The sequence below is a fragment of the Gallibacterium sp. ZY190522 genome, assembly GCF_054166015.1.
Window position 1 is genome coordinate 632,916 of sequence record NZ_CM135118.1, and the last position, 57,413, is coordinate 690,328.

At 37.0% G+C, this 57,413-nt stretch carries 58 protein-coding genes, 3 tRNA genes, 1 other RNA gene and 1 pseudogene (2 of these 63 cut by a window edge); 50 read left to right on the plus strand and 13 right to left on the minus strand.

Going from position 1 to position 57,413, the window contains the following annotated elements:
* The 5 genes from ACXPAV_RS03060 to ACXPAV_RS03080 all read left to right on the plus strand — a co-directional run.
* A protein-coding gene (locus tag ACXPAV_RS03060; RefSeq protein ID WP_458004012.1) for a hypothetical protein crosses the window boundary here: on the plus strand, nt 1-285 show its 3' portion. 159 nt of this gene lie to the left of the window's left edge; the window shows 285 of its 444 coding nt (coding positions 160-444); its start codon lies off the left edge, out of view; the stop codon is at nt 283-285.
* 54 nt (nt 286-339) lie between these two features.
* Nucleotides 340-612: a hypothetical protein gene (locus tag ACXPAV_RS03065; RefSeq protein ID WP_458004013.1), complete on the plus strand. Its 273-nt coding sequence runs from the start codon at nt 340-342 to the stop codon at nt 610-612.
* 2 nt (nt 613-614) lie between these two features.
* Nucleotides 615-1,337, plus strand: coding sequence for a DUF551 domain-containing protein (locus tag ACXPAV_RS03070; protein WP_458004014.1), 723 nt, complete (start codon nt 615-617; stop codon nt 1,335-1,337).
* A 34-nt stretch (nt 1,338-1,371) separates the two neighbouring features.
* Complete coding sequence (locus tag ACXPAV_RS03075) at nt 1,372-1,854, plus strand: class I SAM-dependent methyltransferase (RefSeq protein ID WP_458004015.1); 483 nt, start codon at nt 1,372-1,374, stop codon at nt 1,852-1,854.
* Nucleotides 1,855-2,096: 242 nt separating this feature from the next.
* Nucleotides 2,097-2,351 (plus strand): hypothetical protein, encoded by a 255-nt coding sequence (locus ACXPAV_RS03080; protein WP_458004016.1) that lies wholly within the window; start codon nt 2,097-2,099, stop codon nt 2,349-2,351.
* A 110-nt stretch (nt 2,352-2,461) separates the two neighbouring features.
* Here the strand turns inward: ACXPAV_RS03080 and ACXPAV_RS03085 are convergent.
* A pseudogene (locus tag ACXPAV_RS03085) lies at nt 2,462-2,599 on the minus strand (transposase); the annotation flags it as partial.
* Between the two features lie 67 nt (nt 2,600-2,666).
* On the opposite strand from ACXPAV_RS03085, the gene ACXPAV_RS03090 reads away from it, so the two are divergent.
* From ACXPAV_RS03090 to ACXPAV_RS03105, 4 genes are all read left to right on the plus strand, one after another.
* A complete protein-coding gene (locus ACXPAV_RS03090; protein ID WP_458004017.1) occupies nt 2,667-3,803 on the plus strand; it encodes an RNA-guided endonuclease InsQ/TnpB family protein in 1,137 nt (378 codons plus the stop codon).
* A 199-nt stretch (nt 3,804-4,002) separates the two neighbouring features.
* Nucleotides 4,003-5,280, plus strand: coding sequence for a DNA cytosine methyltransferase (locus tag ACXPAV_RS03095; protein WP_458004018.1), 1,278 nt, complete (start codon nt 4,003-4,005; stop codon nt 5,278-5,280).
* A 42-nt stretch (nt 5,281-5,322) separates the two neighbouring features.
* The gene (locus ACXPAV_RS03100; RefSeq protein ID WP_458004019.1) at nt 5,323-5,547 is read left to right on the plus strand and encodes a helix-turn-helix domain-containing protein; all 225 of its coding nucleotides are present in this window, start codon (nt 5,323-5,325) and stop codon (nt 5,545-5,547) included.
* Nucleotides 5,537-6,646 carry a tyrosine-type recombinase/integrase gene (locus ACXPAV_RS03105; RefSeq protein WP_458004020.1) on the plus strand — a complete coding sequence of 370 codons (1,110 nt, stop codon included), beginning with the start codon at nt 5,537-5,539 and terminating at the stop codon, nt 6,644-6,646. Before ACXPAV_RS03100 ends, ACXPAV_RS03105 begins: the two co-directional genes overlap by 11 nt.
* A gap of 40 nt (nt 6,647-6,686) precedes the next feature.
* Here ACXPAV_RS03105 and ACXPAV_RS03110 read toward each other — a convergent pair.
* Nucleotides 6,687-6,776 (minus strand) — tRNA-Ser (locus ACXPAV_RS03110).
* Nucleotides 6,777-6,990: 214 nt separating this feature from the next.
* Between ACXPAV_RS03110 and ACXPAV_RS03115 the strand changes: the two genes are divergently transcribed.
* From ACXPAV_RS03115 to ACXPAV_RS03140, 6 genes are all read left to right on the plus strand, one after another.
* Nucleotides 6,991-7,653, plus strand: coding sequence for a Bax inhibitor-1 family protein (locus tag ACXPAV_RS03115; protein WP_458004021.1), 663 nt, complete (start codon nt 6,991-6,993; stop codon nt 7,651-7,653).
* Between the two features lie 130 nt (nt 7,654-7,783).
* Nucleotides 7,784-8,119: a TusE/DsrC/DsvC family sulfur relay protein gene (locus ACXPAV_RS03120; protein WP_018345889.1), complete on the plus strand. Its 336-nt coding sequence runs from the start codon at nt 7,784-7,786 to the stop codon at nt 8,117-8,119.
* A 124-nt stretch (nt 8,120-8,243) separates the two neighbouring features.
* Complete coding sequence (locus ACXPAV_RS03125) at nt 8,244-9,074, plus strand: metal ABC transporter substrate-binding protein (RefSeq protein ID WP_197494802.1); 831 nt, start codon at nt 8,244-8,246, stop codon at nt 9,072-9,074.
* Nucleotides 9,067-9,945 (plus strand): metal ABC transporter ATP-binding protein, encoded by an 879-nt coding sequence (locus ACXPAV_RS03130; RefSeq protein WP_458004022.1) that lies wholly within the window; start codon nt 9,067-9,069, stop codon nt 9,943-9,945. The genes ACXPAV_RS03125 and ACXPAV_RS03130 overlap by 8 nt, the downstream gene beginning before the upstream one ends.
* 1 nt (nt 9,946) lies before the next feature.
* Nucleotides 9,947-10,798 carry a metal ABC transporter permease gene (locus ACXPAV_RS03135; protein ID WP_039086362.1) on the plus strand — a complete coding sequence of 284 codons (852 nt, stop codon included), beginning with the start codon at nt 9,947-9,949 and terminating at the stop codon, nt 10,796-10,798.
* Between the two features lie 9 nt (nt 10,799-10,807).
* Complete coding sequence (locus ACXPAV_RS03140) at nt 10,808-11,647, plus strand: metal ABC transporter permease (RefSeq protein WP_458004023.1); 840 nt, start codon at nt 10,808-10,810, stop codon at nt 11,645-11,647.
* Here ACXPAV_RS03140 and ACXPAV_RS03145 read toward each other — a convergent pair.
* Entirely contained in the window at nt 11,644-11,916 is a 273-nt protein-coding gene (locus ACXPAV_RS03145; protein WP_039135299.1) for an acylphosphatase, read from the minus strand. The genes ACXPAV_RS03140 and ACXPAV_RS03145 overlap by 4 nt on opposite strands.
* A gap of 92 nt (nt 11,917-12,008) precedes the next feature.
* On the opposite strand from ACXPAV_RS03145, the gene ACXPAV_RS03150 reads away from it, so the two are divergent.
* The 4 genes from ACXPAV_RS03150 (at nt 12,009) to yccS (ending at nt 15,830) form a co-directional block, all read left to right on the plus strand.
* A complete protein-coding gene (locus ACXPAV_RS03150) occupies nt 12,009-12,668 on the plus strand; it encodes a curli polymerization inhibitor CsgI-related protein (RefSeq protein WP_039153491.1) in 660 nt (219 codons plus the stop codon).
* Nucleotides 12,669-12,747: 79 nt separating this feature from the next.
* Nucleotides 12,748-13,206, plus strand: a complete 459-nt coding sequence (locus ACXPAV_RS03155; protein ID WP_013745106.1) for a methylglyoxal synthase — start codon at nt 12,748-12,750, stop codon at nt 13,204-13,206.
* A gap of 3 nt (nt 13,207-13,209) precedes the next feature.
* The gene (locus tag ACXPAV_RS03160; protein WP_458004024.1) at nt 13,210-13,644 is read left to right on the plus strand and encodes a YccF family protein; all 435 of its coding nucleotides are present in this window, start codon (nt 13,210-13,212) and stop codon (nt 13,642-13,644) included.
* Between the two features lie 11 nt (nt 13,645-13,655).
* Nucleotides 13,656-15,830: a YccS family putative transporter gene (gene yccS / locus ACXPAV_RS03165; RefSeq protein ID WP_458004025.1), complete on the plus strand. Its 2,175-nt coding sequence runs from the start codon at nt 13,656-13,658 to the stop codon at nt 15,828-15,830.
* Nucleotides 15,831-15,907: 77 nt separating this feature from the next.
* Here yccS and ycaO read toward each other — a convergent pair whose 3' ends face one another.
* The 3 genes from ycaO to argR all read right to left on the minus strand — a co-directional run bounded on the left by ycaO (nt 15,908) and on the right by argR (nt 19,217).
* Nucleotides 15,908-17,665: a 30S ribosomal protein S12 methylthiotransferase accessory factor YcaO gene (ycaO, locus tag ACXPAV_RS03170; protein WP_458004026.1), complete on the minus strand. Its 1,758-nt coding sequence runs from the start codon at nt 17,663-17,665 to the stop codon at nt 15,908-15,910.
* Nucleotides 17,666-17,841: 176 nt separating this feature from the next.
* Nucleotides 17,842-18,732: a TIGR01777 family oxidoreductase gene (locus ACXPAV_RS03175; RefSeq protein ID WP_458004027.1), complete on the minus strand. Its 891-nt coding sequence runs from the start codon at nt 18,730-18,732 to the stop codon at nt 17,842-17,844.
* A gap of 20 nt (nt 18,733-18,752) precedes the next feature.
* Nucleotides 18,753-19,217 (minus strand): transcriptional regulator ArgR, encoded by a 465-nt coding sequence (gene argR / locus ACXPAV_RS03180; protein ID WP_197494800.1) that lies wholly within the window; start codon nt 19,215-19,217, stop codon nt 18,753-18,755.
* 232 nt (nt 19,218-19,449) lie between these two features.
* Here argR and mdh point away from each other — a divergent pair, with 232 nt between their 5' ends.
* The 8 genes from mdh to ruvC all read left to right on the plus strand — a co-directional run bounded on the left by mdh (nt 19,450) and on the right by ruvC (nt 26,967).
* Nucleotides 19,450-20,382, plus strand: coding sequence for a malate dehydrogenase (gene mdh / locus ACXPAV_RS03185; RefSeq protein WP_039173818.1), 933 nt, complete (start codon nt 19,450-19,452; stop codon nt 20,380-20,382).
* A gap of 162 nt (nt 20,383-20,544) precedes the next feature.
* Entirely contained in the window at nt 20,545-21,561 is a 1,017-nt protein-coding gene (locus ACXPAV_RS03190; protein ID WP_458004028.1) for a branched-chain amino acid aminotransferase, read from the plus strand.
* 87 nt (nt 21,562-21,648) lie between these two features.
* On the plus strand, nt 21,649-22,377 hold the full coding sequence (gene cmoA / locus ACXPAV_RS03195; RefSeq protein ID WP_039173814.1) for a carboxy-S-adenosyl-L-methionine synthase CmoA: 729 nt from the start codon (nt 21,649-21,651) through the stop codon (nt 22,375-22,377).
* Nucleotides 22,378-22,473: 96 nt separating this feature from the next.
* A complete protein-coding gene (gene aspS / locus ACXPAV_RS03200) occupies nt 22,474-24,243 on the plus strand; it encodes an aspartate--tRNA ligase (RefSeq protein ID WP_458004029.1) in 1,770 nt (589 codons plus the stop codon).
* Between the two features lie 14 nt (nt 24,244-24,257).
* Complete coding sequence (locus ACXPAV_RS03205) at nt 24,258-25,139, plus strand: DUF3298 domain-containing protein (RefSeq protein ID WP_458004030.1); 882 nt, start codon at nt 24,258-24,260, stop codon at nt 25,137-25,139.
* Between the two features lie 3 nt (nt 25,140-25,142).
* Nucleotides 25,143-25,595, plus strand: coding sequence for a dihydroneopterin triphosphate diphosphatase (gene nudB, locus ACXPAV_RS03210; protein ID WP_039173809.1), 453 nt, complete (start codon nt 25,143-25,145; stop codon nt 25,593-25,595).
* Nucleotides 25,596-25,607: 12 nt separating this feature from the next.
* Nucleotides 25,608-26,351, plus strand: a complete 744-nt coding sequence (locus ACXPAV_RS03215; protein ID WP_039173807.1) for a YebC/PmpR family DNA-binding transcriptional regulator — start codon at nt 25,608-25,610, stop codon at nt 26,349-26,351.
* A gap of 52 nt (nt 26,352-26,403) precedes the next feature.
* The gene (gene ruvC, locus ACXPAV_RS03220; RefSeq protein WP_065231149.1) at nt 26,404-26,967 is read left to right on the plus strand and encodes a crossover junction endodeoxyribonuclease RuvC; all 564 of its coding nucleotides are present in this window, start codon (nt 26,404-26,406) and stop codon (nt 26,965-26,967) included.
* Nucleotides 26,968-27,201: 234 nt separating this feature from the next.
* On the opposite strand, the gene ACXPAV_RS03225 is transcribed toward ruvC, so the two are convergent.
* Nucleotides 27,202-27,291: transfer RNA gene (locus ACXPAV_RS03225), tRNA-Ser, on the minus strand.
* A 220-nt stretch (nt 27,292-27,511) separates the two neighbouring features.
* On the opposite strand from ACXPAV_RS03225, the gene dinB reads away from it, so the two are divergent.
* The 3 genes from dinB (at nt 27,512) to ACXPAV_RS03240 (ending at nt 30,154) form a co-directional block, all read left to right on the plus strand.
* The gene (gene dinB / locus ACXPAV_RS03230; protein WP_458004031.1) at nt 27,512-28,576 is read left to right on the plus strand and encodes a DNA polymerase IV; all 1,065 of its coding nucleotides are present in this window, start codon (nt 27,512-27,514) and stop codon (nt 28,574-28,576) included.
* A gap of 101 nt (nt 28,577-28,677) precedes the next feature.
* A complete protein-coding gene (htpX, locus tag ACXPAV_RS03235) occupies nt 28,678-29,541 on the plus strand; it encodes a protease HtpX (protein ID WP_458004032.1) in 864 nt (287 codons plus the stop codon).
* A 76-nt stretch (nt 29,542-29,617) separates the two neighbouring features.
* On the plus strand, nt 29,618-30,154 hold the full coding sequence (locus tag ACXPAV_RS03240; RefSeq protein ID WP_458004033.1) for an elongation factor P hydroxylase: 537 nt from the start codon (nt 29,618-29,620) through the stop codon (nt 30,152-30,154).
* A 6-nt stretch (nt 30,155-30,160) separates the two neighbouring features.
* Here the strand turns inward: ACXPAV_RS03240 and can are convergent, their stop codons facing one another.
* A complete protein-coding gene (gene can / locus ACXPAV_RS03245; RefSeq protein WP_039173798.1) occupies nt 30,161-30,850 on the minus strand; it encodes a carbonate dehydratase in 690 nt (229 codons plus the stop codon).
* A gap of 119 nt (nt 30,851-30,969) precedes the next feature.
* Here can and ACXPAV_RS03250 point away from each other — a divergent pair, with 119 nt between their 5' ends.
* From ACXPAV_RS03250 to ffs, 11 genes are all read left to right on the plus strand, one after another.
* On the plus strand, nt 30,970-31,899 hold the full coding sequence (locus ACXPAV_RS03250) for an ABC transporter ATP-binding protein (protein ID WP_458004034.1): 930 nt from the start codon (nt 30,970-30,972) through the stop codon (nt 31,897-31,899).
* Nucleotides 31,900-31,911: 12 nt separating this feature from the next.
* Complete coding sequence (locus ACXPAV_RS03255) at nt 31,912-32,682, plus strand: ABC transporter permease (RefSeq protein WP_458004035.1); 771 nt, start codon at nt 31,912-31,914, stop codon at nt 32,680-32,682.
* Nucleotides 32,683-32,707: 25 nt separating this feature from the next.
* Entirely contained in the window at nt 32,708-33,424 is a 717-nt protein-coding gene (gene modB, locus ACXPAV_RS03260) for a molybdate ABC transporter permease subunit (RefSeq protein ID WP_458004036.1), read from the plus strand.
* Nucleotides 33,417-34,472: a molybdenum ABC transporter ATP-binding protein gene (modC, locus tag ACXPAV_RS03265; protein WP_458004037.1), complete on the plus strand. Its 1,056-nt coding sequence runs from the start codon at nt 33,417-33,419 to the stop codon at nt 34,470-34,472. Before modB ends, modC begins: the two co-directional genes overlap by 8 nt.
* Before the next feature lie 44 nt (nt 34,473-34,516).
* On the plus strand, nt 34,517-35,275 hold the full coding sequence (modA, locus tag ACXPAV_RS03270) for a molybdate ABC transporter substrate-binding protein (RefSeq protein ID WP_458004038.1): 759 nt from the start codon (nt 34,517-34,519) through the stop codon (nt 35,273-35,275).
* Nucleotides 35,276-35,482: 207 nt separating this feature from the next.
* Complete coding sequence (locus tag ACXPAV_RS03275; protein ID WP_458004383.1) at nt 35,483-36,436, plus strand: ABC transporter permease; 954 nt, start codon at nt 35,483-35,485, stop codon at nt 36,434-36,436.
* On the plus strand, nt 36,429-37,394 hold the full coding sequence (locus tag ACXPAV_RS03280; protein WP_458004039.1) for an iron chelate uptake ABC transporter family permease subunit: 966 nt from the start codon (nt 36,429-36,431) through the stop codon (nt 37,392-37,394). Before ACXPAV_RS03275 ends, ACXPAV_RS03280 begins: the two co-directional genes overlap by 8 nt.
* Complete coding sequence (locus ACXPAV_RS03285; RefSeq protein WP_013745077.1) at nt 37,385-38,146, plus strand: iron ABC transporter ATP-binding protein; 762 nt, start codon at nt 37,385-37,387, stop codon at nt 38,144-38,146. The genes ACXPAV_RS03280 and ACXPAV_RS03285 overlap by 10 nt, the downstream gene beginning before the upstream one ends.
* Nucleotides 38,147-38,177: 31 nt before the next feature.
* Nucleotides 38,178-39,086 (plus strand): siderophore ABC transporter substrate-binding protein, encoded by a 909-nt coding sequence (locus ACXPAV_RS03290; RefSeq protein ID WP_458004384.1) that lies wholly within the window; start codon nt 38,178-38,180, stop codon nt 39,084-39,086.
* A gap of 114 nt (nt 39,087-39,200) precedes the next feature.
* Entirely contained in the window at nt 39,201-41,123 is a 1,923-nt protein-coding gene (locus ACXPAV_RS03295; protein ID WP_458004040.1) for an ABC transporter ATP-binding protein, read from the plus strand.
* Nucleotides 41,124-41,252: 129 nt separating this feature from the next.
* An RNA gene (gene ffs, locus ACXPAV_RS03300) (signal recognition particle sRNA small type) lies at nt 41,253-41,348 on the plus strand.
* A 39-nt stretch (nt 41,349-41,387) separates the two neighbouring features.
* Here ffs and ACXPAV_RS03305 read toward each other — a convergent pair.
* Nucleotides 41,388-44,039, minus strand: a complete 2,652-nt coding sequence (locus ACXPAV_RS03305) for an MlaD family protein (protein ID WP_458004041.1) — start codon at nt 44,037-44,039, stop codon at nt 41,388-41,390.
* Nucleotides 44,023-45,255: a PqiA/YebS family transporter subunit gene (locus ACXPAV_RS03310; protein WP_458004042.1), complete on the minus strand. Its 1,233-nt coding sequence runs from the start codon at nt 45,253-45,255 to the stop codon at nt 44,023-44,025. The genes ACXPAV_RS03305 and ACXPAV_RS03310 overlap by 17 nt, the downstream gene beginning before the upstream one ends.
* 207 nt (nt 45,256-45,462) lie before the next feature.
* Between ACXPAV_RS03310 and proQ the strand changes: the two genes are divergently transcribed.
* From proQ to hslU, 8 genes are all read left to right on the plus strand, one after another.
* On the plus strand, nt 45,463-46,095 hold the full coding sequence (gene proQ, locus ACXPAV_RS03315) for an RNA chaperone ProQ (protein ID WP_458004043.1): 633 nt from the start codon (nt 45,463-45,465) through the stop codon (nt 46,093-46,095).
* A gap of 107 nt (nt 46,096-46,202) precedes the next feature.
* A complete protein-coding gene (gene prc / locus ACXPAV_RS03320; RefSeq protein WP_458004044.1) occupies nt 46,203-48,212 on the plus strand; it encodes a carboxy terminal-processing peptidase in 2,010 nt (669 codons plus the stop codon).
* A gap of 165 nt (nt 48,213-48,377) precedes the next feature.
* Nucleotides 48,378-49,787 carry a L,D-transpeptidase family protein gene (locus ACXPAV_RS03325; protein WP_458004045.1) on the plus strand — a complete coding sequence of 470 codons (1,410 nt, stop codon included), beginning with the start codon at nt 48,378-48,380 and terminating at the stop codon, nt 49,785-49,787.
* 198 nt (nt 49,788-49,985) lie between these two features.
* Nucleotides 49,986-50,546 (plus strand): DUF882 domain-containing protein, encoded by a 561-nt coding sequence (locus tag ACXPAV_RS03330; RefSeq protein WP_458004046.1) that lies wholly within the window; start codon nt 49,986-49,988, stop codon nt 50,544-50,546.
* 26 nt (nt 50,547-50,572) lie between these two features.
* Nucleotides 50,573-51,217: an MBL fold metallo-hydrolase gene (locus tag ACXPAV_RS03335; protein ID WP_458004385.1), complete on the plus strand. Its 645-nt coding sequence runs from the start codon at nt 50,573-50,575 to the stop codon at nt 51,215-51,217.
* Between the two features lie 104 nt (nt 51,218-51,321).
* Nucleotides 51,322-53,265: an LTA synthase family protein gene (locus ACXPAV_RS03340; RefSeq protein ID WP_458004047.1), complete on the plus strand. Its 1,944-nt coding sequence runs from the start codon at nt 51,322-51,324 to the stop codon at nt 53,263-53,265.
* A gap of 239 nt (nt 53,266-53,504) precedes the next feature.
* Nucleotides 53,505-54,029: an ATP-dependent protease subunit HslV gene (gene hslV / locus ACXPAV_RS03345; protein ID WP_039136926.1), complete on the plus strand. Its 525-nt coding sequence runs from the start codon at nt 53,505-53,507 to the stop codon at nt 54,027-54,029.
* 15 nt (nt 54,030-54,044) lie between these two features.
* Nucleotides 54,045-55,379, plus strand: coding sequence for an HslU--HslV peptidase ATPase subunit (hslU, locus tag ACXPAV_RS03350; protein ID WP_458004048.1), 1,335 nt, complete (start codon nt 54,045-54,047; stop codon nt 55,377-55,379).
* Nucleotides 55,380-55,669: 290 nt separating this feature from the next.
* Here hslU and ACXPAV_RS03355 read toward each other — a convergent pair whose 3' ends face one another.
* The 3 genes from ACXPAV_RS03355 to secG form a co-directional block, all read right to left on the minus strand.
* Entirely contained in the window at nt 55,670-55,906 is a 237-nt protein-coding gene (locus ACXPAV_RS03355; RefSeq protein WP_458004049.1) for a hypothetical protein, read from the minus strand.
* A 181-nt stretch (nt 55,907-56,087) separates the two neighbouring features.
* Nucleotides 56,088-56,173 (minus strand) — tRNA-Leu (locus ACXPAV_RS03360).
* Between the two features lie 7 nt (nt 56,174-56,180).
* Nucleotides 56,181-56,537: a preprotein translocase subunit SecG gene (gene secG, locus ACXPAV_RS03365; RefSeq protein WP_039135523.1), complete on the minus strand. Its 357-nt coding sequence runs from the start codon at nt 56,535-56,537 to the stop codon at nt 56,181-56,183.
* A 247-nt stretch (nt 56,538-56,784) separates the two neighbouring features.
* Here secG and ACXPAV_RS03370 point away from each other — a divergent pair, with 247 nt between their 5' ends.
* A protein-coding gene (locus ACXPAV_RS03370) for a 3-deoxy-7-phosphoheptulonate synthase (RefSeq protein ID WP_039135525.1) crosses the window boundary here: on the plus strand, nt 56,785-57,413 show its 5' portion. Its footprint extends 430 nt past the window's final position; 629 of the gene's 1,059 nt are visible here — the first part of the coding sequence; its start codon is at nt 56,785-56,787; its stop codon lies off the right edge, out of view.

A 57,413-nucleotide genomic window follows, 5' to 3' on the forward strand; every position in this document is an offset into this window, starting at 1 on the left:
TACTTAATTATTGATATTAGTGAGTCTTATAAGGATTTTGATAGATGGTCAGTCGGCAGATTGCACCAGTGGAGAGTTCCGCTAGAGAAATTAAAAAATAAAGAATTTTGGAATGAAAAAGAATTTGTTGAATTTATTAAGTTTTATAGCAAAAAAGATGACGGAACTACTGATTGCTTAGATGTTGAAGGTCTATTTAAAGGTTTAAGTAAATATTTAATGAATAACTATAAAATTGGTGAAGATTATGATTTATATAAATGTTTATTAAGTAGAAAAAAATAAACATATCTGCTAAATATGTTTATTAAATAAGATTTTTTAAATAGGTTGGGAAATATGTTTAAAATCTTTGAAAGGTTGTGGTATAGATTATTTGGTTTTTGGTATCCATTGCGGTATGAAAATTATAAGGATGTTAGTTACAGTAAAACCGGCGCACCTAGTCATACTATAATCTATATTAATTTAATGAATGGAAAACTTAAAACTGTTCATTATTTTAATAAAGGCTATGTTGATGATGACTTGTTTATTTTAATGAGAAAAATTAAATCATTTGAAATAGATGAGTTAGGTTTGAAAATAAATTTTAAAATAGAGGAGATTTAATTATGAAACCGTTTAATTTAGCTGATGCGTTAACTAAAGAGCCAGTGCAATTACGCAACGGTCTAGTAGCAACAGTAGTGGCTGACTTACGTCAAGTAAGTAATTATAAAGGCGAGTACCCTTTAATTATTGTGTTAGAAGACGGGCATTATGCTCAAGTTATGGAAGATGGACGGGCGTGGACAGGTAATAAAAGTGGTGTGGATATTGTCGGAATGTGGGAAAAACCGAAAGCAAAACGTTTTATCAACGGTATTGAAGTATCTGAACCAGTAACAGAAGAAACGTGGGTAGATGGCGAATCTTATTGGTATGTAGCATTTGATACTTCAAATATGACTTTTGAAAGATGCCTGCGTTATCACTTTGAAATAGATAAACGTTTAATTGAACAAGGTTTAGTTTTTAAAACGAAAGAAGAAGCTGAAGCAATGGCTAAAGCATTGCTTAATTATAAAGTTGAGTATAAAGATGGTTCTTGTGAAGAAACTAATAAAAATAATTCTGGTTGGATTGATATAAATGAAAAACTTCCACCTTTCGAAACTGAAGTATTAGGTAGGTGTATTGTTGACAATGAAGAATTAATTATTATCGTATCTAGAGAATCGCAAGACGGAGAGTATTGGTTTTCTCCTGTTAATTTTTCTGGAGTTTGTGAAGATGAAACAGTTGAAGTTACCCACTGGCAACCGCTACCAGAACTACCGCAAAATCAAGCCTAACCTAGCAAGTTAGGCTTTTTATTTGGAATAAATTATGCAGAAACTTATTTTAGATGCCTGTTGTGGTAGCCGTATGTTTTGGTTCGACAAGCAAAATCCGAATGTGTTGTTTGCCGATAATAGACGGCTTGAAACCACAATGAAAGATAGGGATAAGCTCCGCAAACTTGAGATAAATCCTGACGTTATCCACGATTTCACCGATATGCCCTACCCCGATAAATCATTCAAACTTGTCATCTTTGACCCACCACATTTAAAGGAAGGTGGTGATAATAGCTGGCTCGTGAAAAAGTATGGCCGTCTAAACAAAGACTGGCAAACACAGCTCAAAAAAGGTTTTGATGAATGTATGCGTGTGCTTGATGACTACGGCACGCTCGTTTTCAAGTGGAATGAAACGCAAATCACAGTCAGTGAAATTATTAAAGCTATCGGACATCAACCGCTAATTGGGCATAAATCAGGTAAAGCCAATAACACACATTGGCTTTTGTTTTTTAAATTCCCAGTATAATCTTAGGAAAACCTCAATGCAAAAACTCACCAAATCCAAGGCGAGGGTAAGATTACTTCAAGCCTGATTTGGAGAAGTTTATTTAATTGAACGAGTATAAATGAGGAAAAATAATGAAAGCAAGATATAAAGTAAGCCTAATAGATTATAGCGATTTTTAACTTGAGGCGGTTTGGGAAATAGATTTTGAATTTAAAGATTTTTCAAAAGGAATTAAAACTGTTCAAGACGCTATTATAGAAATGAATACTTTTTGGAGAGGCTTGCCTAATGAAGAGGATAATTTTAACGAACACTTGGATTATTTTTTAAAAAATGCGACAACAGCATTAGCTAATTTTAATGATTCAGATTGGCGAAGCGAAGAATATTTGGAAAATAAACTATTTTCTGATACAGATGGTTTCGCAATCGGTGAATGTGGTATTAAATTAGTTAAATTTAAAAAAGATTTATTTGTGCGTGATGAAATGCTTGAAGTTGAGGTAATAGAATAATTGATTGAATTTAATGAGAAAAGCGAATTTTTATCAGACTCGTGCCGTAAAACTCCGTCCTTCAGGGCGGAGATATAAGGCACAAACGGCGTAAGCCGTTTCAAACCTAACTAATCAGGTGTTTGTTGTTGCTCAATGTATTGGCGAATAATGGAAATTGGATCGCCACCACAACTCCCTGCAAAATAAGACGGAGACCACAGCTGATTACCCCAAAGTTTTTTGCGGATGTTCGGGTAGTTTTTCTTCCTAATCATTTTCTTTTTGCATAGACCAAGTGTAAAATGTTGAAAACTTACATTCTAAACCTTGTCAATGCAACTACGCAAAGCCTTTAAGTTCGAGATAATGCCAAACGGCAACCAAATCCGCAGAATTAAACAGTTCTGTGGTTGCTCTCGTTTTGTGTTTAATCGGGCGTTGGCTTGGCAGAATGAGCAATACGAGCAAGATAACAGCTTCAAGTTCAGTTACACCAAAATCGCTAACTTGCTTCCGCAATGGAAAAAAGAGCTACTTTGGCTTAAAGAATGTCATTCGCAAGTGCTGCAACAGTCGTTAAAAGACCTTGAAAAAGCGTTTAAAAACTTCTTTCAACAGCGAGCAGACTTCCCAAAATTTAAGAAAAAAGGCTTGAAAGAACGCTTTCGCTTTCCACAGGGTTGCAAACTGGAACAACAAAATAACCGTTTGTATCTGCCAAAAATTGGCTGGGTTCGCTACCGCAATAGCCGTGATGTCATCGGCGAAATCAAAAATGTAACCGTTAGCCACAAGTGCGGTCGCTTTTTTGTCAGCATTCAAACCGAATTTGAATACGAAATCCCAACACACAAAGGCGGAGAAATCGGCATAGATATGGGTGTTGCACGTTTTGCTACGCTTTCAAATGGTGAATATTTTGAGCCATTAAACGCTTTTAAAATCTATAAAGGTAAACTGGCGAAACTTCAACGCCAACTTAAAAACAAAGTTAAATTTAGTCAAAACTGGCAGAAATTAAAGGCGAAAATCGCCAAATTGCACCACAAAATTGCCAATTGTCGCAAAGACTTCTTGCACCAAACTTCAAGCAAAATCAGCAAAAACCACGCTATGATTTACGTTGAAGATTTGCAGGTGTCGAATATGTCTAGATCAGCGAAAGGTACGGTAGAAGAAAACGGTAAAAACGTGAAACAGAAATCAGGTTTAAACCGTTCGATACTGGATCAATCTTGGTTCGAGTTTAGACGACAGCTAGACTATAAGACCATTTGGAATGGGGGATTTTTAGTGGCAGTTCCGCCACAAAATACCAGTCGCTGTTGCCCGAATTGCGGTCATACCGCAAAGGAAAATCGCCAAACACAGGCTGATTTTGAGTGTATAGAATGTGGCTACACAGAAAATGCGGATGTCGTTGGAGCGTTAAATGTATTGGGGCGTGGACGAGTCATCGTCCAAGCGTAAAAATATCAGGCTGGGACACAGCCGTCGAGCTTGTGAAGTGAACTTCATTGAGAGGTCAGCAACAAGAACCCACCGAGAGTAGCCTATTGTTTGAAATGGGCACTGGTAGGAATCCCCGTCCTTTAGGGCGGGGAGGATGTCAATTTAAAACCTAGATTAAAAAACTAGGCTTTTTTTATTATCAAAAGGAAATTTATTTATGTTTACTTACGGATCGGTCTGTTCAGGAATTGAAGCTGTAACTTGTGCTTGGCACGATTTCGCTAAGCCGTTATGGTTTAGTGAAATTGAACCTTTCCCTTGCGCAGTTCTTAATTACCATTTCCCAGATGTCCCTAATTTAGGGGATATGACTATGTTGCCGGAAAAAATACTCTCAGGAGAAGTTCCGGCACCTGATATATTGGTTGGTGGCACGCCTTGTCAGGCATTTTCGTTGGCGGGGAAAAGAAATTCTCTTAACGATGAAAGAGGGAGTTTAGCTTTAATTTTTATTCGTATTTTAGAGGCGATTGATTATGTCAGATTTCATAGAGGAGAACCCCCGTGCGTTATCGTGTGGGAAAACGTACCAGGTGTTTTATCCACAAAGGACAATGCTTTCGGACACTTTTTGGCTGGACTGGCTCAAGAACCAGAGCCATTACAACCTACAGGGAGAAAATGGTCAAGCGCTGGTTATGTGCATTCAAAAAGAACCATTGTCTGGAGAACGCTTGATGCTCAATATTTCGGAGTTGCCCAACGACGTAAAAGAGTGTTCGTTGTGGCAAGTGCTAGAGCCAGAAGCGTTGCCGAAATACTCATTGAGCTCAATAGCGTGCAAAGGGATATTACGCAGAGCAGAGATGAGAGGGAAGATACTACCGCCTACATTGAAAGTAGCTTTGGAACATATCGCCAGTCAAGCCTAAGCGGAACATTAAGAAGGTCTGGAGGAGCTTTAAGTGGTGGTAGTGAAACGCTTGTCATACACGGAACGCAAGATCCAATCGTTGCTAAAAATAAAGCACATTGCTTGGGACGCAACAATGGACAAGAGAACGTGTTATTTGAGATAAAAGGTACTGAAGCAGTTCGATTGTCAGATAAAACAGTATCGCCGACGCTGAAAGCTAGAATGGGAACAGGTGGAAACAATGTTCCGTGCGTAGCTATCGCCGGAAACACTATCGGAAGAAAGCCGCATAATGGCGGTAACGGAAAAGGTTTTGATGAAACAGGCGTAAGCTATACCCTAACAGCAACAGATGTCCACGGCGTATTACTAGATACGGTTGTAAGAAAACTAACCCCGAAAGAATGTGAACGATTACAAGGATTTAAAGATGATTGGACGAAAATTCCATATAGAAATAAACCTATAGAGCAATGCCCTGATTCACCTCGATATAAAGCGATAGGAAATTCTATGGCAGTTCCAGTGATGCGTTGGATAGGGAAGCGATTATCAGATTATTTATATAAAGCACCTTAAAAAAATAGGTGCTTTTTTTATGGCTAATTAAAAGGTGGTTTTATGGAACAAATTTTGACTATTGCGGAAGCCGCAAGTTACTTAAAATGCTGTGAAAATACAGTACGTAAAAATCTTTATAACTGGGGATTTTTCAAACCTGCAGGTACAAGATTTTGGCGAGTGAAGAAAAAAGATCTTGAAGAACTTGCGTGTAATTACGAAAATAAAAAACGACTAGGTAGCGTACGGTCGACAAAAACAAGGAGAATTAACTATGTCGATTAAAAAAGACGCTAAAACTGGTATCTGGTATATCAATTTTATGGTGAACGGCGAAAGAGTAAGGTTTTCTAGTCAAACCACTAACAAGGCTTTAGCGCAGCATTTGCACGATAAAGCAAAATTGGAAACGTGGGAAAGGCAGAAACTAGGTCGAAAGCCTGAATATACTGTAGATGATGCACTAGATAAACTATTAGAAATGTCCGCCAATCAAAGGGATTTTGAAACAAAAGTTAGTCACGCAGCTTACTGGCGAATAGCTTTAGGATGTAAAAAACTAAGTGATATAACGGCTGATGATATTTTAAATAAATTGCCGAAAATTAATCGTAATACTGGCAAAGCAATTTCGCCTGCAACACAAAATCGTTATAGATGTTCGATTATGAGAGCGTTGAATTTAGCGCGGCAAGCCGGTTGGATTGATGTTATTCCCTATGTTGAAAAAAACGTTGAGCCGAAAAAAAGGGTGCGTTGGATTTCACAGGAAGAAGCACGGCGATTAATTAATAATTTATCAAAAAGCCAAAAAGGCACGCAATGGATGAAAGATGTTGTGATTTTTGCTTTGATGACTGGTGCAAGAAAAAGCGAAATTCTTTCGCTTACGTGGGACAAGGTCGATCTAAGTCACAGTATTGCGATTATATCTGGTGATATTGCTAAAAATGGTATTGAGCGTTCAATTCCATTAAATAAAGAGGCAATAAACCTGTTACGCAGAAAAATGCTGACAAGAAAATCAAAATATATCTTTCATAATGGCAATGGAAAACGGTTAAACGATATTAATCGTTACTGTTTTGAAAAAGCCTTAGCCCTTTCTGGTATCAGTGATTTTCGCTTTCACGATTTACGGCACACTTGGGCAAGTTGGCACGTGCAAAGCGGAACACCGCTTTTAACATTGAAAGAGCTTGGAGGGTGGGAAACAATAGAAATTGTACAGCGTTATGCACATTTGAATGTTGAGCATTTATTGAACTATGCGAACACTGTCAAATTTTTGTCAAACACTCAAATCATTGCCGATCTTAGTGATGCTAAAAATGAGGTTTTTAATAGTGTTCAGGAAGAAAAAAGAAAGGCTGTAAGTTATTGATTTTTCTAGACTTACCATACAGCCTTAAAAGAAATCTTGATGGCGGAGGAAAAGAGATTCGAACTCTTGGAGGACGTAAATCCTCGCCGGTTTTCAAGACCGGTGCCTTCAACCACTCGACCATTCCTCCGCAGGATAGCTTGTTTTCAGCGATGTGAAATATAGTATAGTTCAGAGAGCGAGTAAATAAAAATTTGTAAAAATAGGTTTGATAGCACGCTTTTTGAGCTTTATGTGCTTTTTTTACACTTTATGCTTTTATTACACCTATTTTGATTGACTTTTAATGTTGAAATTATTACCGTTATCAGGTTATTTTTGGATAGTTAAGGAGACTGAACTTTATGCAACAAAAAATTGTTATTGATACCCGAGAAAGCGCTTCTTCAGTGTTGAGTACCAATCGTGTATTGCGTAACACATATTTTTTATTGGCGTTAACAATTGCGTTTTCCGCGTTAACCGCTTATTTATCAATGGCGTTTAATTTGCCATATCCGGGGTTAATTGTGATGTTGGTCGGATTTTATGGTTTGTTATTTTTAACTTATAAATTCGCCAACAGCGGTTTAGGTATTTTAGTTACATTCGCTTTTACCGGATTTTTAGGGTATACCTTAGGGCCGATTTTAAATATTTATGTCAGCCAAGGATTAGGTGATCTTGTTGTTACTGCATTAGGTGGTACAGCATTGGTCTTTTTTGCTTGTTCAGCATATGTTTTAACAACGAAAAAAGATATGTCGTTCCTTTCCGGTATGATGTTTTCGCTTTTTATTGTGTTAGTTGTTGGTATGATTGCTGGTTTGATTTTTAATCTTCCGGCATTGCATTTAGCGATTAGTGCCTTATTTATTGTGTTCTCAAGTGGCGCTATTTTATTGGAAACCAGTAATATTATTCACGGTGGAGAAACCAATTATATTCGCGCAACAGTCAGCATTTATGTTTCGCTTTATAACATTTTTGTCAGCTTGCTCAATATCTTATCCGCTAATCGTGATTAATATTAAGTGAGTAACAGAAACCGCATCAATCGATGCGGTTTTTTTATGGCTTGTAAATTGTAACGATAGGTAATTTAATCCATTATTGAACATAGAATTTTGTACAATAACTAAAAAACAGAGGAATATTATGGCACAGTTAGATTTTAACGGTAAAAAAATTGAATTGGATGCACAGGGTTATTTATTAAATAGTGAGGATTGGACTCCCGCTTTGGCTGAAATATTGGCAGAGCGTGAAGCATTGACATTGACTGAAGCTCATTGGGAAGTGATCCATTTTGTGCGTGATTTTTATCAAGAATATAAAACTTCGCCAGCTATCCGGATGTTAGTTAAAGCAATGGCGCAGAAATTGGGAGAAGACAAAGGGAATAGCCGTTATTTACAGCGTTTATTTCCTGATGGGCCGGCAAAACAGGCAACAAAATTAGCAGGTTTGCCTAAGCCAGCGAAATGTTTGTAGTTGAGAATTATTCTCAAATAGAAATCGTTGTGGTAGGATAGTGAAAGTTAATCTGAAGATAAGGAGAAATGAGGTGTTAAGAAAAGCATTATTATTGATTTTTTTGTTGATTGCACCACTAGCAATGGCGAAACCGTTTAAAGTGATTACTTCATTTACTATTATTCGGGATATTGCACAAAATGTTGCCGGTGACAGTGCTATTGTGGAGTCGATTACTAAGCCGGGTGCAGATATTCATAATTATCAGCCGACACCAAAAGATATTGTTAAAGCACAGGATGCGCAGTTGATTTTATGGAACGGTTTGCATTTGGAACAGTGGTTTGAGCGTTTTTTCAATAATTTGCCTAATGTGCCTAGTGTAATTGTTAGTGAAGGGGTTGAACCTTTGTCCATTTACGAAGGGCCTTATCAAGGTTTTGCCAATCCGCACGCTTGGATGTCGCCGAAAAATGCAATGATTTATGTGGAGAATATTCGTCAAGCATTGGTGAAATATGATCCGCAACATCAAGATAATTACAACCATAATGCAGCGGTTTATCGACAAAAACTGATTGAATTAGATAAGCAATTTCAACGGCAGTTGGCTTTTATTCCTACAGAAAAACGTTGGTTAGTCACCAGTGAAGGCGCATTTAGTTATTTAGCTAAAGATTATGGCTTTTCTGAATTATATTTGTGGCCGATTAATGCTGAACAACAAGGCTCTCCGCAGCAAATTCGTCACGTTATCGAACAGATGCGTAAACATCGATTGCCGGTGATTTTTAGTGAAAGCACCATTTCCGATAAGCCAGCAAAACAGATTGCGAAAGAAACTGGTGCGAATTATGGTGGGGTACTTTATGTTGACTCACTTTCGCAGCCGGATGGTGCGGTGCCGACGTTTCTTGATTTATTGACAGTCACAGTTAACACAATAACAAAAGGATTTAAACAGAATGACTGATTTAGCTTCTTTGGTAGTTGATAATATTAGTGTACGTTATAACAACGGACATATGGCAATTCAACAAATGTCATTTCATCTTGAGGGTGGCACTATTTGTGCCTTAATTGGTGTAAATGGTAGTGGAAAATCAACACTGTTTAAAAGCATTATGGGATTAATTACACCACAACAAGGGCAGATTAGATTATGTGATAAAAGTGTTAAACAAGCACTGAAGCAACATCTTGTCGCCTATGTGCCACAAAGTGAAGAGGTAGATTGGCAATTTCCGATTTCTGTTTACGATGTGGTGATGCAAGGGCGTTATGCACATATGAATTTTTTGCGGATGGCAAAAGCAACAGATAAAGTCGCAGTTGAACAGGCGATGGCAAGAATGGATATTACTCATTTGAAAAATCGCCAAATTGGAGAGCTTTCTGGTGGTCAGAAAAAACGGGTGTTCCTAGCGAGAGCATTAGCTCAGCAAAGCCGGATTATTTTGTTGGATGAGCCTTTTACTGGTGTAGATGTGCAAACAGAAGTGGCTATTATTAATTTATTACAGCAGTTACGCGAGGAAGGGCGTTTAATTTTGGTGTCAACACATAATTTAGGTAGCGTGCCGGATTATTGTGATCAGGTGGTAATGATTAATCGAACTGTTATTGCCAGTGGTGCGACGGCAACCACTTTTACGCAGGAAAATCTGGAAAAAGTGTTCAGTGGTGTGTTGCGATATATCAAGTTGCACAGCGAACATTTACACGAAGACGGTGATGAACGAGCGGTGACTGTGTTAACAGATGATGAAAAGGCAGCGGTGTTTTATGGTAAAACAAAAAATGAGCCGCCGGCAACATTATTCAATCGTAAAAAAGGAAAATAATATGTGGGATCTGCTGATACAGCCGTTTCAATATGATTATATGTTTAAAGCGATTTGGGTTAGTGCGGCGATTGGCAGCGTATGTGCCTTTTTATCTGCTTATTTAATGTTAAAAGGTTGGTCATTGATCGGAGATGCTTTGTCGCATTCGGTAGTGCCTGGCGTGGCGATTGCTTATGCGTTGTCATTACCGTATGCGATTGGTGCGTTTTTTTCCGGTATTTTGGCAGCAGTGGCGATTTTATGGATAAAGGCGATTACCCCATTGCGTGAAGATGCCATTATCGGCTTTATTTTTACCACCTTTTTGGCTTTGGGGTTATTTGTGATTTCATTAAATCCTACTTCGGTGGATGTAGAAAGTATTATTCTTGGTAATATTTTGGGTATTGCTGACAGTGATGTATGGCAAGTTGTGATAATTCTGACGGTCAGTTTTATTTTGTTATTGCTGTTTTGGAAAGATTTATTACTTGTCTTTTTTGATGAAATTCAAGCGAAGGCGAGTGGATTAAACCCAATAGCATTAAAAGTACTGTTTTTTACTTTGTTGAGTGCTTGCATAGTTGCAGCTTTGCAAACCGTTGGTGCGATCTTAGTAATCGCAATGGTGGTGACGCCGGGAGCGACAGCTTATCTCTTAACCTATAAATTTAAAATTTTGCTGAAAATTGCGGTTGCTTTCGGCTTTTTCACTAGTGGTTTGGGGGCTTATTTAAGTTTTTATCTGAACGGAGCAACCGGTGGCATTATTGTTACTCTACAAACATTACTGTTTTTGTTGGCTTTTGCTTTTTCGCCGAAATACGGCTTTTTTACGCAACGTTATTATCACGTTAGCCGGAAACATTAGGAGATCACAATGTTGGCTTGGTTAATTGAATCAATTTCATATCCCTTTATGCAGGTTTCATTGATAACTGCTTTAATGATTGCGACAATCTGTGCAGTATTGTCTTGTTATTTGGTATTAAAAGGTTGGGCATTGATGGGAGATGCTATTTCACATGCAGTTTTGCCAGGTATTGTGTTGGCTTTTATCTTTAATTTACCATTGACGTTAGGCGCTTTTCTAGCTGGAATTGGTTGTGCTAGTAGTATCGGTTTTTTGAAAAATCACGCACGTTTGAAAGAAGACACTATTATGGGCATTGTATTTTCTGGAATGTTTGCTTTCGGCTTGGTTTTGTTCGGTCAGGTACAGACTAATCAACATCTTACTCATATTTTATTTGGTGATATTTTGGGCATTGATCGTCGACAGATGTGGCAAATGCTAGTGATTGGAGCGGTGATTTTAGTGCTGATTTATAGTAAATGGCGTGATTTGTTGCTTTATTGTTTTGATCCTGTGCAGGCAAAAGTGATGGGATTAAATACTACTTTTTTGCATTATGGTTTGTTGTCGTTATTATCTTTGTCAATCGTGCTGGCGATGCAGATTGTCGGTGTGATTTTGGTGGTTGCAATGCTGATTTCACCGGGAATTACCGCTTACTTATTGAGTAAACGTTTTTCTACAATGTTATTGATTGCGATAGGAAGCGCATTATTATCCAATATTGGCGGAATTATCATCAGTTATCATCTTGATAGTGCAACTGGCGCAACGATTGTATTGACCCAAGCTATACTTTTTATCTTTGCTGTGATAATTAATAAATGGAAAGATCGCCAATTAAGTAAAATGAGCGTTAATTAGTGCAAAATACGAAACTCTTCTAAAGCTTCTTGCTCCGTTATCGGAAAACATTCCAAATGGGAAACATTAGCGGTTTTCGGACCTTTTTGTAGCCACTGTTGAAAGGCAGCAAGTTGTTGTTCCGTGCCTTGTGCCAACACGGCAACGCTGCCGTCATTTTGATTTTTAACCCAACCGAAAATACCTAAACGTTGCGCTTCGCGGTAAGTAAAATAACGAAAACCAACACATTGAACATGACCATAAACGATAAATTGTTGTGTTTTCATACGAAACCCTCCAAATTTTTATGTTCTTTTAAAAAGAAATGGCATAAGATAATAACCTCTTAAACCGGCTTTAACTTTTACTAGGAGTGTACATGAAATTATCACGTTTTGCATTGGCCTGTGTCGCCGCAACCGTTTCAATGAGCAGTTTGGCAGCAACTGTAACCGTAACACCAAACATTTCTCTTCTTGCCATTGATGGTGAAAAAGCAAAATCCTCTCTTACAAAATCTCAAAACAGTTTTAATATTAATGATAACAACAAGCACCAAGTTGTTGTTCGTGTATCTGAAGTAGTTGATAACGGTTCAGATAAAACGCTATTTGAATCTGATCCTATTATTGTAACTTTCCAAGCAGGCAATCAGGATTTAGTGATTAGCGCACCGCGTTTAGATAATATGCGTAACGCAAATATGTTTGCTAAAGATCCAAAAATTGTAGTAAAAACCAGTGCAGATCAAACTGTGGTAAGCAAACAAGATATTCTTAAACAAACCGGTATTTTTCCTGATACTCGTATTGCGGAAGACTTAGCAGAATACAATGCCTCCCAAGGTGTGGCAGCTGTACCTAATTTAGTTTCAGTCAGTATGCCGGCAGCGATTCCGACTGCGGCAGGCGCAAAAGCAACTAAAGCGAAAATTACCGTTCAAGGTGAAAATGTTGCAGAACAAATGTTGCAATATTGGTATCAACAGGCTGACAAAGAAACTCAAGCGCGTTTCTTAAAATGGGCACAAGGAAAATAATCCTATAGGGTTAGTTATTGATTTAAGGTAAAATAAGCGGGCAGTTTGTCCGCTTTATTTTTATCAAAAGGAGTCATTTATGCAACAAACAACCAGAAAATTGGCGCAGCAGAAAACAGTAGCTTTGGTTGCACACGACCATTGTAAACAGGATTTGATTTTGTGGTGTAAAACTCATCAGCAACAATTATCACAACATCATTTAGTGGCTACTGGAACGACAGGCCATCTTATTCAAAAAGAAACGGGGCTTAATATTCATAGTCTATTGAGTGGACCGATGGGTGGCGATCAACAGATAGGTTCATTAATTGCCGAAGGGAAAATAGACGTTTTAATTTTTTTCTGGGATCCGATGAATGCCGCACCACACGATCCAGATGTGAAAGCATTGATGCGTATTGCTACTGTTTGGAATATTCCAACCGCAATTACCAAAGCTTCCGCTAATTTTTTAATTTCATCACCATTGTTCACGCAAGAAACAGAAATTCAGATTCCTGATTATCAAGGTTATTTAACGGAGCGCTTGAAATAATATATGTGGAATTTTATTTTTAATCTTTTAAATTTTGTATTGGGCGGTTTTGCCACTTCATTAGGATGGCTAATCGCCTCTTTTGTTAGTGCAATGTTAATTGTTACATTACCTTATACGCGCAGTTGTTGGGAAATTTTTAAATTATCACTAGTCCCTTTTGGTCACGATATTGTGCATATTAATCAGATTGAACCGCAACATCCGATAATGAATGGACTAGGTTCGGTATTAAATATTATTTGGTTTATTCTGTTTGGTTGGTGGTTGGCAATAATGCATATTATTGTCGGTGTAACTCAATGTTTAACTATTATCGGCATACCGACCGGCATTATGCATTTTAAATTGGTTCGTATTTCACTCTTTCCGGTTGGACAACGGGTGGTGGATAAAGAGTATGCGAATTTTTTAAAACAAAATAAATTTTTTGATTAAAAAATAGAATTATGATTTATCAAATAATAAAAAAAATAAATACAAATTGGTTAAATAGCAAGGTTATTGCCATTATTCCTATTTTTTTAGCAGTGAATATTGTTTCAATAATTGTTTGGTATTTTGATATTGCTTCAGTCAGTATGCCTTTGATATTGGGGACAATTGCCGGTGGCTTGGTTGATTTAGATAATCGTTTAAGTGGCAGATTAAAAAATCTGTTTTATACATTAATCGCCTTTGCTATTTCTTCTTTAGTTATTCAAATTACCTTTGTCGATCATTATTTATTTATTTTAATAATGGCGATTTTAACTTTTTTATTCACAATGTTAGGTGCAATTGGACAACGTTATAATACGATTGCCTTCGGTAGTTTAGTGGTCGCACTTTATACTATTCTTGCTTATGATCCGAATCAAATTTGGTTTATTAATCCACTGCTTATTTTAGTTGGTACATCTTTATACAGCTTCTTAACAATGTTGGTTTATCTGGTTTTCCCTTTGCGACCCGTGCAAGAAAATTTAGCTAAAGCCTATTTATCACTTGCAGAATATTTACAGGCGAAAGCAGAGTTATTTAATCCAGATAATCGAGAGCTGGATTTGGATCGATATCAAACTCGATTGGTGATGACAAACAGTAAAGTGGTTCAGGCTTTTAATCTTTGTCGAAGTGCATTATTTTATCGCTCCTCCGGCGGTTATGTGTCTAATACAACATTAAGATTGATTAATAGTTATTTTATTGCGCAAGATATTCACGAAAGAATTAATTCAAACTATTTTGATTATCCAAAATTATTGGAAGATATGAAATATAGTGATTTGATTTTTAGAATTCGTTATTTAATTGAGTTACAAGCTAAAATATGCAAGGCGTTTGCGAAACATCTACAGAAAAATGAAAACTTTATTTATCATAAAAAACTCAGATATGCGTTTGAACAGTTGCAACAGTCTTATGTACATTTTCAACAACAATTTCCTCATTGTGAACATTTGAGTAATCTTAATATTTTATTGGAGAGTTTCCATAAAATAGAGCAGCAATTATCTCGTTTAGATGCAAGAGCAAAAGACATTGATACAACAACAGTTAATTGGCGTATTCATCAGGATCGTATTACTGGATTGGCCAATATTTTTCGGGTAATTAAAAATCAATGTACATTTGAATCTCAACTATTCAGACACGCAGTGCGTTTAACAATTGTGGTAACGGTATGTTGCCTAATTGCTAATAATGTGCCGATTGAGCGCGGATATTGGATTTTATTAACAGCTGTTTTTGTGTGCCAGCCGAATTATACGACTACTCAAGCACGACTTAGACAGCGTATTATTGGCACGATTTTAGGTGTATTAGTCGGCTCATTATTACCTTATTTTTCCACTAGTTTGGAAAGTAAATTGGGAATTGTGGTGATTGCTAGTACTTTATTCTTCTTTTTCCGCACCAATAATTACAGTTTTTCCACTTTCTTTATTACTATTCAGGTATTAATGAGCTTTGATATTATTGGAGTTGATATTGCTTCGGCTACTTTACCGAGAGCAATTGATACTTTAATAGGTTGTTTTATTGCCGGATTAGCTGTTTCTTATTTATGGCCGGATTGGAAATATCTACGTTTAAGTTATACGTTAATTAACGCTTTGAAGAGCAATGCGAGATATTTATTAACGATTATTGTGCAGTTGCAATTTGGTAATCATAATGATCTGAAATATCGTATTATTCGCCGTCAGGCACATGATAATGCAACGGCATTAAATACTGCTGTGTCTAATCTTAATTATCAAGGTTACAAGGATAAATCACGTTTAAACAATGCTTTTGATTTACTAAAATCAAACTATGCTTTACTAAGTTATATTGCTGCATTGGGAACATTTCGTAGTCAAATGGGAGTTTCACATTTAAATACACAGATGCTAATTCATTTATATCCTATTTCTCGTCATATTGTGGAAATATTGGATAATTTTGCACAACTTAGTAAGCCGGAATTTGAGCAATCAATGCTGGATGTCACAAAATTATTATCTGATTTACAACAACAAGGTAGCGTGAACAGTGAGTTATCAGCACTTCTTCCATTAGTAAAACAGTTAGAAGCGATTGTGAAAACGTTACCTACTTTATTTACAGATTATCGGAAAGAGGTGGAATGCCAATAACTTAATAGAATAAAGGAATGTTAATATGGCCAAATTGATTGATAAAAGGTGTGCCTTAAGCACACCTGATATGTTAATTAATAGAATGCTTTTTTTGCTTTTTGTAGTTTTTCATATGCCTGCAATAATTTTTGATGTTCATTAAAATTAGATAATGTTTCATCGCTAGCTGGTAATAAAAAGAACGGATTGCCACCATTAATAGCATTCCAAGCAAAATCAACGGCTTTTTCACCATACATCCGATTAAATACTTCTCGATATTGTGCTGGATCACGATTTTCATCTAAAAATAACTCAAGACTATTAATTAAAGCACGATAATAGTTAGCCTGTTCAGCATTAAAAATAGAGCTATTCATTTGGTATGTCCAAGTTGCCCATTCCAATGCGTTTTCTAAATCACCTAAGGCAAGATAAAGCATTGATTTTAATTCGCCAATACGTAATGTTTGCCAGCTGCTATTTTTCGGAGCGATGATACCAATAAATTCTCGTACACGCACTGCATCGTCAATCGCTTGTTCATCCAATTCTGCTAATAGTTCCTGATAAGTTTCTGGATCGTGATTGAAATTAGGTAGATCCAATATAATTTCACGCCAATCCATTCCCATATTGTTGTTGGCGTAAATTAAGTCGTCAGCCGGATAAATATCAGACATTCCCGGAACGATAATACGACAAGCGTAAACACCGAGATGTTGATAATCCATAATGTAGACCTCTTTATTTTCACGGTGGAACAGAGACATCAGATTTTCATATTCTTCAGCAGTTGTGCCGGAAAAATCCCAATGAACAAATTCATAATCGCTTTGTTGTTTGAATAAATCCCACGAAATCAAACCACTGGAATCAATAAAATGGGTTTCTAAGTTAGCGTGATCGGCAACATCATCATTATTGAATGATGGTGGTGAGAAAACATCGAGATCTTTTAAACTTCTACCTTGTAATAATTCAGTAACAGTACGCTCCAATGCGACTTCAAAGTTAGGATGTGCGCCGAAAGAGGCAAAGCAAGTGCTGTTATGAGGGTTAAGCAACACCACGCAAATAACCGGATATTGTCCACCTAATGAGGCATCAAATGCGTAAATAGGAAAACCTTCTTCCTCTAATTTAGCAATCGATGCCTGCACAGATGGATATTGAGCCAATACTTGTTTTGGAATTTGTGGCAAGCTGATTGCTTCGGAAATGATTTTGTTTTTTACAAAACGTTCAAAAACTTCTGATAACCCCTGCACGCGAGCTTCATTCTGTGTGTTACCCGCAGACATTCCGTTAGACACATAGAGATTATTGATGATTGCTTGTGGAATATAGATTGTTTTTTGATCGGATTGACGCACATAAGGCAATGCAACAATACCTCGTTCATCATTACCGGATTGAATATCGACCAATAGATCCGGTGTTAGTTCCTGATTTGGATCAAAATAATCCAGCAACTGATTATCAAGAATACCATTCGGTAGTAATTCCGGATCTTCAATTGGGAACCATTTTTCGTTCGGATAATGAACAAATTCGCCATCAGCAATTTTTTTGCCTAAATAGTAATCAGAGAAAAAGTAGTTAGTAGAAAGACGTTCAAAATATTCACCAAGAGCGGAGGCAAGTGCTGCTTTCTTACTAGCTCCTTTGCCGTTGGAAAAGCATTGTGGACATTCTTTATCTCGAATGTGTACCGACCAAACATTAGGCACCGGATTAAGCCAAGAGGCTTCTTCAATATTGAAACCAAGATTTTTTAATTTTTGTTGGAAGTTGGAAATAGAATCTTCCAAAGCGGCATCTTTGCCTAAAATAAAAGTTTGTTCTGTCATACATTATCCTTATTTTGTTATTGTTAGTAATTACAGCGTTTTAATGCATTGAAAAAGATTAAAATAGATTTGTTTTCGATTTGAATAAAAGAGATGAAAACAAAAAAGATGTAGCGATAGTACGGGAGATTTGATCCTCCCGCAAGCTATTTCAGTGATTACCAATATTTAAACAATCAGTTTTTCAGAATTTTGTTTAAGGCATCTGCTAAGGTTGGCAGCGTGAATTGAAAACCGGCTTTTAGCAGTTTTTCTGGATAAACTTTCTGACTATTTAGCAATAATGAAGCTCGCTCGCCCCAAATTAAGCGTAATAACCACGCAGGAACGTGGCAGATAGCAATACGCTTCATCAGTTTTGCTAAAGTTTTATTGAATTCCTGATTGCTGACCGGATTTGGTGAAACTAAATTAAAAGCACCGCTGCACTGAGGGTTTTTTAATAGAAAAATAATCGCATTAACCATATCCGGAAGACTGATCCAAGACCAAATCTGTTGACCATTACCTAATTTACCGCCAAACCAGTGATTATATAATGGTAGAATTTTTGCTAACAGACCGCCGTAACTGCCTAATACTAAGCCGGTACGTAATAAACAGACTCGTGTATTCGCTTGTAAAGCGGCATTTTCCCATTGTTTGCAGAGTTGACCTTGAAAATCATTAGCGGCTGGCATTTTTTCAGTGAGTGTAGTTTGATTATTATGCCCATAATAACCAGTAGCAGAGCCAGAAATAAAGGTATGTGGTGGTTGATTGCTTCGGTTAATCAGTTCAACCAATTGTTGTGTAATATGTACACGGCTATTGATCAAACATTTCTTTTGTTCATTATCCCAAGGTTTATCAAAAATAGGCTCGCCGGCAAGGTTAATTACAGCGTCAAATGTATCTAAATTCTTGAAAGATGATAAAGAAGAAAGAATAGTTGTTTTGGTGGAAAATTGAGTACGATATATTTCTGGCGAACGAGAAATAAGCGTAATTTGATTCCCTTCATTTTCGAGTTGTTTCAATACTGCTCGACCAATAAAACCTGTACCGCCTGTAATTAGTATATTCATACTCTTCCCCCTTTGTGAAATTATAGAGAATCGTTGAATAATGCTTGAATATTCTCTATAAGTTGATCAATTTGAATATCTTTTGTCGGCGACACGAAAATGGTGTCATCGCCGGCAATAGTTCCTAAAATACCTTCAGCTTTACTGACGGAATCTAATAAGCGTGCAATTAATTGCGCCGCTCCTGGACTGGTTTTAATCACAATAAGGTGGTTATTGTGATCGATATCTAGTACTAAATTTTTTAATGGGCTGGAGGTTGTCGGCACGCTTAACTCATTCGGTAGACAATAAACCATTTCCATTTTTGTGTTTCTAGTCCGCACTGCACCAAATTTTGCTAACATCCTTGAAACCTTGGATTGATTAATATTTTTAAAGCCCATATCGGTTAAAGCGTTGACAATTTCACTTTGTGAACTGAATTTTTCTTCTGCTAATAAAGATTTAAATGCTGAAAATAATTTTTCTTGTTTATTTTCCATAGTAACCAAGATAAGAATTGCATAAATTTTGCATAAAAATGCAGAAATGAAGATTAAATTGGAATTATACTGCATAAAAATAGTTGAGTGGTATTTTTTCTGAAAATAAATCAAACTTTTGTTAGAAAATGTGGCATAGCTCTCAATATTGAATTTATTTGTTTGAAAATTTGTTACAGTAGGAATAGAATTTCTTCATTAATTATTTATCTAACCATTAAGGAGTATACAAATGAAAGTTGCTGTTTTAGGTGCGGCAGGCGGAATTGGTCAAGCATTATCTTTATTATTGAAACTACAATTGCCGGCAGGTTCTGATTTGGCGTTATATGATATCGCTCCGGTTACTCCGGGCGTGGCAGTTGATGTAAGCCACATTCCGACAGCGGTTACCGTTAAAGGTTTTGCCGGTGAAGATCCTACTCCTGCACTTGAAGGTGCGGATGTTGTATTAATTTCAGCAGGTGTAGCACGTAAACCTGGTATGGATCGTTCTGATTTGTTCAATATCAATGCTGGTATTGTGAAAAACTTAATTGAAAAAGTAGCTGCAACTTGTCCAAAAGCTTGTGTCGGTATTATTACTAATCCGGTAAATACTACTGTGGCAATTGCTGCAGAAGTGTTGAAAAAAGCGGGTGTTTACGACAAACGTAAACTTTTCGGTGTGACCACTTTGGATACCCTTCGTTCAGAAACTTTTGTGGCTGAATTGAAAAATGTTGATGTTAGCAAAGTACAAGTTCCGGTTATTGGAGGTCACTCAGGTGTAACTATTCTCCCATTATTATCACAAGTTCATTATGTTGAATGGAAAGAGGAAGAGATCGAACCGTTAACAAAACGTATCCAAAATGCTGGTACAGAAGTTGTTAATGCAAAAGCGGGTGGTGGTTCTGCAACCTTGTCTATGGCTCAAGCAGCAGCACGTTTCGCATTATCACTTATTCGTGCATTAAATGGTGAAAAAGTTGTTGAATGCACTTATGTTGAAGGTAATGGTGAATACGCACGCTTCTTTGCACAACCTGTTCGTTTAGGTAAAGAAGGGGTTGAGGCATTATTACCGATTGGTCCATTGAGTGAATTTGAAAAAGCAGCAGTTGAAGCAATGTTGCCGACTTTAAAAGCAGACATTGAATTAGGTGAAAATTTTGTTAAATAAAATTCTCCTTAACGCTTGATAATAAAAAGTGCGGCTGATAAAAGTCGCACTTTTTGTTTTTGCTTATAAAAAGCCCACTCTCAGTTAGAAATACTTGCAAAGCCGTTATTATGGTGTAGATTAATATCTAATTTTTAGGACACAACAAATTAAGGAAGAATTATGAAAGATATTGACTGGAAAAATTTGGGCTTTGGTTATATCAAAACCGATTATCGCTACATCGCACATTGGAAAGATGGCAAATGGTCAAAAGGCGAATTGACCAAAGATAACCAACTTGTTATGCACGAAGGTTCTCCTGCATTGCATTATGGTCAGCAATGTTTTGAAGGATTAAAAGCTTATCGTTGCAAAGACGGTTCAATTAATCTATTCCGTCCGGATGAAAATGCAAAACGTATGCAGCGCAGTTGTGATCGTCTTTTAATGCCACACGTGCCAGTAGAAATGTTTATTGATGCTTGTAAGCAGGTCGTTAAAGCTAATGAAGAATGGGTAGCACCTTATGGTACCGGAGCGACACTTTATTTGCGCCCATTATTGATTGGCGTTGGCGAAAATATCGGCGTGCATCCGGCGAAAGAGTATATTTTTACCGTATTCTGTTGTCCGGTAGGTGCTTATTTTAAAGGTGGATTAAAACCAACAAACTTTATTGTTTCTGATTATGATCGTGCAGCTCCGCAAGGTACTGGTGCTGCGAAAGTGGGAGGCAACTATGCAGCGAGTTTGCTTCCGGGAGCTGATGCACACAAACGTAATTTTAGTGATTGTATTTATCTTGATCCGGCCACACACACTAAAATTGAAGAAGTCGGCTCAGCTAATTTCTTTGGTATTACGAAAAACAACGAATTTATTACACCATATTCACCATCCATTTTGCCTAGTATTACAAAATATTCATTGCTTTATCTTGCAGAAAAACGCTTAGGCTTAAAAGCAATTGAAGGCGATGTTTATATTAATCAGTTGGATCAGTTTACTGAAGCAGGTGCGTGTGGTACTGCTGCCGTGATTAGCCCGATTGGCGGTATTCAGTATGGTGATGATTTCCACGTGTTCTATTCTGAAACTGAAGTTGGTCCGGTTACCCAAAAACTTTATAAAGAATTGACCGGCATTCAATTCGGCGATATTGAAGCACCGGAAGGTTGGATTTTCAAAGTCGAATAAATTTTATAGGGTGGGTCGTTCCGCGACCTACCCCAATTTCCCCCATTATATTTTTGAGTTAAAAAGTTTACTTTCCTATTTATCCATATGTCTAAAGATACAATTTTTTCCGCACCTATTGAAAAATTGGGTGATTTTACTTTTGATGAGCGTGTCGCTGAAGTTTTTCCTGATATGATTCAACGCTCAATTCCGGGATATTCTAATATTATTACGGCTATTGGAATGTTGGCGGCTCGTTTTGTGCAACCGCAAACACAGGTTTATGATCTGGGGTGTTCTCGTGGTGCAGCAACATTATCTGTACGCCGTAACGTTCATTGTGATGGCGTTAAAATTATTGGTATTGATAATTCTGAAGCTATGGTACAACGCTGTCGACAACATTTAGCCGCTTATCATAGCGAGGTGCCGGTTGAAATTTTTTGTGACGATATTCGTACAGTAGACATTCAGAATGCTTCAATGGTTGTGTTGAACTTCACATTGCAATTTATTCCACCGGAAGATAGAGAAGCATTACTAACTAAGATTTATCAAGGTTTAAATTCGGGGGGAATTTTAGTGTTATCGGAAAAATATCGTTTTGAAGATGATATAGTCAATGACCTTTTGATTGATTTGCACCACGAATTTAAGCGAGCTAATGGCTATAGTGAATTGGAAGTAAGTCAGAAACGTACTGCATTGGAAAATGTGATGAAGACTGATAGCATCGAACATCAAAAGAAACTTTTGCAACATATAGGTTTCAATCATATTGAAATGTGGTTTCAATGTTTTAACTTTGGTTCTATGCTTGCAATTAAAGCGTAAACAGGCTATTTTCCAATTCAAAGTAGGGTTGATTTTCGCTATAATCGCCCGAATCAAATTATTTTAGCTAAATTATATACAACAAGGATTTATTTTATGATGCGTTCACATTATTGCGGTGCATTAAATCGCAACCATATTGGTCAGGAAGTTACTCTTAGTGGTTGGGTTCATCGTCGTCGTGATTTAGGCGGTTTAATTTTTATCGATATGCGTGATCGTGAAGGAATTGTACAAGTTTTTATCGATCCAAAAAATCAACAAGCCTTTGAAAAAGCGGCAAATTTACGCAGTGAATATTGTATTCAAATTAAAGGACAAGTAATAGCCCGTCCAGAAAACCAAATTAATAGAAATATGGTGACTGGTGAAGTGGAAGTTTCTGCAACTGATGTTTTGATTTATAACGCTTCTGAGGTTTTACCTCTAGATTTCAATCAAAATAATACGGAAGAACAGCGTCTTAAATACCGTTATTTGGATTTACGTCGACCAGAAATGGCACAACGTTTAAAAACACGTGCCAAAATTACTAGTTATGTACGCCGTTTTATGGACAGCCACGGCTTCTTAGATATTGAAACGCCAATGTTGACGAAAGCAACACCAGAAGGTGCACGTGATTATCTTGTGCCAAGTCGTGTGCATAAAGGCAAATTCTATGCATTACCACAATCTCCGCAGCTGTTTAAACAGCTATTAATGATGTCCGGCTTTGATCGTTATTACCAAATTGTAAAATGTTTCCGTGACGAGGATTTGCGTGCTGATCGTCAGCCTGAATTTACACAGATTGATGTGGAAACCTCATTCCTTACTGCACCGGAAGTGCGTGCCATTATGGAAGAGATGATTCACGGTTTATGGCTGGAAATTTTAGGTGTTGATTTAGGTACATTCCCAATTATGACTTATGCGGAAGCAATGCGTCGTTTCGGCTCTGATAAACCGGATTTGCGTAATCCATTGGAAATGGTGGATGTTGCTGATTTATTAAAAGAAGTTGATTTTAAAGTATTTAGTGGACCAGCAAATGATCCTAAAGGTCGTATTGCGGCTATTCGTGTACCGAATGGTTCACATATTACTCGTAAACAAATCGATGAGTATACCCAGTTTGTCACTATTTATGGTGCGAAAGGTTTAGCGTGGATGAAAGTCAATGATGTTAATGCCGGTATTGATGGTATTCAAAGTCCGATTGCTAAATTCTTATCCGCAGAAGTTGTTACAGCGTTACTTGAACGTTTACAAGCACAAAGCGGCGATATTATTTTCTTCGGTGCTGATACTTACAAAGTAGTTACGGATGCAATGGGAGCATTACGTTTAAAATTAGGTCGTGATTGTGGCTTAACTCAATTAGATCAATGGGCTCCTTTATGGGTAATTGATTTTCCAATGTTTGAAGACGATGGTGAAGGTGGTTTGGCAGCAATGCACCATCCATTCACTTCACCAGCACACGTTACCCCTGAAGAATTGGAAAAATCACCGGTTGATGCAGTTGCCAATGCGTATGATATGGTGATTAATGGCTACGAAGTGGGCGGTGGTTCCGTTCGTATTTTTGATCCAAAAATGCAACAGACAGTTTTCCGTATTCTAGGTATTGATGAACAGGAACAATATGAAAAATTCGGCTTTTTGCTTGATGCATTGAAATATGGTACACCTCCGCACGCTGGTTTAGCATTCGGTCTTGACCGCTTGACAATGTTGTTGACAGGTACGGAAAATATTCGTGATGTTATTGCATTCCCTAAAACGACTGCAGCAGCCTGCTTGATGACCGAAGCGCCTAGTGTAGCAAATCCGGCGGCGTTGCAGGAATTATCAATCCAAGTAGTTAAGGCGAAAGACTAAACAAAGGAGATATAATGAATCTAATTAAATGGAGCTTGTTGGGAATTGCTGGCTTAGCGCTGTTTTCTTGTAAAGAAAGTAATGCTGCAGAAGCGGTAAGTTCATTGCCGGTTGATAAGGAAGTTGTTCCAGTAGTTATTGCACAGCCTGAGCCATTTTTACAGGCTGAGAAATGTATAAAGGAACGTTGTTATCAGATGGATCTTTATACATTAAAGACCAATATTGATTGGATTGATCCTTATTTTCAAAAGGCTGCACGTTCACTATTAAAATTTGATAGTTATACGCTTTCTAATAGAGAAATTGAAGAAAAACAGGCACAATGGGATAAATTGCCTATTGATAAATTGAAAAAGGAATTTATAGCCAATGTTGAACGATTGTTTGATGGTAATGAGGGAGTGCCTGTAGGTTATTCATTAGAATATAAACCACGATTTCTTGCACAAAATAACCAATTGGCAATGTTTGTGACCTATTACTATGCTTTTACCGGTGGGGCTCACGGCATTTATGGTACAAGTTTTTATAATTTTGATTTAAAAACAAAAAAATTATTAGATTTGGATGATATTTTGTTACCGGGTAAACAACGAGAATTTTCCGAATTGCTGAGAGATGCCTATCTTGAATATATTTCTGTAGCGGAATCTGAACCGGATCAGGCAAAAGCGGAGAAACGCCTTTTAGAAAGAGAAGATAGTGGGTGGATTGCAGAACCGACAAATAATTTTGCATTTGCTTATAACGGCTTATTATTGGATTATTTTCCTTATATGTTGGGCAGTTTTGCGGAAGGCGAGATCCAATTGTTAATTCCTTATTCAAGGTTAATCGATATTGTTAAGCCAGAATATTTATTTAATACCACTAAAACGACTATTTCTGAATAAATGATGAAATATAAACACCCTGAATCGGTTTTAGTTGTGGTATATTGTCGCACCACAAAACGTGTCTTGATGTTGCAACGTAAAGACGATCAGGATTTTTGGCAATCGGTATCAGGCAGTTTGGAACCGGGAGAAACTCCATTACAGGCTGCACAGCGAGAAGTATTCGAAGAGTTGCAATTGGATATTTCCAAACTTCCGTTTAAATTAAACGATTGTCATTATGAAGTTGATTTTGAAATCTTTGCCCAATTTCGGCAACGTTATGCCCCTAATGTAACGCATTGTCATGAATATTGGTTTACTTTGCCGTTGAATGAAGAGCAGAATGTTATATTAAGTGAACATCTGGCTTATCGTTGGGTTGAAGCAGACGAGGCAGTTAAGATGACGAAATCTTGGAATAACGCGCAAGCGATAGAGAAATTTGTAATATATCAACCTATTGAAAATTAAAGAGGATTTTTCATGGCTGGTCATAGTAAATGGGCTAATATTAAACACCGCAAAGCGGCACAAGATGCACAACGCGGTAAAATTTTTACTAAATTAATTCGTGAGTTGGTTACTGCAGCTAAATTAGGTGGTGCGGACGTAGGAGCAAATCCACGCTTGCGTACAGCAGTGGATAAGGCATTATCCAATAATATGACTCGTGATACTATTAATCGTGCAATTCAACGTGGTGCTGGTGGCGGCGATGATACCAATATGGAATCTATTGTTTACGAAGGTTATGGCCCAGGTGGTACAGCAATTATCGTTGAGTGCTTAACGGACAATCGTAAACGTACTGTTTCTGAGGTGCGTCACGCTTTTACTAAATCTGGCGGTAACTTGGGAACGGATGGTTCGGTAGCATATTTATTTACTCGTAAAGGGTTAATTTTAATTAATGAGGCGGATGAAGATGCGTTAATGGAAGCAGCAATTGAGGCTGGTGCGGATGATGTTCAGCCTCAAGATGACGGTAGTTTTGAAATTTATACAGCTTGGGAAGGATTGGGGGCTGTTCGTGATGCTTTGGAAAAGGCTGGTTTCAAAATTGATGAAGCTGAAGTAACAATGATCCCTTCAACTACTGCAGAATTGGATGTGGAAACTGCACCAAAATTAATGCGTTTAGTTGATATGTTAGAAGATTGTGATGATGTTCAGAACGTTTATCACAATGGTGATATGAGCGATGAAGTCGCTGCAACTTTAGAATAATTTAACTTTTAAAAATAGGGCGAGTTCGCCCTATTTTTTTATTTTTTCTGTTATGGCAATTATTCTTGGTATTGACCCCGGTTCTCGCTTAACCGGATATGGTGTGATTAAACAACAAGGTAAACAACTGACCTATTTAGGCAGCGGTGTGATTCGTACTGCTGTGGATGATCTGCCGACCCGATTGCAACGGATTTATAGTGGCGTAACGGAAATTATTACACAATTTCAACCTGATATGTTATCTATTGAACAGGTTTTTATGGCAAAGAATGCCGATTCAGCATTAAAGTTAGGGCAGGCTAGAGGTGTGGCGATTGTAGCTGCAACAAATCAAAATTTGCCTGTATTTGAATATGCTGCCAGATTAGTGAAACAAACTGTTGTTGGTATTGGTTCGGCGGATAAAAAGCAAGTGCAACATATGGTCACCAGAATTTTGCATTTGTCCGCATCTCCACAAGCAGATGCTGCTGATGCGTTAGCGATTGCAATTACGCACGCACATACTATGCAACATTCGTTGCAGGTAGCGATAACAACACAATCAACATTAAGCGCCAATACGGCGTTACTGAAGACACGTTATAGTCGAGGGCGTTTTAGATTGAAGTAGTGTTTAGTCTTTTTATTATCTTCATAATTTTTATTCAATATTTTACTTTGTGACTTGCCATAGAAAATGTTAGAAATCTACTGTATTTAAACGAAGATGCTTTATAGCATTTCATTTAGATAGTCATTGACATTGAGAACGATTAAATAAGCAGTGGCGGCAAGGTTGGCATAAAGAGTAAAAACAAAAAACCGTAAGTTATTTTTCAAACTTACGGTTTTTTAAGAAATGAGATGGCGGAGGAAAAGAGATTCGAACTCTTGGAGGACGTAAATCCTCGCCGGTTTTCAAGACCGGTGCCTTCAACCACTCGACCATTCCTCCGCAGGATAGCTTGTTTTCAGCGGTGTGAATAATACGGATTTCAAAATGGTAAGTCAAGTAATGAAAATCATATTTTGAATAGTTGCTTGATTATTAGTCATAAAATGCTAGTGATTGGTTTTTACTTATTCAAAAAAGAGAAGTTAAGTAGTAAATAACTGTATTTTTATACAGTATTGTGTAAAATGTTTTATATCTATTAACTTAATAAGAAAACATAATGACAGTGCAAAAAATTATTCATATTGATATGGATTGTTTTTATGCGGCAATAGAAATTCGAGATAATCCATCTTTAGCTAATCAACCGGTTGCTATTGGCGGTTTGCCACAACACCGTGGTGTTTTAGCAACGTGTAATTATATTGCAAGGCGTTATGGTTTGCATAGTGCTATGTCTAGTGCGCAAGCATTGAGACGTTGTCCTGATTTAGTTTTATTACCAGTTAATATGCCGTTATATAAAGAAGTATCACGACAATTACATCACATTTTTCAACGGTATACTGATATTATTGAACCACTTTCATTAGATGAAGCTTATTTGGACGTAACGGCATCTAATGCCTATTCTGGATCGGCAACTTGGATCGCACAGGCAATTAGGCACGATATTGAGAAGGAACTCCATTTAACTGCGTCAGCCGGTGTTGCACCATTAAAATTTTTAGCCAAAATAGCTTCTGAGAAAAATAAACCGAATGGAATGTTTGTTATTTCACCAAGTGAAGTGGATGAATTTGTAAAAAATTTAACGCTATCTAAAATTCCCGGTGTGGGGAAGGTGGTAACAGAAAAACTATCTGCAATGGGGCTAATAACTTGCGAGGATGTGCGGCATTTTCCAAGACATATATTGTATGATCAGTTAGGTAAAATAGGGGAACGGATTTGGCAATTTAGTCACGCTAATGATGGAAGGCGAGTACAGCCATATAGAGAGCGAAAATCAATTGGAGTTGAGGAAACATTAATAGTTGATTTGGCTGAATTATCACAAAGTTTGTCGACAGTTGAAAAATTATATCAACAGTTGATAGAACGTTTGCATCGTTACTCTGTTAATATTTCAGAACAATCTTTTAAATTAGGCGTAAAGCTAAAATTTTCTGATTTTCAAATTACAACAGTAGAAAAAAGTGGATTGATGTGTGAATTTTGGAATTTTCAGCAACTGTTAGAGATTGCCTGGCAGCGAAGTCACGGGCGAAAAGTGCGTTTAATCGGTCTTCATCTTCATTTGCCATCACCACATCAACAGCAGCAAATGAGTCTTTGGGATTAATTTTGAATAAAAAAATTTTTTAAACTCTTGAAAATTGATAAAGAAATGCTATATAAAAGCACAATTTGCACAGAAGCATTATGAAAAGGAGAAGATCGTATATGATGCGTATTGCTTTATTTTTAATCACAAATATGGCTGTTTTATTTGTGTTTAATATTATTCTAACGCTCACGGGTATTCGAGCCCAAGAAGCGACAGGGTTGTTAATTTTTGCTGCATTATTTGGTTTCAGTGGTTCATTAATTTCATTATTTTTATCAAAAACAATGGCAAAACGTGCTGTTGGCGCTGAAGTAATTGTAAATCCACAAAATGAAACAGAACGTTGGTTGGTGAATACGGTTAAGCAACAGACTGAAAAATTGGGGTTACCGATGCCGGAAGTGGCGATTTATCACTCTGCGGATGTAAATGCATTTGCTACTGGAGCAAGTAAAAATAATTCTTTGGTTGCAGTAAGTACTGGTCTATTGAACAGTATGACAAGAGATGAAGCGGAAGCTGTGTTGGCTCACGAAGTTAGCCATATCGGTAATGGTGATATGGTAACAATGACATTGTTGCAAGGTGTGTTGAATACGTTTGTCATTTTCCTTTCTCGTTTAATTGCCAGTGTGGCGGCACAAAGCCGTAGTAATGATGAAGAAAGTAGCTCAAATTCAGGTATCTACTTCCTAGTATCAATGGTATTAGAAATCGTATTTGGTTTCTTAGCCAGTATTATTGCAATGTGGTTTTCACGTTATCGTGAGTTTCACGCAGATGCCGGATCAGCTCGGCTTGTAGGGAAAGAAAAAATGATTGCAGCATTGCGTCGTTTACAATCAATTCACGAACCGGAAGAGCTTAACGGTCAGTTGGCGGCATTTGCTATCAATGGTAAAAGAAGTGGTTTAGCAAGTTTATTTATGAGCCATCCACCATTAGAAAAACGTATTGAAGCGTTACAAAATTTAAAATAATTCGTCAAGTTATTATGATTGGTTAATGCCTTAATTATTGTAATTAAGGCATTAATTATTTTTTAGGGAAGGCATAATGGAACATAAAATAGAAGATTTAATGGCAATTTTTAATCACTGTTTTTATGAAGAATATAATACAAAATTAGAAAAAGGTGGGGATGAACCTGTCTATTTGCCGGCAACGGAGGAGAGACCTTATCACGCAATCTATTTTGCACGCGGATTTTATAGCAGCGGTTTACACGAAATAGCGCATTGGTTGGTTGCAGGTAAAGCACGGAGAGAGTTGGAAGATTTTGGCTATTGGTATGAGCCTGATGGACGTAGCGAAGATCAGCAAAGAGAATTTGAAAAAGTAGAGGTAAAGCCGCAAGCTTTGGAATGGATTTTAGCTAATGCAGCTGGTTTTCGTTATTTTGCTAGTGCTGATAATTTGAATGGGAATCCAGGGGATACACGACCATTTAAGCAAGCGGTGTATAGACAAGTTTGTACTTATGTGGAGAAAGGGTTGCCAAAAAGAGCGGAAAAACTTCGCCTTGCATTAGCAGAATTTTATCAACGACCGTTAGCAATTAATCTTGCCGAATTTGATGTCGACAAGATTTAAGATTGTCTATTTGAGTTTGGAATCTGGTACTGATTGTGGTTGATCAACATATTCTAAGAGTAATTTGGCAATAGCTTGGCGGTAAGTGATCTCCAATGTTTCTCGACTAGTAGCGATTACACCTTGATCGATGAGAAAACCGTCACTAACATCGTAAACCCAACCGTGAAGTGAGAGTTTTTTGCCACGATTCCAAGCAGAGCGTACGATAGAAGACATTCCCAAGTTATAGACCTGCTCGGCAACATTAATTCTGGTTAAAACATCTGCACGTTGTTCCGGTGACAATTTTCCTAATAGATGGCTATGTTTGAACCAAATATCGCGAATATGTAGTAGCCAGTTATTAATTAAACCAAGTTCTTGATTACTGATCGCTGCGTGAATGCCACCACAATTAGTATGACCACAAATAATGATATGCTCAATATCAAGCACATCAACGGCATATTGCACCACAGATAGACAGTTTAAATCAGTATGAATAACTTGATTGCCGACATTGCGATGTACAAATAATTCTCCAGGGCCTAAGTTTGTTAATTTTTCGGCAGGAACACGACTATCGGAGCAGCCAATCCAAAGGTAAGTTGGTTTTTGATGTTCAGCAAGTTGAGCAAAATAATCTGCGTGTTGCTCTTTCATCTCTGTTGCCCACTTGAAATTATTGGCAAATAGCTGTTCTATTTTCTTCATTGTTACACCTTAATATTGAAGATATGTTATTATTGTCGAGCGTTTTGCATTATACCGATAAAATCCTACCTGCCTATGATATTTTCATCAACAATAAGAAAATAATTGAAGGATCATTAATGTTTGCATTAGAAATTAAGCAATTAACAAAATCATATCGCAATGGTTTTAAAGCCTTGCACGGTATCGATCTTACTGTAAAAGAGGGAGATTTTTATGCACTACTTGGACATAACGGTGCCGGGAAATCTACCACAATAGGAATTATTAGTTCTTTAGTGAATAAGACGAGTGGTCAAGTAAAAGTATTCGGTTATGATTTGGATACACAACAGAGTGAGTTGAAAAAACAGCTGGGAATAGTACCTCAAGAATTTAATTTCAATAATTTTGAGAAAGTGATTGATATTTTAACTAATCAGGCCGGTTATTACGGTGTGCCTCGTCAGGAAGCGTTAAAACGGGCAGAAATTTGGTTGAAAAAACTGGATTTATGGGATAAGCGTTATCAAAAATCAATGCAGTTATCCGGCGGGATGAAACGTCGTTTAATGATTGCGCGTGCATTGATGCATAAACCTCGTTTATTAATTTTGGATGAACCGACTGCTGGTGTAGATATTGAATTACGCCGTACTATGTGGCAATTTTTACAAGAATTGAATCAGCAGGGAACCACAATTATTTTAACAACGCATTATTTGGAAGAAGCGGAAATGTTGTGCCGGAATATAGGCATTATTCAGCAGGGTAGATTAGTAGTAAATACCTCTATGAAAACACTGTTATCAAAATTGGAAACGGAAACTTTTATTTTGGATCTTGCTCATAGTGTCTCCGCGGTGAATTTAAGCGATTATTCCGTTAAAATTATTGATCCTGTAACTTTAGAGGTGGAAGTGCATCGTGAACAGGGGTTAAATAGGCTCTTTTTTGAACTGGAAAAACAGGATATCACAGTGTTAAGTATGCGTAATAAGGCAAATCGATTAGAAGAGTTGTTTGTCAGTATGGCATTAAATAAATCAGATGCTGATAAAGCACAATAGGAGGAGATATAAATGTCGTTACTATCTTGGGTTGCCTATAAAACGATTTTACGCAAAGAAATTCAACGATTTATGCGTATTTGGGTGCAGACTTTGGTGCCACCAGTAATCACTATGATGCTTTATTTTGTGATTTTCGGAAAATTAATTGGTGGGCGAATCGGTGAAATGAATGGTGTAAGTTATATGCAATTTATTGTTCCGGGTTTAATTATGATGTCGGCAATCACCAATTCATTCGCTAATGTTGCTTCATCTTTTTATAGTACGAAATTTGCACGTAACGTTGAAGAATTGTTGGTGTCGCCTACCTCGCCACATATTATCATTTTAGGCTATATTTCTGGCGGAATGGCAAGAGGGATTTTTGTTGGTTTTTTAGTTACTTTAGTTTCTCTCTTTTTTGTTCGTTTTGATGTCTATTCTTGGGGTGTTGTTCTCTGTATTTTGCTGATGACAACGGCAACATTCTCTTTAGGCGGTTTGATTAATGCGGTGTTTGCACGGTCATTTGATGATACTTCTATTATTCCAACTTTCGTTTTAACGCCGTTAACTTATTTGGGAGGTGTTTTTTATTCTATTTCTTTGTTACCGGAATTTTGGCAATTGGTATCTAAATTAAATCCTATTGTTTATATGATTAACGGTTTTCGTTATGGTTTTTTAGGTATTAGTGATGTGCCGTTGCATTATACTTTCAGTGTGTTGGCATTGTTTATTGTAGTCTTATATTGTTTTGTTTATCAATTAATTAAACGTGGTGTCGGTTTAAGAACCTAAGTAATAGGTTGAAGGGGAATTCTGTATGGATTGGTTAAACTATTTTATGTTTACTCCACAACAAGTGAAGGCTTTATGGTTAAGTTTGGAAGTGGCATTGAATGCAATTCTATGGAGTTTGCCTTTCGCAATTTTTACTGCTTGGTTATTAGCTAGAAAACAATTTTGGGGTAAATCATTTATTAATAGCTTGGTCTATTTGCCGTTAGTATTACCACCAGTGGTGATTGGCTATTTATTGTTGGTTATGATGGGTAGAAAAGGCATTATTGGACAATATCTTTTTGAATGGTTCGGTTTATCGTTTGCTTTTAGTTGGCGAGGTGCAGTGCTAGCTTCTGCGGTAGTCGCATTTCCATTGGTTGTCCGTTCAATTCGGCTCTCATTAGAGAATATTGATCCGCATTTAGAATTAACGGCAAGAACATTAGGTGCTTCGCCAAAACGCGTATTTTTTACCATTACATTGCCATTGGCATTGCCGGGGGTATTGGCTGGAATGGTGTTAGGCTTTGCGCGCTCTTTGGGCGAATTTGGTGCAACGATTACCTTTGTTTCCAATATCGTTGGGCAAACGCAAACGATTCCATTAGCGATGTACGCCTTTATTCAAACACCGGGGGCAGAGGATCAAGCCTTTAAACTATGCTTACTTTCTATAATGTTATCCTTGAGTTCATTAGCATTATCAGAATGGTTGGCGCGTTATATGTACAAAAAATTAGGGCAACGTTATGCTTGAATTACGGATTAAAAAACAGTTTCCTGATATTCAGATAGAGCTTGATCTGCAGTTGCCGACACAGGGTATCACAATGTTGTTCGGGCGTTCCGGAGCCGGAAAATCTTCGGTGTTAAATATGATTGCGGGGTTGAGTCATATTGATCAGGGATATATTTGCTTGCAGAACAATAGGTTAGTTGATACTGCACAACAGATTAATTTGCCCATTGAACAACGCCATATCGGCTACGTTTTCCAGGAAGCGCGTCTATTCCCTCATTATCGCGTTAAAGGAAATTTAACCTACGGTATGAAATCTTTTTCAAAAGAAAAGTTTAATGCGATTGTAGAGTTATTAGGATTATCACAACTTTTAAATCGTTATCCGATAATCTTGTCAGGAGGTGAAAAACAGCGTGTTGCTATTGGTCGAGCCTTGCTTTCCGAACCAAAATTATTATTGATGGATGAGCCTTTATCCGCACTGGATATTCCGAGAAAACAGGAGTTAATGCGCTATTTGCAGCGATTAGTGCAAGAAATTGATATTCCAATTCTTTATGTTACGCATAGTTTGGATGAATTGAAAACATTGGCGGATCGTGTGGTGTTATTAGAAAACGGCAAAGTGGCGGCGTTTTCTGATATTGAAACTATTTGGAATAGTGGCGTATTAAGAGAGTGGCAAAGAGAACAAGCAAAACAGTGGCTATTCCCGGCAACAGTGACAGCGAATAAAGAGAACCTTGTTTGTGTAGAATTAGCTCAACAACCGTTAGCGATTCCAACCATATCGAAAATCGATGTTGGTTGCTCGGTAAAATGTTTGATTAGCCAGCGTGATCTGGTTTTAAGCTCACAGCCGATAGCAAATAGCAGCATTCCATATTGTTTGCAAGGAACGATTCAGACGATAAAAGCCAATAGTGCCGGAAGTACTGTGATTGTTTGTCTGTCTGATGATATGGTGATTGATATTCCCGTTAAGCAACAACTTTCGTCAATATTCGTTGCGCAACAAATGGTTTATATCTATTTGTTAGATATACAGATTTTACTTAAGTAGCAATAGTTAGAAAATTTATTCATCACAAGAAAAGGAGAACGGTAATGTTTAGAAAGTTATTAATTACTTCATTATTTTCCATCGTTACAATGTATGCATATGCAGAACAGGTGACGGTTTTTGCTGCGGCATCAATGACCAATGCGTTGCAGGATATTGCTCAACAGTATAAACAAAACTCGCCGAAAGATGAGATTGTCTTCTCTTTTGCATCATCGTCAACATTAGCAAAACAGATTGAAGAGGGAGCACCGGCAAATATTTTTATCTCTGCTAATACAAAATGGATGGATTATTTGAAAGAGAAAGGGTTGTTGCTAAAAGATTCAGACCGTGTATTGGTCGGTAATGATTTAGTGATGATCGCTAATCAAGAGAGCCATTTGCAGCAAATTGATATTGCAAAAGGGGATTGGATAAAAGCGTTGCAGCATAGTTTTCTTTCTGTCGGTGATCCTGATCACGTTCCGGCAGGGCAATATATGAAAGCGGCGACAACAAAACTTGGTCTGTGGGATAAGATCGAATCTAAATTGGCTCGTGGCAAGGATGTACGAGCAGCACTTGCGTTGGTGGAAAGAGATGAAGCGCCTTTAGGTGTGGTGTATGGTACCGATGCAAAACAGAGTGACAAAGTGAAAGTGGTGGCTATTTTCCCAGCGGATAGCTATCCGAAAATTGAGTATCCGGCAGCGTTAATTAGAGGTAATGACAGCGAAGCAGCTAAAGCATTTTTTAGTTATTTGCAGACAGATTATGCCTCAAAAGTGTTTGAGAAATATGGATTTAGTGTATATAACTAATTGATATTATAAATTTTTTCTTATAAAAACGCGTAATGTGGTGTGCTATAAATTAAAACAGTATAGTTTATTTTTTTGTGAAAACCCTGTTATTCCCAATGGATAACAGGGTTATTTTTTACTTGAAATTCATTTGCTATCGTGGCAATATTGCCGCTTTTTAGAAAAATAAGAATTGTTCTCATTTATAAGAGTCGATATAAAATGATGATTCAACGACGATATCTGTTGTTATTATTGGCAGTATTATCAATTACTTCTTTATTAATCGGTGTGAGTTCCGTTTCTATCAGCGGTTTACTACAATTTGATGCCGAACAGTGGCAAATTTTATTGATCAGCCGTATTCCTCGTTTAGTGAGCATTTTGATTGCCGGTGCCGGTTTAAGTATTTGTGGCTTAATTATGCAACAACTTAGTCGTAATCGCTTTGTTTCTCCAACCACCGCCGGAACGATGGATTGTGCGCGATTAGGTGTTTTATTAGCTATTCTTTGCTTTCCTGATGCTTCAATGTTATTAAAATCAGCTATTGCAATTATTGCAGCATTTGCCGGCTCATTGTTATTTATGACTTTATTGTCAAAACTAAAATTTACTGATGTTATTTTTGTACCGTTAGTTGGCATTATGTTTGGCAATATTATTAGTTCTATGACCGCTTTTATCGCTTATCAACAAGACCTATTACAAAATTTATCTGCTTGGTTACAAGGTGATTTTTCTTTGATTATGAGTGGAAGATATGAAATGCTTTATATCAGCATACCAACAATATTATTTGCTTATATTTATGCACAACGTTTTTCCATTATTGGAATGGGAGAAGAATTTGCCACTAATCTAGGATTAAATTATAAACAGGTACTTTATTTAGGGTTGGCTATTGTTTCTATTGTATCGTCAATTGTTATTGTTACCGTGGGAGTTATTCCTTTTTTAGGCTTAATTATCCCTAATATTGTTTCCTTATATTTAGGAGATAACTTACGCAATACTTTATCTCATACTGCATTATTAGGAGCTATTTTTGTATTATTTTGCGATATTCTTGGACGTATTGTGATTTATCCTTATGAAATTTCGATTAATGCAGTAGTTGGCGTTTTCGGTAGTGCTATTTTCCTCTATTTATTATTTAAAAGGTATCGTAATGCGTAATATTTTCTCTTGCCGTTTAAAGATTATATTATTGATTGTAGTTGCGATTGTTGTAACTGTTTTTTATTTGCTATACCAATTACCAAATCGTTGGGAATATGCATTAACACATCGAAGTTTATCTTTATTAGCTATTATTGTTACTGGTATAGCAATAGCATTATCAACAATGCTGTTTCAAGCATTGGTTAATAACAGAATTTTAACGCCAAGTGTGTTAGGTTTAGATTCATTATATCTGTTTATACAAACTGCAATAATATTTTTTTCAGGATCAGCAACACTATTTGCCATTGATTCTATTGGGCTCTTTTTCTTTTCAAGTGCAGTAATGTTGTTATTTGCGTTAGTTTTATATCAATTGTTATTTAGACAAGAACAGCAAAATATGTTTTTCTTATTATTAGTAGGAATAGTATTTGGTACATTATTCCAAAGTATGACGACTTTTATGGAAGTATTGATTGATCCTAATGAATTTCAAATTGCACAAGATATTGGTTTTGCTAGTTTTAACCGAATTAATAGCAATATTTTATGGATTGCGACAATAATGATTGTAGCTATTTCTCTTTTCAGTATTCGTTATTTTAGCGTTTTGGATGTGTTATCTCTTGGACGTGATCAAGCTATAAATTTAGGTATCAATTACCAACGAATAACTAAACAGCTATTAATTATCGTAACATTATTAATTTCAGTAGCAACAGCGTTGGTTGGGCCTATTACATTTTTGGGCTTATTGGTTATGAATATTACCTTTGAATTTATGCCGAAATATCAGCATAAATGGTTAATTCCTACTGCGATTTTAATAGCGATTATTACATTAGTATTAGGGCAGTTTATTGTGGCACAATTACTCACCTTTAAAACAACATTGAGTATTTTAGTCAATTTTATCGGTGGAGTTTATTTTATTTATTTATTACTTAGGACAAATAAACAATGGCAATAGAATTAAGAAATATTAGCAAACAGTTTGGGCAGCAAAAAGTAGTGGATAATGTGTCATTGGTTATTCCGGAAGGAAAAATAACGGCATTTATCGGCCCGAACGGTGCGGGGAAAAGTACGTTATTAGCGATTATTAGTCGGTTATTAATGGCGGATCAAGGAGAAGTAATTTTAAATGGAACTCCTTTGCAACAACAATCAAGTGAAAATATTGCACGTCAACTGGCTATTTTAAAACAGAGTAATCATATTCCATTGCGTTTAACCGTTGAAGAATTAGTTTCTTTTGGTCGTTTCCCATATAGTAAAGGAAGGCTAAATGAGGAAGATCATAATGCCATTGCACACGCTATTGATTATATGAATTTAAATGAATTGAAACATAAACAAATTCATTTATTAAGCGGTGGGCAACGGCAGCGTGCTTATATTGCAATGACATTGGCGCAAGATACAGATTATATTCTGTTGGATGAACCACTCAATAATTTGGATATGAAACACTCCGTACAAATTATGCAAGTATTACGCCAATTAGTAGAAAAATTAGGGAAAACAGTCGTAATTGTTATTCACGATATTAATTTTGCTTCTTGTTATGCTGATAATATTATCGCGATGCAGCAAGGAAAACTGATTGCTGAAGGTGCAGTAGATAATATTATGCAGACTGATGTTTTGGCAGATATTTATGATATGCATATTCCAATTCAACAAATTAATGGGCAGAGAATTGCAACTTATTTCCGTTAAATTTAAAACATCGATATTTAAGGAGAAAATGATGAAAAAATCATTAAAATTTGTTATTGGCTTACTAGGCTTTTTTATTGGTACTTTTGCTTATGCAGCGGATATAACAGTCGATTCGGTAATAGGTAAGCAGACTATCCCACAAGATACGAAGCGCATTGTGGTGTTAGATTTTGGTGTAGCGGATACATTACGGGAATTAAATGCCGAAGATCGTATTGTCGGTATTCCTAAATCTTCAGCGTTACCGGCTTATTTAGAGTCATTTAAATCAGATAAATTTGAGAATGTGGGGTCTTTGCCTGAACCAGCATTTGAAAAAATTAATGAATTAAATCCGGATTTAATTATTGTTTCCGGTCGTCAACAAAAAATGTTGGATCGTTTTAAAGAGATTGCTCCGGTATTTTATTATCAGAATGATTACAACAATTATTACCCATCATTAGTCAATAATTTAGAAATTCTAGGAAAAATTGTAAATAAAGAGGAAGTTGTAAAACAGAAAATTACAGAATTGAATAAAAAAGTGGATGAATTAAATAAATTCACTAAAGGAAAAAACGCTTTATTAATATTGGTTAATGAAAATCGCATTAGTGCTTATGGTGATACTTCTCGTTATAGTTTGGTATATCAAAAATTTGGTTTTACACCGGTAGATAAAAATATCAAATCATCTACCCACGGTATGAGTGTCGGTTTTGAGTATATTGTTGAAAAAAATCCAGATTATTTATTGGTAGTGGATCGTACAGCTGCAATTACTGATAAAAAGGATAATGCAAAAATTGTATTGAATAATGATTTAATTAAGAAAACAAAAGCTTATCAACAAAATCATATTATTTATTTAAATGCAGCAAATTGGTATTTGGCATTTGGCGGATTAAAAGCAACAGAAAATATGATTTCTGAATTAGAACAGGCAATACAATAATTTCTGTTATAAGTTAGAGCCACTGTGATTTGATAATGGATTACAGTGGTTTTTTTATTTGCTTTTGTGGGCTACAATAAGCGCCCTCAAGTTGTATGATTTTATAGGCAAATTATGGCGATACTTACTCTTTCAAATGCATATCTTTCATTTAGTGATCATCCTTTATTAGATTATGCTGATATGACTATTGAGGCAGGGGAACGAGTCTGTCTAGTAGGGCGTAATGGTGCAGGAAAATCGACTTTATTGAAAATTCTTGCCGGAGAAGTAGGAATGGATGATGGGCAATTGATTATTGAGAAAGATCGCATTATTGCGCGTTTGGAACAAGATCCACCACGTCATATTGAAGGCACAGTGTTCGATTATGTTGCCGAAGGCGTGCGGGAGTTGGCAGATTTATTGAAAGAATATCATCAATTATCGCTGAAAATTGCACAAGATTATCAAGAAAAAACAATGAACCGTTTGTCTGAAGTGCAAGGTCAGCTAGATCACCTTGATGGTTGGCGTTTTGAAACAAGAATTCAAGAAATTTTGGCGAAATTAGGGTTAAATCCGGATATTGAATTAGCCGAATTGTCTGGGGGATGGCAGCGAAAAGCTGCTTTAGCTAAAGCGTTGGTTTGTGAGCCAGATTTATTGTTATTGGATGAACCAACCAACCATTTAGACGTTGACACGATCAATTGGTTGGAAAATTTATTGTTAGAATTTAAAGGTAGTATTGTTTTTATTTCGCACGATAGAGCTTTTATTCGCAGAATGGCTACACGAATTATCGATTTGGATCGTGGTAAATTGGTCTCTTATCCGGGAAATTATGATCAATATTTGCAACAAAAAGAGGAAAATTTGCGGGTTGAGGCTTTGCAAAATGAGCTTTTTGATAAACGCTTGGCTCAAGAAGAAGTTTGGATTCGAAAAGGAATTGAGGCTAGAAGAACACGTAATGAAGGACGAGTTAGAGCATTGAAAGCAATGCGAGAGGAGCGCCGCCAACGTCGAGATATAATGGGGAAAGCTAATATTCAGGTTGATAATGCAATACGTTCCGGAAAAATTGTGTTTGAAATTGAAAATTTAAATTATCAGTTAGCGGATAAAATTTTAATTAAAGATTTTTCAGCGACAATTTTGCGTGGAGATAAAATTGCGCTTATCGGTCCGAATGGATGCGGTAAAACGACATTGATTAAGCTGTTATTGGGTGAATTACAACCTACATCCGGACGAATTCATACAGGAACAAAATTGGAAGTGGCCTATTTTGATCAATATCGTTCAACCCTTGATCCGGAGAAAAGCGTGATGGATAACGTGGCAGATGGTAAGCAGGATGTAGAGGTTAATGGCGCGAAACGCCACGTTCTAGGTTATTTACAAGATTTTCTCTTTCCTCCTAAACGGGCAATGATTCCGGTAAAAGCATTATCAGGTGGTGAAAAAAATCGTCTGCTATTGGCAAAATTGTTGTTAAAACCAAATAATTTATTGATTCTGGATGAGCCGACTAATGATTTGGATGTGGAAACCTTAGAGTTATTGGAAGAGTTGTTATCAGAATATCAAGGCACAGTCATTATCGTTAGCCACGATCGACAATTTATTGATAACACTGCAACTGAATGTTTTATTTTTGAGGGCGATGGTATTTTGCATAAATATGTTGGTGGTTACCACGATGCAAAACAACAACAAGCGAATGTATTGGCACAGAAGGAACAGCAACAACCCAAAATAGAAGAACCGGTAAAAGAGAATAAAAAACAGGCGTTTCGTGACAGTAAAGTGCGAAAAGTGAAGCTGTCTTACAAAGAACAACAAGAATTGGCGAAGATACCTGAATTGCTAGAACAGTTGGAGCAACAGATTCAACAGTTGCAGCAGGAAATTAATCAGCCGGATTTCTTTAGCCAGCCGAATGAAGTGACCAGCAGTAAATTACAACAATTAGCTGAACTGGAGCAAGCATTGGATGATGCATTAAATCGTTGGGCGGAATTGGAGCAAATTGCTGAGGGTGGGCAATAACAAACAAAATTTAATGGCAACGTCGTGCAAATGCTAAAAGAATGAACAGTTTAGCTGGCGATAAACTTGCATTTGGCGACAACTTATCGCATAATGCCTCCCGTCTTTTAGACGTATCAATGGAGTCCTTTTCGGTTCCTCGCAACAAACTCTAGCTCAGCGGGTCAGGTTCGGAAGAAAGCAGCCCAAGTTAGAACTTTGTGTGCCGAGATTAAGCTGGAAAGGGCTCCTCCATTTTCAGCCCTTTCCTTACAATTATTAATTTTATGGTGCGCTGCCTTGATTCCAGTTTTGGCTTTCAACCGGTTTTTTCGTTTGTAATAGAAAATGTTGATAAGCTTTGGCTACTGGCTGCACGACTTTTCCGGAAGGCGTGGAGAAGGCGATACCGCCACGAAGTAACTGCTGCGCTGTACCGGTTTGAAAATCAACACCGCTCCAACCAATATCTAAGGAATAACCTGAAGCTAACCAAAATTCACTGTTTTGACGAACCAAATGACGATATTGTTGCGCTAATTGAATATCGACAAAAACACGATCGGCAGTAGTATTCAACTTAATATTGCTGATTGCTCCCACTTCAACACCGCGGTATAACACCGGCGCACCAACCGAAAGCGAAGCGGCATTTTCAGTTTCCAACACTAACGGAAAACCGTTTTGATATTTATTATTTTCGCCAGAAGTACGGGATAGGGTGAATTGCGTTTGTGTTTTACCTTGACCAAAATTCACATTGATATATGGTTTCAATAATGCATCTAAATTTTGCACTCCTCCAGCAGAGAGTTGCGGTGTTACCAATGTGAAATGGCTGCCCTTTTTACTGAGAGCATTGAAGTAATCACGTTGAATGGATGCCAATGCAATCACTTTCTGTTTTTGTTCATCCAATGAAATTTTTTGGATAGTACCGACCTCTAAACCTAAATAACGTAATGGCATTCCGATAGTAAGATTGTCCGCATTGTCTGCAAATAGCATTATTTCGTGCCCGACTGAGAGAGCCGCTGTTTGATTTGGATATAAGATGGTTTGAGTACCATTTTGACCAATATTATCAAAGCTGATTGCTCCTTTAATAATTCTAGAAAGAGGTGCAGCTTTAATATCGACTCCTTGCAGAGAAACATCAACTTGTATCGCACTTTCTGCCCAGAATCGGCTTTGTTTGGTGAACAGATATTGATATTGCTGATTAATGAAAACAGCAATATCAAAAGATTGTTTATTAGGTCTGATTGATAAAATTTTACCGACAGGTAAGCGGCGATAAAGTACTAGTGAATTTTCACTGATATTTGGTAATTCCGTTGTTGTTAGTACGATAGTTGGCTTGATACTATCCGAAGTAATGCCTGCAAGTGCGTTACTGTTATTAGCATACAAAGGGTATTGCTGCAAAGCTTTGCCGCCTGTTTTATTAGAACGTAGTAATACGTTAATCCCACCTTGTAACCATTTTCGTGGTGATTCTACATTCATTTGCACGCCATCACTGCTTAAATCTAATGAAAAATTGCTTGCTGCCACAAATAGTGTTTCTGCATTGATTAGATGACGATAAGTAGACAAAATCACTGCTTTAAATGTAGTTTTATCAATATCAACATGACGGGATACAATTTCGCCTATTTTGATACCGTTGTAACTGATTGGTTGCCCCTCTTCTATGCCGTAAGTTTGTGGTGAAGTTAAACTAAGAATTAAAGCACCGGGCTGTTGTAACAATAATTCAGACTGTTTTATTACATCAAAATGGAGAGTCGGTGTGCCGTTGCCGTCAATAATTTCAAAATACTTACCTTGTAAAAATTGATTTAAATTAGACACTTCCGCCAATGAAGGGCGATCCATTAAGACAATTTTTGAACCGCTTTTGAGATTGGATTTGATGCTTGGGTCAACCAAGAGTTTGGCTTGAATTGTTGGGGTACTGTTGATAACCGCTTCATCTTCACCATAATTGATCTCACTTAATACACCAACTTGCAGATCGTGAAAATAGACCGGCGTGTCGTTCTCTTTTAAACCGGAAATATCATTAGGTAGCGTGATATCAACGTTCAGCCCACGTTTTGCCGCTTTGATGGAAGCGTAGAGCGGAAAGGTGGTTTCGCCTTGCACTTCATTGCTGTCATCCGGCGAATCAAAGGCTATTGCACCTTGTAAAATCGCCTGCACGCTATCCATACTAACGGAAATACCGTTCCAATTGGCATCGGCTTTAATTCCGCTGATATTCCAGAAACGGCTCTCTTTTTTCACAAATTTTGCATACTGTTTATAAATAATGATGTCGATAGCGACTTTTTTATCATCAGTAAAGCTATAGTTGTTCACTTTGCCAACCGGCACTTTACGGAAAAAAATGCTTGAACCTAATTCGATGGAGCCGAGGTCATCTGCAATTAAATGGATCAATAAATCACCTTCACTCAATTCGGCAATCGGACCGCGATCTTCAGCCACAAAAGTATCCGCTTCTTCGCCTTTACCCGGAGAAAGTGTGATGTAGTTTCCTGATACGAGCGCATCTAAACCGGAAACGCCGGCTAACGAGGCGCTGGGTTGAACAATCCAGAACTTAGTATCTTCACGTAATACCGACACGGCTTCAGGGTAGATATTGGCTTCAACTTTGACCGATTTCATATCTTGGGTGAAGTTTACTTTTTTGACTAAACCAATTTGTAAGCCTTGATAACGAATCGGTGTTTTTTCCGCAATTAAGCCTGATCCGTCAGAAAAAAAGATGGTTATCTTTTCACCTTGCTCCTGATGGATTTGATAAAACAACACGATGCCGACACAAAATGCGATAAACGGCAACAACCAAAATGGTGAAATCCGTTTAATGGCGGAAATCTTGGCTGACATTGAGGTAGGAATGTTATTATTTTTTTGCTTCATAATTTTTCCAAAGTAAACGCGTATCAAAAACTTCTGCTGAAATCATTGTCAAAAAAACAGCAAGACCAAAATAAATGGCGGCAGGGCCGACCGAAAAGCTGATAATTTGTCCTCTCGTGACCAATGACATCATTAACGACAGCACAAACAGATCCAACATAGACCAACGTCCGACAAAATGAACGATTTCAAACAGTTTCATCTGAAAGTGAATATTTTTGCTATAGCCGAAATGAATGCAACATAAAAGGTACAACATAATCAACACCTTAGAAATCGGCACAAAAATACTGGCGATAAATACGATAGCGGCGATGCTGTAATTGCCCATTTCAATAAAGGTAATCACGCCGGAAATTAGCGTATCTGCACTCGGCGCACCATTCACATAAACAACGGAAATCGGTAATAAATTGGCGGGTAACAGCATTATTGCGCCGGCAATTAAGGTGCTCCAAGTACGTTGTAATACTAAATTTTTATCTAGTGCAGTGTTAGCGTGACAGCGTGGGCAAATATGATCGGGGGCAGCTTGTTCAGGAAAGCTTAAACCGCAGGTTTTACAGTAGCAAAGATGTTGATTTTGTTGGAATTGTGGCGGATAAAAGAGATCCCAAAATTGTTTCGGAGATGTTTTAGTAAACAGCAAGATGGTTAAAAATGTGACTAAAACGAAAGGAATAAGATAAAGCGTAAACGAAATATCGGCGTATTCACGCACTTTAAATGCTGCCACCGCAAGCGAAATTAAATAAACATCAAGCATTACCCAAGAACGGATATAATTTAGCGACATCAACAACATTCTTGCTCGTAAGTGAAAAATACGACAAAGTTGTAACGATAAAATCAAAATAATGTAAGAAACCGGCATTACAATTGCACAAAATAGCACTAAAAATGCAGAATAAGGGTAACCTTCAGTCGCCATTTTCCACACACCGCTCCAGATTGAGGTGTAAACTGGGACACCTAGGAGTTGGATATTTAAAAGGGGAAATGTAAAGGCGAATGGCATCAGAATTGCAATAGAAAGCGCTAAAATTGAGCAACGTTTTAAACTCCATAAGCCACCTACTCTAACAACGTGATGGCAATGGGGACAGCTTGCTTTTTGATTTGCATTCAAAGCTGGTAAAGAGATGGCGTGGTCGCAAATATCGCAACAAATTGCCTGTTCTGTTGCGGATAGCGGAGAAAAACGTCTAATTTGCATTAAATTTTTTGAATAAATGAGATGATTAGTTTAAATAAGCCAATAAAAGTTGTTGAACAAGTATATAAATAAAGGGAAAATATACAAGTAAATAATCTTATCGATTTGAATTTCCAAGGCGTTAATCTTTTATAATAAAGATTGACAGAATGAATCATAATGAACGTCTATAATAGGACAATTTAACCAAGTATCACGAGTAGGACTATGTCGTTAGAAACAGAAAATCAGCAACCGGCAGCGGATGTTGCACCTTCAAAAAATAAATTCCAAGAAAATAATCAAATTATTGCTTATTTAGCAGAGAAATTTCCGCTCTGTTTTTCAACACAGGGCGAAGCAAAACCGTTAAAAATCGGTATTTTTCAAGATATTGTTGTCAGATTAAAAGACGATGATACCATTTCCAACACACAAATTCGTCGTGCGTTACGTCAATATACTGCTGGATGGCGTTATTTATACGGTTATAAGACAGGGGTAAAACGTGTTGATCTTGACGGTAATGAATGTGGTGAAGTGGAACAACAACATATTGAACACGCAGAACAACGTTTACGTGAAAGCAAAGCAAAAAACGCAAGTCATCGTCCACAACAGAAAGAAAATAGAGCAACACGTAAACCGAATAATAAACCGCGCAGAAACGTTGTCAGACGTAAGCCAAATTTAGTTCCGGCAGATTTGTCTTCTTTGCAAGAATCACAGCAAGTAAAGATTAAAGTCGGTGAAAAAACACAAGTCGCAACTGTGCTTGCGGTAGGAAAAGATAATGTTCGTGTTGAATTAGCACAAGGATTAGTCTTAACCGTTACTGAAGATCGTGTATTCCAATTGTGATAGATGAAAGATCAAGAAATAACAAAGCAGGTGATAGCCTGCTTTATGTTTATAACGTAAGTTCAAATTGATTGATGAGTTTATAAGAATTAAGGGGATTGAACATAATGAAGTTCAAGAAATTGGCACTTAGTATCGTTATTGGTACGTTATTTCTGAATGTGCCGGCGTGGGCGGTGAAACCGGATATTAGCGCAGATAAAATTGTTGTTCCAGCGCCATCCGATACAAATTCATTAGAAGCAAAACGTGTAACATCAAGATTGATTCAGTCACATTACAAAAAGTTTTCTTTGGATGATGCATTATCGGAAAAGATTTTTAATCGTTATATCGACTTTTTGGATTACAGCCATAATACATTTTTGCAGTCTGATGTCGATGAATTACGTGCAAAATATGCAAAACATTTTGATGACGATTTGAATGCAGGTGATTTAACTGCAGCTTTTGCTATGTATGATTTGTTGCAACAGCGTCGTTATCAACGATATAGCTATGCGCTTTCGCTGTTAGATAAAGAACCTAATTTAAAAGAAAATGATCAGATTGAAATTGATCGCAGTAAAGCGCCTTTTCCTAAAACAGAAGAAGAGGCGGATAAATTATGGAAAGAGCGTGTTAAAAATGATGTGATTTCAATGCGTTTGCAGGGTAAATCTTGGACACAGATTAAGAAAAAATTGACAAAACGCTATAATCTGGCGATTAAGCGGTTAACACAAACCAAAGCAGATGATATTACACAACTATTTTTAAACTCTTTTGCTCGTGAGTTGGATCCTCACACCAGCTATCTTTCACCACGTAATGCGAAAAGTTTTCACGAAGATATGAATCTCTCTTTAGAGGGAATTGGGGCGACACTGCAATCAGAAGACGATGAAACCATTATTAAATCACTCGTACCAGGCGCACCGGCGGATAGAAGTAAAAAAATTAAAGCGGGTGACAAAATCATTGGAGTCGGTCAAGGCAAGAAAGGTGAGATCGAAGATGTGGTTGGTTGGCGTCTGGATGATGTTGTTGAGAAAATTAAAGGCAAGAAAGGGACAACCGTCCGTCTGGAATTGGAATCAGCAAAAAACGGCAAAACTCGTATTGTCACTTTAGTGAGAGATAAGGTGCGTATTGAAGATCGTGCTGCCAAATTGAAAATGGAAAAAGTGGATAATCATAATATCGCTGTGATTACTATTCCGAGTTTTTATAACGGCTTAACGGTTGATGTCACTAAATTATTGTCAGAGATGAAACAGAAAAATGCAGAAGCTTTGGTGATTGATCTTCGTAATAATGGTGGAGGTTCTTTACCGGAAGTGGTTAGCCTAAGTGGTTTGTTTATTAGTGATGGACCGGTGGTTCAAGTGCGTGATGCGTTCAACCGCATTCGTGTACACGATGATGTTGATCCGCAACAAGTTTATAACGGGCCTATGATTGTGATTGTTGATCGTTTCAGCGCATCGGCATCAGAAATTTTTTCAGCGGCAATGCAAGATTACGGACGAGCAATTATTGTAGGTCAAGGTACTTTCGGCAAAGGCACCGTGCAACAAAGTCGTCCACTGAACTTTATTTATGATACTGATCAAACACCTTTAGGCGCAATTCAATACACTATTCAGAAGTTCTATCGTATTAATGGTGGAAGCACTCAATTAAAAGGGGTTACTCCAGATATTAAGATTGCCGAGCTTATTGATGAATCTGAATATGGTGAAAGTAAAGAGGATAATGCATTGGCGTGGGATAAAATTCCTGAAGCACAATATACTCGTGTTGCAGATTTGTCTGATTTAATTAAGAAATTGTCAGAAAATCATAAAGCCAGAGTGGCAAATGATCCTGAATTTATCGTATTGAATCAGGATATTGAAACTAGAGATCGACGCAATCAACGTAAATTCCTTTCATTAAATTTGGCGGATAGAAAAGCAGAGAACGATAAAGACGATGCAAAACGTTTAAAAGATCTAAATGCAAGATTTAAACGTGAAGGTAAGAAACCATTGAAAAAATTGGATGATTTACCAAAAGATTATGCGGCACCAGATTTTGTATTGAAAGAAGTTGAACATATGGCATCGGATATGTTGCCACAAAAACAAAATTAATTTACAGCTTTTGTAATTTTTTGTTATAGAATAAAGAAGGTGGAGGGATTGTCTCTCCACCTCTTTTTTAGATTTAGATCGTTTGATAGATTTAAAATTTTATAGTTGGTTTGTACACTATTATTCAAACATTTCAATACTTAAGGATTAATCAGGAGGTTAATTATGTTGCTTAAAAAACACGTTTTAACCACAATGTTTCTCTCATCATTGATGATTACCTCGTCGTTTGCGGAAGAGAACGGGACGGAGAATAAGAATAATCAGGAAGAGAGTACGGTTGCAGTGGTAACTGAAGATCAAACACAGGCACAGCTTTTGAAGTTAAAAGAGGTGATGAAGGATGTTCAATTGGTATTTCCGGAAAAGCTAGCTGAAATTTATGCGACTAGAGATTTTTCTCCTATTTGGCAAGATGAAAATGCGAAAAATCAATTTTTGCAGGACTATGCTTTATTGGGATTGACTAATGTTTCTAATGATGTAAAAGCACAACTGGAAAGGCTTACTCACGCAGAGAAAAATAGTTTAGTCGCTGATATTTTAATTAGTGATAGTTGGTTAAATTATTTAAATTATATTTCTAATTTGCACTCAAATGCACAGAATTGGCTTTATGACAGTTATCGATATCGAACACAACTGCCAAGTGATGATATTATTAATGCGTGGTTGAATGCGGTATCACAGCAGAAATTATCTGCTTTCGTAGATAAATTTGATCGAGTGAATCATCGTTATGAGCAAACCAAAAAAACGATCCTATCCGAATTAATAAAATCGACAACGGATAATGCTACATTAGCAAAACTTGCCATTAATTTACAGCGTTTGCGTTTTATCCCAGATTTTGAAAATGGAATTTTTGTGAATATTCCGACCTTTCAATTATATTATTATCGTAATGGTGAGGAAGTTTTAAGCTCACGTGTTATCGTTGGTAAGAAGACAAGAAAAACGCCGGTAATGATGAGTAAACTTAGCAATATTGTGGTTAATCCACCATGGAATGCGCCGGTACGCTTAATTAATGAAGATTTGATTCCTAAAGTTCGGAAAGATCCGAGCTATATTTATCGTAATGGTTATACCATTATTGATAGTAAAGGTAATACTATTGATCCTTATACTATTGATTGGGAAAATATGACTGCAAAAAGTTTCCCATATCGTTTGCGTCAAGCGCCGGGCGGAGACAGTGCATTGGGTAATTTTAAATTCAATATGCCGAGTAAAGATGCTATCTATTTGCACGATACGCCTAACCATCGTCTATTTAATAATAAAAACCGAGCGATCAGTTCAGGATGTATTCGTGTCAATAAATCGGATGAATTAGCGACTTTATTGTTAACGGAAGCAGGTTGGAGTGTTGATAAAAAAGCACAAGTGCTAAAAAGCCGTAAAACGACTTCGGTGCCGATTCAGTCTACTAATCCGGTCTATCTTTACTATGTAACAGCGTGGGCAGATGCGCAGGGGGAAATCCATACCGTTGCAGATATTTATGGCTATGATCAAAAATTATCATTAAATGAAGAAAATAAATCGCTATTGCTACAATATTTGCTTTAATCACTAGCAAAAATCAGTATAATCCGAAAGGCTATTCTTTATGCAATAGCCTTTTTTAATCTCTTATTTATTGCAGGCTCGCTATTTACTATAGAAAAGTTGCTACTAAGTAGCTTATTTTGAGTCAATAATGTATAAAATAAATTTTGTGTATTGAAAATAGGAAACCAGTTTTTTAGTTAGCGATAGGAAAGGGAAATGGGAAATATTGATCAATCACGCCGTAAATGGTTATCGTTAGGCGGAATTATCTTAGGAAGCTCATTTGTAGCCAACTCCGCTTTGGCAGCATTATCCACAGCAGCACCTAAAATCCTACACTTTAAAAATATCAATACAGGTGAAAAATTAAGTTCACCTTTTTCACCGAATAAAGGATTGGCAAAATCCGAATTACAAAAATTAAATTATTTAATGCGAGATAGACGCACTAATTTGGTTCACAATATGGATCCAAAATTATTTATGAAGTTTTACCAAATTCAATCGCGTTTAGGCTTACGTTCTTGTGAAATTTCAGTGATTTGTGGTTATCGTGCGCCGGCAACTAATGCAGCAATGCATCGTCGCAGTAAAGGCGTGGCAAGCAACAGTTATCATATGCGTGGGCAGGCGATAGATTTTCGTATTGATAATGTTGCATTAAATAGAGTGCGTGAAGTGGCACAGTCGTTAAAAAACGGCGGTGTTGGTTATTATCCGCGCAGTAATTTTGTACACGTTGATACCGGTCCGGTCAGAACGTGGCGCGGTAGTTGATAATGTTTAGAAGTTAAAAAATGAGTATGAATGTTCAAATTATTCCGGTGACGGCATTTCAGCAAAACTGTTCAGTAGTTTGGGATGATGAGAAGAATGCGGCGATTATTGATCCGGGTGGAGATGCAGAAAAAATTCTTCAATTTCTAGAAGATAACAAATTAATTGCAAAGTTTATTTTATTAACGCACGGTCATTTGGATCACGTTGGTGCCGCAGCAAAATTAAAACGTGACTTAAATATTGATATTTTAGGTCCGGAGAAATCTGATGAATATTGGTTACAAGCACTTCCGGAGCAAGCTTCTCAATTCGGTTTGCCTTATTGTGCGCCACTGTTGCCGGATCGTTGGTTAAATGAGTGTGATGTTATCACGATTGGTAAATTAACATTTGACGTTCTGCATTTGCCAGGGCATACACCTGGGCATATCGGGTTCATTAATAAGGCTGAAAATATTGCTTTTACCGGTGATGTACTGTTCAGACAGAGTATTGGGCGAACTGATTTCCAAGGCGGCAGTTTCTCGGAATTAATCGATAGCATCAAAAGTAAATTGTGGCCATTAGATAATAATATGCAAGTTGTTGCCGGGCACGGACCATTAACAACGATAGGTTATGAAAAACAATATAATCCTTATCTGACAACACAAATAATAGACGAATAAATTGAACTCTTTATTTGAAATCACCTCTAATAACCGTTTGGTATTAGAGGTTTATTTTGTAATATTCCTTTAAAGAAATAATTTTAAGAAATAAAAAGAGACTTATGTCTGAGGGTGGTATGTTTAGAAAATTTTCTCTTTATCCGGTGATCTACTTTTTCTTGCTGAATTTAGTAATTTTATCCTTGAGCCGAATCGGATTAGCATTGTGGCAGCAAGAACGTGTTGATGCGGTAAATGGTTGGTTTCCATTATTAATTCAGGGCATCCGGATGGATGTGGTGTCACTGTGTTGGTTATTTGGTCTGTTTGCACTGTTCTCCACGTTATTATTGGATAACAGCTCGATCGGCAGAGTAATGCGAGTTATTTTACGCATTGGATTGACAGCCGGATCGGTATTCATTCTTTTTATGGAGTTGGCAACACCGGAATTTATCCGTACTTATGATTTTCGTCCGAACCGTCTTTTTGTTGAATACTTAGTGAATCCGAAAGAGGTGTTCACGATGTTGGCAAAAGGGCATCTGGCGACAATGATTATTTCTCTTGTGGTAACTTTATTAGCAATTTGGGCATATTGGAAATTATCTGGTTATGTGACACGTTGTGCTACAGCGGGAAAATGGAAATACCGCCCATTGGTGGCATTGTTAACCGCTGCATTTGTCTTTATCGGTGCGCGTTCTACTTTTGCGCATCGAGGTATTAATCCTTCGATGGTGGCGTTTTCATCCGATCCGTTGGTCAACTCGTTAGTACTAAATTCTGGTTATTCCGTGCTTTTTGCTATACAACAGATGGGGGATGAGGAAAATGCAGCTGCGGTTTATGGCAGTTTACCGCCGGAAGAGATGTTATCAACACTAAAAGCATTGCATCCGCGTCCAGCAAGCGACTATATTGACGGTGATATTCCGTTATTAAGCCAAAATCAAGCAACTTATCAAGGCAAGCCTAAAAATTTAGTGATTATTCTAGAGGAAAGTTTAGGAGCACAATTTGTTGGAACATTAAAAGGCAAACCGTTATCACCGAATTTGGATCAATTAAGCAAAGAAGGTTGGTGGTTTGAGAACTTATATGCAACCGGAACACGCTCGGTACGAGGTATTGAAGCGGTCATTACTGGATTTACGCCGACTCCGGCACGTTCTGTTGTTAAATTACCAAATAGCCAGACGAATTTTTTTACTATTGCTGATTTGCTGAAACGCAATGGCTATCATACTTCTTTTATTTATGGTGGTGAGAAACATTTTGATAATATGGCAAGTTTCTTCTATGGTAATGGTTTTGAGAAGATTATCGATGAAAATGATTATCCTAACCCAATGTTTAAAGGAACTTGGGGAGTTTCGGATGAAGACCTTTTTATCCGTGCCGATCAGGAGTTTGAAAAGTTATCACAACAGGGTAAGCCGTTTTTTAGTTTAGTGTTCAGTTCAAGTAATCACGACCCATTTGAATTTCCGGATAATAAAATTTCACTTTATGAACAACCAAAAGCTACACGAAATAATGCAGCAAAGTATGCTGATTTCGCATTAGGTGAGTTTTTTAAACGTGCTAAACAGTCAAAATATTGGAAAGATACGGTTTTTTTAGTAATTGCTGATCACGATTCGCGTGTTTCCGGTGCAGTGCTTGTGCCAATAGCCCATTTCCATATTCCAGCATTGATTATTGGTGATGGTATTACTGCAAAAGTAGATGATCGTTTAGTTAGCCAAATAGATATGCCTCCGACATTGTTATCATTAATTGGAATAAATGCACAATATCCAATGTTAGGCTTTGATTTAACTAAATATAGCCCAAATAGGGCATTGATGCAGTTTGATAAATCTATGGCTTTAATGAATGCTCAGCATCAGGTGGTGATTTTAGAAGAAAATAAACAACCACAAGGTTTTATCTACGATACAATACAGAAAAAGTTAACGCCGGCTGAAGTTCCGGACAAGATGAAAAAAGAGGCGCTCACTTATGCACTGTGGGGAAGTTATCTGTATAAAAATAGACTGTATCATTTGCCGAATAACTAATTGAATATAGACAGTAAGATTTATTGCATAAATTATTAAAATTTAAAAATGGTGTTTGGGTAATTGGGTAATCTATGGCCTATCCAAACACCATTAATACTACTTAATAAGAAATTGATGGCTTTTTCTTTATCTTCAATAAAAATTTATCGCTTTCATTTATATTAACCTTGAAACTTGCTATTTTGCATCCATATAGGGAAACATTGTTTTTAAATGCACTAAAAAAGGAACAAAAAATGACCACAATTGTTAGTGTTCGCCGTAATGGGCACGTGGTAGTTGGCGGAGATGGACAGGTTTCGCTAGGGAATACCGTAATGAAAGGCAATGCTCGCAAAGTGCGCCGTTTATATGGTGATAAAGTGCTTGCGGGGTTTGCAGGGGGAACAGCTGATGCATTTACATTGTTTGAATTGTTTGAACGTAAATTAGAAATGCATCAAGGGCATTTATTGAAAAGTGCTGTTGAGTTGGCAAAAGAGTGGCGTACGGATCGCGCATTGCGTAAGTTAGAGGCAATGTTGATTGTCGCTGATGCAAAAGAATCGTTGATTATTACCGGTTTAGGCGATGTGGTGCAACCTGAAGAGGATCAAATTTTGGCAATTGGTTCTGGTGGCAATTATGCAATGGCAGCAGCAAGAGCATTGGTAGCAAATACAGATTTATCAGCAAGAGAAATTGTTGAAAAATCATTAAAAATTGCAGGTGATATTTGTGTTTATACCAATAACAATTTCACTATTGAGGAATTACCGTAAACAAAGGATAAAAAAATGTCTGAGATGACTCCAAGAGAAATAGTTTCCGAATTAGATAAACACATTATTGGTCAAGCGGATGCTAAACGTGCAGTGGCAATTGCGTTGCGTAACCGTTGGCGTCGTATGCAGCTTCAAGATCCACTGCGTCACGAAGTAACTCCGAAAAATATTTTGATGATTGGTCCAACTGGAGTAGGGAAAACTGAAATTGCTCGCCGGTTGGCTAAATTAGCAAATGCACCATTTATTAAAGTTGAAGCAACAAAATTCACTGAAGTAGGATACGTAGGTAAAGAGGTAGATTCTATTATCCGTGATTTGACTGATGTAGCAATGAAATTAGTGCGACAGACAGAGATCAATAAAAATCGCTATCGTGCAGAAGAAGCAGCAGAAGAGCGTATTTTGGATGTGTTGTTGCCTCCAGCGAAAGATCAGTGGGGAAATGTTGAAAATAATGATTCCCATAGTAATACTCGTCAGATTTTCCGAAAAAAATTGCGTGAAGGTCAATTGGATGATAAGGAAATCGAAATTGATGTTGCTTCAGGTGGTACGGTTGGTGTTGAAATTATGGCTCCTCCGGGAATGGAAGAGATGACAAACCAATTACAATCAATGTTCCAAAGTTTATCAAGTAGTCAGACTCAAAAACGTAAAATGAAAATTAAAGATGCGTTAAAAGTATTGATCGAAGATGAAGCAACTAAATTGATTAATCCTGAAGAATTGAAATTGAAAGCGATTGAAGCGGTTGAACAGCACGGAATAGTCTTTATTGATGAAATTGATAAAATTTGTAAACGAGGCGAAACTAGTGGAGCGGATGTATCTCGTGAAGGGGTTCAGCGCGATTTATTGCCACTAGTAGAAGGTTCAACCATCAATACTAAACACGGTATGGTGAAAACTGATCATATTTTGTTTATTGCATCAGGAGCGTTTCAAGTTTCTCGTCCTTCAGATTTAATTCCTGAATTACAGGGGCGTTTGCCGATTCGTGTAGAGCTTGGCGCTTTAAGTGCGAAGGATTTTGAGCGTATTTTGACTGAACCGAATGCATCTTTGACTGAGCAATATAAAGCATTAATGCAGACTGAAGGTGTAACTATTGAGTTTACTGAAGATGCGATTGCTACAATTGCAGAAGCCGCATTTCGTGTAAATGAGAAGACCGAAAATATTGGAGCAAGACGTTTGCATACTGTATTAGAACGCTTGATGGATAAAATCTCTTTTGAAGCATCTGATATGAGCGGTGAAAAAGTAACTATTGATGAGGGCTATGTAAAATCAGCACTTGGCGACGTTGTTGAAAATGAAGATTTAAGCCGTTTTATTTTATAATATTATTTTATAAAAAAGAGCTAGGTAGTTGATACTTAGTTTTCTGATGGTTAACAAAGGCCTAGGCAAAAAACTAGGCCTTTGATTTAATAAGAGTATCAACATAAAAGGAAAAGATGTCCGAATATTAGATCCACAGTATTAACTCAAGATGATAGATTTTGGTTTGAAGCTGTAATCACCAGGAAGATATAAGCTTTTAGTCGTCGCCAATTCTCAAAATCTTGCCTAATCCTTGATATATAAATTAGTAATAGGATGTTTTAAATAGTCTATTTAACCTAATTCGTTCAGATAGCACCTCTTTTTTTTTTCCTCGTCACCTCTTCTTGATACTTTTCGATTAAAGCTGAAAATAAAATATCCTCTGGTATACCGTTTTTATAATTTTCTAGTTTTCGTTCTTCATCAACAACCCAAACGTTAGCTTCTGCCTTAGTTTTAAACGATTTTGACTTTCTAACGCCTAACTTAAAAATCTCGGCGCGCCACTTAACACCATTTTTTTCTAATAGAACCCATATCAACAACCTTTTTTACTAGTAATTTTATGCGTGATTAAATCACGTTATGTAACAACAGATAACGTAAAAAACTCAATATGAAGGATTTATTTAGATTTTTATATATAAGTTATTGAAACAACAATAGATAACGGCTAATAACAAATAAAAAACGGTAGGCATAAGGCCTACCGTTTTGGTGTCGTGGTGCTCTGGGCGAGACTTGAACTCGCACGTCCTACAGACACTACCCCCTCAAGATAGCGTGTCTACCAATTCCACCACCAGAGCGAAATTCTTATTTTGGAATATCCTGATTTACATCAGGTTTTGCAGGTAATTCAGTTACAGGTTTAACAGCTTCTTCTTTTTTAATCTGTTGAGCAACGCCTGAAAGATCATCAAAATTACCTTTTGGTTTGCTTGAATGTGCAGTTAAATTACCAAGTAATAAACTAATTGCAAAAAATATAATTGCTAAAATTGTTGTTGTGCGAGTTAAAAAATTACCTGCACCACTTGCACCAAATACAGTTCCAGATGCACCAGCCCCGAATGATGCTCCCATATCCGCACCTTTACCTTGTTGTACAAGGATAAAAGCTATTAATGCAATGGCGACTATAGGATAAATAATTAATAAGATTTGATACATTGTATAATCACACGCTTTAGTTAAACTTTTTTATTTGAGCATTTTGCCAAAATTAACGGGCTGCATATTATAAGATTGGCTTGGGTTGTGCAAGTCTTTTTCCATTACTAAGAGTTGATTGGCAAAAAAATGAGCGATAGAGATAAAAAATGAAAAAGTTATTGAAATAGTACTTGTTTATTATCAAAAAGAGGTGTAATTTTATCGTTACATTATTTGTAATAAAAAATTTACAGGATAATTTAAGATGAAAAAAGATAGTATTCACAATGTTCATATTGTGGATGAAAGAGTATTAATTACGCCAGATGAGTTGAAGGCGAAACTTCCTTTGGAACAACCATTACGTCAAAAAATTGAACGTTTTCGGAAAGAAATTGCTGATATTGTACATCGCCGAGATAAACGTTTATTAGTGGTTTGTGGACCTTGTTCTATTCACGATATCCCTGCTGCAATTGAATATGCAAAAAAATTGCAAATATTGTCGGAGGAATTGAAAGATCAATTATATATTGTGATGCGTGTTTATTTTGAAAAACCACGTACAACAGTGGGGTGGAAAGGGTTGATTAATGATCCGAATTTGGACGGAACGTTTGATGTCGAAAAGGGGTTGCATTTAGCCAGAAAATTATTACTGGATTTGGGGCATATGGGGTTACCTTTAGCGACAGAAGCGTTAGATCCGATAACGCCGCAATATTTAGCAGATCTTTTTAGTTGGTCAGCAATCGGAGCAAGAACTACAGAATCACAAACTCACCGTGAATTAGCATCTGGTCTTTCGATGGCTGTTGGTTTTAAAAATGGTACTGATGGTAATTTAGCAACAGCTATTAATGCGCTTAAAGCGGCTTCTCAAGAACACAGTTT

What these genes read in the sequence shown, in the direction of transcription:
- ACXPAV_RS03065 (WP_458004013.1), top strand. Translation starts at nt 340, where the DNA reads ATGTTTAAAATCTTTGAAAGGTTGTGGTATAGATTATTTGGTTTTTGG.
- ACXPAV_RS03070 (WP_458004014.1), top strand. Translation starts at nt 615, where the DNA reads ATGAAACCGTTTAATTTAGCTGATGCGTTAACTAAAGAGCCAGTGCAA.
- ACXPAV_RS03075 (WP_458004015.1), top strand. Translation starts at nt 1,372, where the DNA reads ATGCAGAAACTTATTTTAGATGCCTGTTGTGGTAGCCGTATGTTTTGG.
- ACXPAV_RS03080 (WP_458004016.1), top strand. Translation starts at nt 2,097, where the DNA reads ATGAATACTTTTTGGAGAGGCTTGCCTAATGAAGAGGATAATTTTAAC.
- ACXPAV_RS03090 (WP_458004017.1), top strand. Translation starts at nt 2,667, where the DNA reads ATGCAACTACGCAAAGCCTTTAAGTTCGAGATAATGCCAAACGGCAAC.
- ACXPAV_RS03095 (WP_458004018.1), top strand. Translation starts at nt 4,003, where the DNA reads ATGTTTACTTACGGATCGGTCTGTTCAGGAATTGAAGCTGTAACTTGT.
- ACXPAV_RS03100 (WP_458004019.1), top strand. Translation starts at nt 5,323, where the DNA reads ATGGAACAAATTTTGACTATTGCGGAAGCCGCAAGTTACTTAAAATGC.
- ACXPAV_RS03105 (WP_458004020.1), top strand. Translation starts at nt 5,537, where the DNA reads ATGTCGATTAAAAAAGACGCTAAAACTGGTATCTGGTATATCAATTTT.
- ACXPAV_RS03115 (WP_458004021.1), top strand. Translation starts at nt 6,991, where the DNA reads ATGCAACAAAAAATTGTTATTGATACCCGAGAAAGCGCTTCTTCAGTG.
- ACXPAV_RS03120 (WP_018345889.1), top strand. Translation starts at nt 7,784, where the DNA reads ATGGCACAGTTAGATTTTAACGGTAAAAAAATTGAATTGGATGCACAG.
- ACXPAV_RS03125 (WP_197494802.1), top strand. Translation starts at nt 8,244, where the DNA reads ATGGCGAAACCGTTTAAAGTGATTACTTCATTTACTATTATTCGGGAT.
- ACXPAV_RS03130 (WP_458004022.1), top strand. Translation starts at nt 9,067, where the DNA reads ATGACTGATTTAGCTTCTTTGGTAGTTGATAATATTAGTGTACGTTAT.
- ACXPAV_RS03135 (WP_039086362.1), top strand. Translation starts at nt 9,947, where the DNA reads ATGTGGGATCTGCTGATACAGCCGTTTCAATATGATTATATGTTTAAA.
- ACXPAV_RS03140 (WP_458004023.1), top strand. Translation starts at nt 10,808, where the DNA reads ATGTTGGCTTGGTTAATTGAATCAATTTCATATCCCTTTATGCAGGTT.
- ACXPAV_RS03145 (WP_039135299.1), bottom strand. Translation starts at nt 11,916, where the DNA reads ATGAAAACACAACAATTTATCGTTTATGGTCATGTTCAATGTGTTGGT.
- ACXPAV_RS03150 (WP_039153491.1), top strand. Translation starts at nt 12,009, where the DNA reads ATGAAATTATCACGTTTTGCATTGGCCTGTGTCGCCGCAACCGTTTCA.
- ACXPAV_RS03155 (WP_013745106.1), top strand. Translation starts at nt 12,748, where the DNA reads ATGCAACAAACAACCAGAAAATTGGCGCAGCAGAAAACAGTAGCTTTG.
- ACXPAV_RS03160 (WP_458004024.1), top strand. Translation starts at nt 13,210, where the DNA reads ATGTGGAATTTTATTTTTAATCTTTTAAATTTTGTATTGGGCGGTTTT.
- yccS (WP_458004025.1), top strand. Translation starts at nt 13,656, where the DNA reads ATGATTTATCAAATAATAAAAAAAATAAATACAAATTGGTTAAATAGC.
- ycaO (WP_458004026.1), bottom strand. Translation starts at nt 17,665, where the DNA reads ATGACAGAACAAACTTTTATTTTAGGCAAAGATGCCGCTTTGGAAGAT.
- ACXPAV_RS03175 (WP_458004027.1), bottom strand. Translation starts at nt 18,732, where the DNA reads ATGAATATACTAATTACAGGCGGTACAGGTTTTATTGGTCGAGCAGTA.
- argR (WP_197494800.1), bottom strand. Translation starts at nt 19,217, where the DNA reads ATGGAAAATAAACAAGAAAAATTATTTTCAGCATTTAAATCTTTATTA.
- mdh (WP_039173818.1), top strand. Translation starts at nt 19,450, where the DNA reads ATGAAAGTTGCTGTTTTAGGTGCGGCAGGCGGAATTGGTCAAGCATTA.
- ACXPAV_RS03190 (WP_458004028.1), top strand. Translation starts at nt 20,545, where the DNA reads ATGAAAGATATTGACTGGAAAAATTTGGGCTTTGGTTATATCAAAACC.
- cmoA (WP_039173814.1), top strand. Translation starts at nt 21,649, where the DNA reads ATGTCTAAAGATACAATTTTTTCCGCACCTATTGAAAAATTGGGTGAT.
- aspS (WP_458004029.1), top strand. Translation starts at nt 22,474, where the DNA reads ATGATGCGTTCACATTATTGCGGTGCATTAAATCGCAACCATATTGGT.
- ACXPAV_RS03205 (WP_458004030.1), top strand. Translation starts at nt 24,258, where the DNA reads ATGAATCTAATTAAATGGAGCTTGTTGGGAATTGCTGGCTTAGCGCTG.
- nudB (WP_039173809.1), top strand. Translation starts at nt 25,143, where the DNA reads ATGAAATATAAACACCCTGAATCGGTTTTAGTTGTGGTATATTGTCGC.
- ACXPAV_RS03215 (WP_039173807.1), top strand. Translation starts at nt 25,608, where the DNA reads ATGGCTGGTCATAGTAAATGGGCTAATATTAAACACCGCAAAGCGGCA.
- ruvC (WP_065231149.1), top strand. Translation starts at nt 26,404, where the DNA reads ATGGCAATTATTCTTGGTATTGACCCCGGTTCTCGCTTAACCGGATAT.
- dinB (WP_458004031.1), top strand. Translation starts at nt 27,512, where the DNA reads ATGACAGTGCAAAAAATTATTCATATTGATATGGATTGTTTTTATGCG.
- htpX (WP_458004032.1), top strand. Translation starts at nt 28,678, where the DNA reads ATGATGCGTATTGCTTTATTTTTAATCACAAATATGGCTGTTTTATTT.
- ACXPAV_RS03240 (WP_458004033.1), top strand. Translation starts at nt 29,618, where the DNA reads ATGGAACATAAAATAGAAGATTTAATGGCAATTTTTAATCACTGTTTT.
- can (WP_039173798.1), bottom strand. Translation starts at nt 30,850, where the DNA reads ATGAAGAAAATAGAACAGCTATTTGCCAATAATTTCAAGTGGGCAACA.
- ACXPAV_RS03250 (WP_458004034.1), top strand. Translation starts at nt 30,970, where the DNA reads ATGTTTGCATTAGAAATTAAGCAATTAACAAAATCATATCGCAATGGT.
- ACXPAV_RS03255 (WP_458004035.1), top strand. Translation starts at nt 31,912, where the DNA reads ATGTCGTTACTATCTTGGGTTGCCTATAAAACGATTTTACGCAAAGAA.
- modB (WP_458004036.1), top strand. Translation starts at nt 32,708, where the DNA reads ATGGATTGGTTAAACTATTTTATGTTTACTCCACAACAAGTGAAGGCT.
- modC (WP_458004037.1), top strand. Translation starts at nt 33,417, where the DNA reads ATGCTTGAATTACGGATTAAAAAACAGTTTCCTGATATTCAGATAGAG.
- modA (WP_458004038.1), top strand. Translation starts at nt 34,517, where the DNA reads ATGTTTAGAAAGTTATTAATTACTTCATTATTTTCCATCGTTACAATG.
- ACXPAV_RS03275 (WP_458004383.1), top strand. Translation starts at nt 35,483, where the DNA reads ATGATTCAACGACGATATCTGTTGTTATTATTGGCAGTATTATCAATT.
- ACXPAV_RS03280 (WP_458004039.1), top strand. Translation starts at nt 36,429, where the DNA reads ATGCGTAATATTTTCTCTTGCCGTTTAAAGATTATATTATTGATTGTA.
- ACXPAV_RS03285 (WP_013745077.1), top strand. Translation starts at nt 37,385, where the DNA reads ATGGCAATAGAATTAAGAAATATTAGCAAACAGTTTGGGCAGCAAAAA.
- ACXPAV_RS03290 (WP_458004384.1), top strand. Translation starts at nt 38,178, where the DNA reads ATGAAAAAATCATTAAAATTTGTTATTGGCTTACTAGGCTTTTTTATT.
- ACXPAV_RS03295 (WP_458004040.1), top strand. Translation starts at nt 39,201, where the DNA reads ATGGCGATACTTACTCTTTCAAATGCATATCTTTCATTTAGTGATCAT.
- ACXPAV_RS03305 (WP_458004041.1), bottom strand. Translation starts at nt 44,039, where the DNA reads ATGAAGCAAAAAAATAATAACATTCCTACCTCAATGTCAGCCAAGATT.
- ACXPAV_RS03310 (WP_458004042.1), bottom strand. Translation starts at nt 45,255, where the DNA reads ATGCAAATTAGACGTTTTTCTCCGCTATCCGCAACAGAACAGGCAATT.
- proQ (WP_458004043.1), top strand. Translation starts at nt 45,463, where the DNA reads ATGTCGTTAGAAACAGAAAATCAGCAACCGGCAGCGGATGTTGCACCT.
- prc (WP_458004044.1), top strand. Translation starts at nt 46,203, where the DNA reads ATGAAGTTCAAGAAATTGGCACTTAGTATCGTTATTGGTACGTTATTT.
- ACXPAV_RS03325 (WP_458004045.1), top strand. Translation starts at nt 48,378, where the DNA reads ATGTTGCTTAAAAAACACGTTTTAACCACAATGTTTCTCTCATCATTG.
- ACXPAV_RS03330 (WP_458004046.1), top strand. Translation starts at nt 49,986, where the DNA reads ATGGGAAATATTGATCAATCACGCCGTAAATGGTTATCGTTAGGCGGA.
- ACXPAV_RS03335 (WP_458004385.1), top strand. Translation starts at nt 50,573, where the DNA reads ATGAATGTTCAAATTATTCCGGTGACGGCATTTCAGCAAAACTGTTCA.
- ACXPAV_RS03340 (WP_458004047.1), top strand. Translation starts at nt 51,322, where the DNA reads ATGTCTGAGGGTGGTATGTTTAGAAAATTTTCTCTTTATCCGGTGATC.
- hslV (WP_039136926.1), top strand. Translation starts at nt 53,505, where the DNA reads ATGACCACAATTGTTAGTGTTCGCCGTAATGGGCACGTGGTAGTTGGC.
- hslU (WP_458004048.1), top strand. Translation starts at nt 54,045, where the DNA reads ATGTCTGAGATGACTCCAAGAGAAATAGTTTCCGAATTAGATAAACAC.
- secG (WP_039135523.1), bottom strand. Translation starts at nt 56,537, where the DNA reads ATGTATCAAATCTTATTAATTATTTATCCTATAGTCGCCATTGCATTA.